This window comes from Turicibacter sp. H121 (genome assembly GCF_001543345.1).
In the GTDB taxonomy this organism is placed as follows: Bacteria; Bacillota_I; Bacilli_A; order MOL361; family Turicibacteraceae; genus Turicibacter; species Turicibacter bilis.
Genome location: NZ_CP013476.1, coordinates 461,372 through 518,681, shown reverse-complemented (window position 1 = coordinate 518,681; position 57,310 = coordinate 461,372). Strand labels below are relative to the sequence as shown.

Sequence of the window (57,310 nt, the reverse complement as noted above, 5' to 3'; positions counted from 1 at the left end):
TACATGGTGATGTGAATGTGGCAAATTTACTAGTCACAGAGAAATCAACTTATTTAATTAATTTTGAGAAAAGTATGTTTTCCATTTCTTCGTTAGACATGTATTATTTTTTAGAAAACTATCATCAAGTTCCAGGACTACATTCGATTATTTTAGATTATGTGAAAAATGAAAAGGCCGCAGCTTTGCGGCACTATTTCTTTTTTCGCTCTCTTTGCATTGATTTAGACGAACTTAATCAAACATTACAAGATCATTCACTTATTAATATTGCGTTATTAAATGAATGTATTGCGCCTCATTTAATGGCGTTGCAGGTTTATAATCAATTTAACAAACCCACCACAACAAACCAAGCAAGCCCCCAAGGATCATCAACATAACAAAATCAAATTGAGAAAATGAGAAAATAATTAGATAGAGTTGATAAAAAAATAATAATGCGATGATTGAACGTAATGATAGTAAATAGGATCTAAATCTGCCTCCTCCTCGCTGATAACGTCCCATATACTCACCCCCTATAATATAGTTTATGCGTGATGAATATGTGGTAACAGTTGGTTGGTGAAAAAGTCAAAATTATTTAGGAGAAACTTAAAATGTGAAGATTTAAGGGAATTCATCTGAATTTCTCTAGTAACTCTTGAATAAATTTATGCATTGTTGTAGAATACTAACATATATATTGTGATAGTTGAAAAACGATGACCAGGAGGAGTAGAAGTTCCCTCACATTTAAGAGAGAAGTTCAGTTGGTGAAAGAACTTTATGTGATAGCTTTGAAGGTAGCCTGTGAGTTGAGTTTCTGAAATAAATAGTAAGAAATTCCGTTAGCTGCGTTAAAGCATGAAGTGGTAAGTCAATAAACTTACAATCAAGGTGGTACCGCGGAATCTTAAGCATTTCGTCCTTATTAGGACGGAATGCTTTTTTAGTTATACTAATCAAGCATAGCTTGAAGTGTAACTATACATCGCAATAGCCGATGTTATCCTTAAATGCTTTTAGTTGTAGACGTCAGCCTTAAGATGTTTTGTCATCGAAGATGCTAGATTGTGATGAAACGATGTATTAAATATGAGATGCTAAAGTTCTTAAAAACAGTCTTGTGTCTTTAACATGGAAGTGAAATCAAATTAGAAACGATGCAAAATTAGAAAGGATTTATCTTAAATAAGATTAGGCAAGAGCGATAAAATCGATGTAGACTAATTCAAAGATTTTATATTTTCATCCCCTACCAATCGAGGAAATGTACGATCTTCGCTACGTACGGTAGGGAACCCATTATCCAGGTGGTCGTTATGAAATCTTACTAGCTTTACTAGCTGAGTTGAATCATGTGCACGGCTCATTTTGAATAAAACAAGCAGAGGCAATCAAGCAGCTGTATATTTGAAGATTTTATATTTTCATACCCTACCAATCGACGAAAGCTACGAACGTTGTTACGTAGCGTAGGGAACCCATACCCTACCAATGGAGGAAATGCACGATCTTCGCTACGTGCGGTAGGGAACCCATTATCCAGGTGGTTATCGTGAAGTCTTACTAATATGACAAGCTTAGTTGGATGATGCTAAAGATTATTCTTGAATGAGAAACAAGCGGAAACAATGAGGCAAATGTATATTAAAGATTTTATCTCTCCATTATCCAGGTGGTCGTCATAAAATCTTGCTAGTTTTACTGATTTAGTCAAATGATAGGAAGTGCTCGTTACAAAAAGAAACAATAAAACAAGTATGATTAATCGTAAGAATGTATATGATCCATACCCTAGTAGTTGAAGATACATTTTCTTCAAAAATGCCAGGGAACCCATCCCCTAGTAGTTGAAGATACATTTTCTTCAAAAATGCTAGGGAACCCATACCCTAGTAGTTGAGGAAATATTTTCTACGAAAATGCTAGGGAACCCATTATCCAGGTGGTTCAATGATGGATTTTTATTAGTTTTACTTGTTTACGTAAAATCTACTAATTGCCTTTTTTAATTAGGATAAAAACTTAATGATAGAAGCAACGGGACTATTTCTTAAAAGTTTTATTGATCCGGACCCTAGTAGTTGAGGAAATATTTTCTTAGAAAATGCCAGGGAACCCATACCCTACCAGTTGAGGAAATGCACGAGCTTTGCCACGTGCGGTAGGGAACCCATACCCTAGTAGTTGAGGATATATTTTCTCAGAAAATGCCAGGGAACCTATACCCTACCAGTTGAGGAAATGCACGAGCTTTGCCACGTGCGGTAGGGAACCCATAAGAGGTAGGAATGAATAAAAGTTGAATGAAGTTACGGATATAAGTAAGAGACACGACTTGATACCGAGAAGATTAGCTATCTGATTAACATTACACTTAAGAGATGTCGATATAAATGGGGTAAACAAAAGTCCCGCTTAAGATTCCATTTAGACTAAGTTAATATTTGTCACGAATGAGACATAAACCAAAGTATTACTTAGAGGTATTTGAGTTTAAATATTTTATATTATGTATTATCCAGGTGGTCTCGCGCAGATATTGTTACATTTGTTTTAACTTGATTTTTCATTTAGATATAGGGATTCAACACATATCATTTAGTCATCCATTTGGTATTTGTCGCAACTTCACCAGGTTGTGTAAAGATTATTCCAACCCGTTTTAGGGATCTAACAAATATCATGACACATCCATTTGATATTTGCCGCAACTTCTTCAAGTTGTGCTAAGATTATTCCAAAAATTTTTTAGTTGAGAACCTATAACTGAGTGAGAAAGCCAATGTAAGGTTAGTGTTTCATGATTCTAGTGTGATGCAAGTCCACACATGATGTAAGATTTTTGAACGCTTTGATTATTGAGTTTTTGGTGCCTATCCTTCATAAAAGTAGTAAGGAATAAGACATCAACGAGTAGAGCTGAAATTAAATAGATGGCATTCATTCCATCTATCACAAAATAAGAAAAGGAGGACACTAAAATGACGAAAAACTTAGCACCTAAGTATAATCATTTAGATGTAGAACAAGGTAAATATGCATTTTGGTATGAGCAAGATTGTTTCAAAGCTCAACCACAATCAAATAAACCGAAGTATACGATCGTTATTCCACCACCAAACGTAACAGGTAAGTTACACTTAGGGCACGCATGGGATACATCATTACAAGATATTATTATTCGTATGAAACGTATGCAAGGATTTGATGCGTTATGGTTACCAGGTATGGACCACGCAGGAATCGCAACTCAAGCAAAAGTTGATGCTCGTTTAAAAGAGCAAGGTGTTTCTCGTTACGATATCGGGCGTGAAGCATTCTTAGAAAAAGCTTGGGAATGGAAAGAAGAATATGCAGGATTCATTCGTCAACAATGGGAAAAGATGGGACTTTCATTAGATTACTCTCGTGAACGTTTCACATTAGATGAAGGATTATCAAAAGCTGTTCGTAAAGTTTTCGTTCAATTATATGAAAAAGGATTAATCTATCGTGGTGAGCGTATTATTAACTGGGATCCAGCTGCACGTACGGCTTTATCAGATATCGAGGTTATCCATAAAGAAATCGAAGGGGCATTCTACCACTTCAAATACATGATTGAAGGAACAAATGAGTTCTTAGAAGTTGCCACAACTCGTCCTGAAACAATGTTCGGAGACGTAGCTGTTGCGGTTCACCCTGAAGATGAGCGTTACCAACACTTATTAGGTAAAAACGTCTTAATCCCAGGAAACAACAAACCAATTCCAGTTATCGCTGATGAGTACGTTGAAATGGACTTTGGAACAGGTGCTGTTAAAATTACACCAGCTCACGATCCAAACGACTTCGAAGTTGGAAACCGTCATGATTTAGCTCGTCCAATCTGTATGAACTTAGATGGAACAATGAATGAATTAGCAGGTAAATACAATGGGATGGATCGTTTCGATGCCCGTCGTCAATTAGTAGCTGACTTAGAGGAAGCGGGATTAGTAGTAAAAATCGAAAAACACGTTCATTCAGTTGGACACTCTGAGCGTACAGATGCAGTCGTTGAACCATACTTATCAACTCAATGGTTCGTTAAAATGGAAGAATTAGCAGCACGTTCAGTTGCTAACCAATCAACAGATAACAAAGTAAACTTTGTACCAGACCGTTTCGAAAATACATTCTTACGTTGGATGGAAAACATTCATGACTGGTGTATTTCACGTCAGTTATGGTGGGGACACCAAATTCCAGCCTGGTATCATAAAGAAACAGGTGAAATGTACGTAGGAGAAGAGGCTCCAGCAGACATTGAAAACTGGAACCAAGATGAAGACGTATTAGATACATGGTTCTCATCTGCATTATGGCCATTCACAACATTAGGTTGGCCAGATGTTGAATGTGAAGACTTCAAAGTTTACTTCCCAACGGATACATTAGTTACTGGATATGACATCATCTTCTTCTGGGTATCTCGTATGATCTTCCAAAGTTTGGAGTTCACAGATGAGCGTCCATTCAAAAATGTTTTAATCCATGGATTAGTTCGTGATGCTGAAGGACGTAAAATGAGTAAATCATTAGGTAACGGGGTTGATCCAATGGACGTTATTGAGAAATACGGGGCAGATAGCTTACGTTACTTCTTAACAACAAACTCAGCACCAGGTCAAGACTTACGTTATATCGAAGAAAAAGTTGAATCAACATGGAACTTCATCAATAAAATTTGGAATGCTTCTCGTTTCGTTATCATGAACTTAGACGGAATGACTTGTGAAGATGTGAAATTAGAAGAAGCAACATTAAATGTTGCAGATCAATGGATCTTAGGACGTTTAAATGAAACAATCGAAGCGATCAACTACAATGCTGATAAATTCGAATTTGGTGAAGTAGGACGTCATTTATATAACTTTATCTGGGAAGACTTCTGTAACTGGTACATCGAAATGGCGAAGTTACCATTACAAGGTGAAGATGAAGAAGCAAAACGCTCAACTCGTATGGTCTTAACTTACGTCTTAGAATCAATCGTGAAATTATTACACCCATTCATGCCATTCGTAACAGAAGAAATCTATCAAATGATTACTCGTGGAAATACGGCGTGTGCGGTAGCTGCTTGGCCGGTTGTTAAACCAGAGTATAACAATGAAAAAGCAATCAATAACTTCACGTTATTAATGGATATCATCCGCTCAGTACGTAACATCCGTGCAGAAGTTGATGCACCAATGAGCAAACAAATCCGTATCTTCATCAATGCTAAATCAGAAGAGGTATTAGAAAACTTAAGTACAAACCAAGCGTACTTAAAACGTTTCTGTAACCCAAGTGAATTAGTGATTGAAAAAGATTTAACAGTAGAAGAAGAAACAATGACAGCCGTTGTTACAGGTGCAGACATTTTCTTACCAACTGAAGGATTAATCGATGTAAGTGCTGAAATTGAACGTTTAAATAATGAGCTAAAAAAATTAGCAGCAGAAGTTAAACGTGGAGAATCAAAACTTGCAAATGAAAAATTCGTCGCGAAAGCACCTGCTCACTTAGTTGAAGAAGAACGTAACAAATTAGCAGACTACAAAGAAAAGTATGCAACAGTTGAAGCACGTTTAACTCAACTTCAAAAATAATCTGATATGAAAGCTCTCGGTTTATCCGAGAGCTTTTTTGTATGAATCAAGTGGAAAGAACGTTTTACCCTTTTAAAAAGTAAGTTTAGTTGGTAGAATTATGATAGGATTTTAATATTTTAGTTATCAAGTATAACTTTGGAAGAGATTTATAGATTTAGATAAATTGGGAAAACTATTTTATTATTTGAATACATAAGGATGTGTGGGAATGGGCAAAAAAAAGAAACGAAAAAAGTATCGATTAAATGCTAGATTTTATTGTTGGATTTTTGGATTATCGATTGCAATTGCCTTAGTCATAAACGCTAAATCAACACTTAAATTGAATACGATTCCAAATTTTCATGGGTGGCCAGCAGATGAAGTGATGAAATATGATGAATCACATGAGAATATTTCAATTATTTATGAATTAGCTTATTCATATGATGTCTTACAAAACTGTGTCATGGAACAATCTATTAAACCAAGAACAAAAATTGGTGATGATCCACTAATTTTAACACTACAAGTGTCAAAAGGATTTCCGGTAATGGAGGATTTTACTGGAAAGACCTTGATGGAATTAAAAGAATTCGCAGATTTATATGATTTAAAGATTGAATCTCAAGCGGAAGAAGGGATCATTGAGACACAATCCGTTTTAGCGGGTGAGTTGTTAACAAAGGGAATGGCAGTGTCCGTCACCATTAAAACAGAATAATCAAAGCAGGTGAGAACAACATGTTTAGAAGTGGAAAAGAAGTTATCGAATGGGTATCAGAACAATTGCGATTTGGAATTCGTCCAGGACTTGAACGCATGCAGGCAGCGCTTGACCGTCTAGATAACCCACATTTAAAAATACAAACGATTCATATTGCGGGGACAAATGGGAAAGGATCGACGGTCACGTATTTACGTTCTGTGTTACAAGATGCGGGCTATCAGGTAGGGACTTTTACTTCTCCTTATATTGAAACATTTAATGAACGAATCTCATTAAATGGAATACCAATTAGTGATGATGACCTAGCTTGGTGTGCGAATGTCATTAAGCCAGTAGTAGAAGAAATTAATAAAACTAATATTGGACCATTTACAGAGTTTGAAATTATTACATTAATTTCATTTATTTATTTTAAACACCACCAAGTCGATGTCGTGCTCTATGAAGTAGGGCTAGGTGGACGTTTTGATGCAACAAATGTTATTTCACCAATCGTTTGTGGAATTACGAATATTGGTCATGATCATGAAGTGATTTTAGGAGATACATTAATGAAAATTGCTCATGAAAAACTAGGAATTGTGAAGCAAGGGATTCCACTGGTTACTACAGAAGAAAATTTAGAAGTATTAACAGAATTTAAGATAATTGCATCAGAAAAAAAGAGTCAGCTGATCGAAGCACTCGAAGTTTATAAACCAGCGAATATTCATTTAACTCCAGAAGGGGTTAAGTTTGATTGGCCTCAGTTAAAAGATGTGGAGCTAACGATGAAAGGGGCTCATCAAATTAAAAATGCAACACTTGCATACGCCATCTTACAATATTTAAAACAAAAAAGGATTTTCAACATTTCTGATGTAAATATATATAGGGGGATGAAACAAGCGTTTTGGAAAGGAAGATTTGAAGTTATTCATGAACAACCAGCAATTATTTTAGATGGAGCGCACAACTTAGAAGGGATGACACAATTGTGTAAGACACTTAAAAATCTTTACCCAACCAATCGTCGCCTGTTTATGGTAAGTATTTTAAAAGATAAAGATTACACGCAAATGTTTGATGTCTTAGATGAAACAGCTGATCACGTGTACTTCACTACGTTTGATTTTCCACGTGCGCAATCTGCAAAAGAGCAGTATGAGGTGTTTAATCGACCTCATTCATCGTATGAGGAAGACTTCCATGAACTGATTGATTATTTATTAGGTGAACTGGAGGACGAGGATTGTCTGGTGATTACTGGATCACTTTACTTTATCTCAGATGTACGAAAATCATTAATGAAGTGAGATTTAGACAATTTTTTTGAATGACTTTTGATATGATGATACCCAGACAAACGAAGGATTGTAGACGAAGCAATGACTGAAGATGATGGGGTGGGGTCATGATGAAAAAGAAGAAATTTAAGAAGTTTAAATTGAAAATTAATTTTAAAACAATTCAGCCATTAATTTTATTAACTTTAATTTTTACGATGTTAGGATTATCCTTTGGAAAATTATTAGATAACTTTTTAGTGCCGACACAAGGACCTACAGCAACAGTAGGGGGACCAAATGATCAACCTCAAGAGCTAGAAAAGTCCAAAGATGTAGAAGCTGAAGAGGGGCAATCTGATGCATCTGAAAGCACGACGGCTGAAAACGAAATCTATGTAATGCAACTTGGGGTTTATGAAACATACGATAATGTTTTAAGTTTAGCGGGAGAGTTAAAGCAATTGGGTTATAATTATGGAATTTTAAAAGTTGATGGAAAGTACTCCGTGTTTTCTCATGTTTCGGGTACTAAAGAAAGTTTGGCTCCAGTTCAAGAAGCGCTGAAAGAGAAGCAAATTGATTGCTTTATCAAAGCGGTGGAAGTTTCAACAGATGATTTAAAGTGGAATTACTTTTTACAAGCTGTGAAACAGAAACCATTTGAGATGACTGGAGATTTTATTCAAACATTCACGGATGATGAAATGCATATATGGGGATATTATGTCACACTTTCAACAGCCTCTTTTGATGCGCTCTCAACGGAGCGTCAGAAAATGTTGCTTGAAATTTATCAATGGTTAAATGGATAAGAATAGGATGTGATGGACACTTCATGGAATCTTTTATGATTCGTGATTTACCTTTTGAAGAACGACCACGAGAGCGGCTATTATCAGAAGGTGCGACTTTTTTATCGAATGCAGAATTATTAGCGATTTTACTGCGGACAGGGAGTAGAGGTCAATCAGCACTTGGACTAGCACAGATGATTTTACAACAAACACAAGGTTTAAAATTACTGAATGAAATTACGGTCGAAGAATTAATGAGTATCCATGGAATCGGTGAAAGCAAGGCAATTCAGATTTTAGCGAGTATTGAACTGGGCAAACGAATTGCAAAAGCGAAGCATGTGAAACTAGATTCTATTTTATCACCTAGTGATTGTGTCTCCTTTTTATCGGCAGAGATGAAGCATTTAACGCAAGAGCATTTTGTGGTATTATTCTTAGATACGAAAAATTATATTATTGGGAAAAAGACGATTTTTATCGGTTCACTTAATAAAGCGATCGTTCATCCGCGAGAAGTTTTTAAAGAAGCGATTAAACGATCATCGGCATCGGTGATTTGTGCGCATAATCATCCCAGTGGGGATCCAACTCCTTCCCAGCAAGATATTCAATTGACACATCGATTGTATGAAGCTGGGGAGTTAATCGGGATTAAACTACTTGATCACTTGATTATAGGTGATGAGCAGTTTACAAGTTTAAAAGAAAAAGGGTATCTATAATGTCTTTACATGTAATAGACAAACATAATAAAAAGCTCTCTTAATTGAGAGCTTTTTATGTTCGCCCGGAATGGATATTTTTTTGTTTCGCATCTTCTTTCATTTCCCATTCGATGACGATAGTCATTACAACACGAAGTAAAAAGATAGATCCTAAAATAAGCAGCTCGCTTAAACTTTGAATAAGAACAGTTTTTAAAATTTCAGCAGCTAACTTAAATTCCAGTCCGGTCGCCATTGAATTAGCAAATTGATGTTTGACTGGATAGTGATCTTTAAAGATTAAAGTCTTCATATAATGATAGAAGGCGCGAAATGCACCAAGTGTAATAATAAAAATACCCATAGTTTCTAGAATTCCAATAATTATCGGGAGAATCTCATCAACAAAGTTTTTAAGCATAAACATAAAAAAAGTTCCTTTCAAAAATGATAAGATAGTGATAGTTTATCCGCAAAAAACATGACTTATGCCAAACTTGATTAAGCTCAATTCAAGAAAACTCGAAAAAGATGAGATAAAATCAAAAAAAGTAGTTATTTTAGAATCGCTTACTAGCATATGATTAAAGAAAAGGGAGTAATAGGCAGTCGTCGAAGGGGGATGAAATCAATGTGTGGATTTATGGTTTATACGGCAAATGATATAAAGGTAGAGGATTTTGAAGAAAGCTTTATTCGTATTTCATATCGGGGACCAGGTTTTTGTGTTATTGAAAATCGTGAAAGAGGACTTTGGGGCTTTCATCGATTATCAATCATGGGCTTAACAGAGTCTGGAAATCAACCGTTTGAACTTCATGGAAATTTAGTCGTTTGTAATGGAGAACTGTACGGGTTTAAAGAATGGAGGGAACAACTAAAACATAAATATACGTTTTACTCAGATAGTGATTGCGAAATTATTTTACCGCTTTATGAAACGTATGGATTAGACTTTTTTAAACAATTAGACGCAGAATTTGCACTTGTGATTTATGATGCAAAAAAAGATGATTTTATTGCTGGACGAGATCCGATTGGCATTCGACCACTCTTTTATGGCTACTCTAAGAATAGTCATAAAATCATGTTTGCTTCTGAAGCGAAGGCATTAGTCAAGTTATGTGATGAAGTTTATCCATTTCCACCGGGATATTACTATGCGGATGGTGCGTTTACATGCTATTATGATGCGGCACAGTCATCAGGGTTTTATAATGGAAGTATCGAAGAGATTACGAAAGAGATTAATACCCGCTTAATTGAAGGTGTTCGTAAGCGATTGGATGCGGATGTTCCTGTTGGATTCTTGTTAAGTGGAGGACTTGATTCCAGTTTAGTTTGTAGTATTGCTGCCAAGTTGTTGAACCGACCGATTAAAACTTTTGCCATTGGTATGGAGACAGACGCAATTGATTTAAAATATGCAAAAGAAGTGGCCGACTACATTGGTTCTGATCATACAGAAGTCATTATTAATAAAGATGATGTGATTAATTGTTTAGAAGAAGTAATTTATATTTTAGAAACTTACGATATCACAACGATTCGTGCTTCAATAGGAATGTATTTATTATGTAAGGCAATTCGAGAACAAACCGATGTTAAAGTGTTATTAACGGGTGAAATCAGTGATGAATTGTTTGGCTATAAATATACAGACTATGCACCAAGCGCAGCAGCTTTCCAAGAGGAATCTCAAAAACGAATTCGCGAGCTTTATATGTATGACGTTTTACGAGCTGATCGTTGCATTTCAGCTAATTCCATTGAAGCACGCGTGCCATTTGGTGATCTAGCCTTCGTTGATTACGTCATGGGCGTGAATCCACAACTCAAATTAAACCAGTATAATAAAGGAAAATATTTGTTACGCAAGGCTTTTGTTGGTGACTATTTACCCCAAAGTATTTTAATGAGAGAAAAGGCTGCTTTTTCAGATGCAGTAGGACATTCCTTAGTCGATATTTTAAAAGATTATGCCGAATCTCAATATACAGATGAGGTGTTTGAGAAAAAAGTGAAAAAGTATGAAGGTGATTGTGTTCCATTTACGAAAGAATCTTTACTTTATCGCGAGATTTTTGATCGGCACTTTAATGGACATGCGAAATGGATTAAAGATTATTGGATGCCGAATAAAGCGTGGGAAGGGTGTAATGTCTTAGATCCGAGTGCCCGAGTCTTAGCTAATTATGGTGATAGTGGAAAATAAGAGATTTAAAGGAGTTTAAGGAATGAAACATTTAGGAACATGCCGGCTTGATACATCGCGACTTTATTTAAGAAGATTTAAAGTCAGCGATGCAACAATGGTTTTTGAAAATTGGAGTAGTGATGATGAAGTGACTCAGTTTGTTGCATGGCCGACTCATGAAGATTTAGAAACAACCGAGCGAATTTTAGTGAATTGGGAAGCGGCTTATCAACTGTTAAATACGTATCAGTGGGCGATTGTCGATCGTCAAAGTGATGAAGTGATTGGCTCGATTTCTTTGTTTCAATTTCATCGTCGAGGGCGACGTCATTACTGTGAACTTGGGTATTGTCTTGCAAAACGGTATTGGAATCAAGGCTTGACGACTGAAGCAGCTAAAACCGTTCTTCAGTTTGCTTTTGAACAAATTGGAGTTGACGGTGTGATTGCTAAACATGATGTTCGAAACGTTGCCTCTGGCAGAGTGATGCAAAAACTAGGAATGACTCATGATAAATTAGTCAGACGAGCGGTATTAAATGGACGTCGCGAATGGGTGGACTGTGACACGTATGTCATCCTTAAAGAAAACTTCGATTTAGATGGATAGAAGATGGAAAGTTCCTGCCACATACAGCGGGAATTTTTTAATGATGTAAAGTCAAATCTCATGGAAAAAGTGTGAAAACTTTCTGAGTTAGTGTTTATGTGACTAAATAGACTTGTTTCATACATATCAATTATATATAATAAGCAATATAAAAAAGATTATTGTAAAGACGTAGGATGTGTTCGAATGAAGGGTGTTAACCATTTAAAAGTGTTTGGGATTATCGTATTAATTTTTATGACGTTAATTACAGTCGGTTATACAATGCATCAAGAGACGAAAAATTCAGTTCCTGAACGTCTCATTAAGGATGGAATGACCGTCGTTCAAACGGGCTATACAGGAATTGTTGAAGGATTTAAACGATTCGTAACGAATATCAATGATTTATTCCATACTTATGAAGAAAATAAATTATTAAAGCAACAAATGTACAATTATGAGGCCTTAGAAGTTTATACGCATCAATTAGAAGAACAGCTGGCTTCACTAGAAGAATTGCAAAGTACAGGAATTTCTTTAACGAGTTATGAAACGATTAATGCCACAACAGTCATGCGTAACGTTGATCAATGGCATGATTTTATCTTCATTAATAAAGGAAGTAAACAAGGAATTAAAGAGAACATGGCTGTTTTATCGAAAGAGGGTTTCTTAATTGGAAAAGTCATTTCAACCAATGATTTATCAGCTAAAGTGAAATTGATTAAAAATCAAGATTTTGGAAGTAAAGTTTCAGCGATTATTGATGGAAAAGAAGGTTCTATTGGAACGGTTGAAGGTTATGACTATACAACTGATGAATTAGTGATGACACAAGTTTCAAAAGAGGTGGCTGTAGAAGAAGGGGATGCTGTGATTACCAGTGGATTAGGTGGTGTTTATCCGCGTTCATTATTAATTGGATATGTCCATCGCATTGAAGTAAGCAAAGATGGATTAACACAAACACTTTATCTAAAAGGTGAGAAAAACTATGATAATATGGACTACGTCATCGTGGTTGCACGCGAGGCGGTGACATCAAACAATGAGTAGATTAATTATTACTTTTGTAACTTGTTTTGTCCTAGATAATCTATTAGTCATTTTCTTACCGATTCAACCGATAGTTGGTCATTATATGATTATTCCAAATGTTTTTTTAATTTGCTTAGCCTTATTTACTTTTTATGATAAAGGGATTCGCCCCATTATTTTTGCCTGCATTTTTGGCTTACTCTATGATATTTGTTATACTGATTTAATTGGACTATATACGTGCCTGTTTCCGATTATTACATTCATTTTATTACGATTTATCTCGCAAACGATGCCAGTTAATTTATTATCTATGATGGCATTAGTTATGGGAGTCGTTATTTTTGAGGAATGGTTTGTTTACTTTATCGTGAATACGATGAAAACAACGAATATGTCATTCATGATATTTATTAAATTTATTTTAATTCCAACTGCGATTTTTAATACTTTAATCACGATCCCGCTATATCCTATTTTAAAGTCACAGTTTAGAAAATATCAGCGACAGTTTTTAAACGAGTTTTAATCAAAAAAGACACCGAACGGTGTCTTTTTTGATTAGCTTTTAGTCAGAAGATAAGAGAGAATCGCTTTAAAAATAAGTAGAGCAATTGGAATAGCTGTTCTAATCTAACTCTAAACTTCATATGATGCATTGAACAAGTTAGCACAAATGAAAGAATAGTTAGGAGGAATTTTCGTGGCCAATTATAAAAGAAATCGTCCACCTTATCGCTCTGCCTATAGGGGTTATCAAGCTAACCATTCATCATCTTACTATAAACGAAAACAGGAAGATGAGAGTATCGTGTTTATCCGACGGTTTATGTTTCAATCTATGATTTGTTTATGTTTATTGATGAGCGTGTTAGTCATTCAAAAACTTCCAAATGTCCTTCTTTATGAGAGTGTTAAGAGTGTAATGATGGGAAGTTTTCCGTTTGCTAAGTATGAACAAATGTATCAAGACTTTCTTTCTAATATGTTACCATTTGAGTATAGATTACCTAAAGCCACTGACTCCACATCACCTGTCAATGGGATGCAAGGAACGACTGTTGATGAATCGGGGAATCCGATTGAAATTGAAGGAAACAGTACGAATTCAATTTTTGACGTTTCACAAGCTATTAATAATACTTATAACAATATGGTGCTAAAAGATTATGAAAATGGAGTTATTATTGAAATTAAACAGGATGAAGAAATTCGTAGCTTTGTTCCAGGCATCGTGTTAAATGTAGGATTGGATGATAAAATTAGTAATTTTATGAATATTCAGTTACAAAATGAATGGATACTAACAGTAGGGTTCTTAGAGAATCGTAAAGTTAGTCAGTATCAGCATATTAAAATCGGAGACGTCTTAGGTGTGGGTTCTGTCATTGATGTACCAGGAACAGATTTTGGAGAGGATGCTTTTTATTACTTATCGTTAAAAGATCAAGATGGTCAATATCAAGATATCGCGGCTTACTTAGAATCACTGATGCAATAATTAGGAGGTTTAATCATGCGTAAAAATCGATTAAAATTTGATCCCTCTTTTTATGCAATGACCCTCCTAGCTATTATGCTCGGCTATTTAAATGAATATGTTATCTTTGCTCTAACGATCATTGTTCATGAATGTGGTCATCTTACGATGGCCTTTTTTCATAAATGGGAACTCGAAGAACTTAAATTCTTCGCCTTCGGTGGGATTATGCAGTTTAAAGGAGAGTTGAATAAATCAAATATTGAAGATTTCATTGTTAGTAGTGGTGGTATTCTATTTAACTTCATCACGTTAATTATTTTGATTTTAATGCGAGAGAAGATGAGCTCTTTTGTGAATACGATGTTATATGATTACACCATATGGGCTCAACTATTTGTTATCATGTTTAATCTTATTCCGTTGCCACCACTTGATGGTAGTCGGTTAATTAATGCTATTTTATGTTGTTTTTTTCCATACAAAACTGTTTTACGAATTATTAGAAGGTTAAACATGGGATTAATGGCTCTTTTTATAGGTATAACAATTTTATACGATATTCGACAATTGTTTATCATTGTGAGTTTTTTAACATATTCGACATTAAAGTATAATAAGTACATGTATTTTCTTTTTCAACGCTTTCTTTTACAAAAGAAAATGTATATAAACGTTGATTTACCAAGAAAAATCGTGAAAATTAGAAATGATTCTTTAGAAGATAATATCTATCGAGGCTATTTAAATTTATTTGAAGTCAAAAATCGACTTCACGATGAGATAAAATGGTTGAAGTTAAAATATGAAGAAAATCCATCTCTAATTGTTGACGCTCAAATTAAATCTAACTAAAATGATAAGTGAAAAACGAATGAAACTTAAGTTGGAGGCGGAGTTGAAGGTGGCACAAATGACAGATGATTTTTCCGTATTAGTAGTAGATGATAATGAAATTAACTTAATGTTAATGGAAGATATATTAGATGTAATGGACATTAAAAAAGTTAAAACGATTGATAGTGGGATACAAGCTGTTCAAGAAATTGAAGCAAACCCAAACTATGATGTCGTAGTTATGGATATTTGTATGCCGACAATGGATGGTTATGAAGCATCAAAGAAGTTACGACATATAGGATATAAAGGTCGAATTGTTGCCTTAACAGCTAATCTATTATCCAAAGAAGATCCAAAGTTTCAAGAAGCCATGATGGATGATATCTTATTAAAGCCAATTGATTTAAATATGATTAAAAAAGTCTTATGCTATACATAAAAGTATAAGACTTTTTGTTTAAATAAAAATGAAATAATCTATAATAGAGTATCAAGCTTTTAAAATCGTTAATTATTTAGGTATCAAAAATAATCGAAAAAGGTAGACATAACCATAGATAAATGATTGACGAATGATATTAGCTTTGATATAATGAATCATGTTGTTAGCACCTTAGGGTACTACAACCGCGCGGATAAGGTCAAAATATGTCTTTGGCATATACCTTTAATGGCGAGTCTTAGTTAAATTTTAAGGAGGTGCAGGTAATGTACGCTATTATCAAAACTGGTGGTAAACAATTAAAAGTTGAAGTAGGTCAAGCTATCTACGTTGAAAAATTAAATGTTGCTGAAGGTGAAGTTGTTACTTTCGACGAAGTATTATTCGTTGGTGGAGAAAACGCTAAAGTTGGTGCTCCATTAGTAGAAGGTGCAACTGTAACTGCTAAGGTTGAAAAACACGGTAAAGGTGAAAAAATCATCGTGTTCAAATACAAACCTAAAAAAGGTTACAAAAAGAAACAAGGTCACCGTCAACCATACACTAAAGTGGTTATCGAAGCTATCAATGCTTAATTATTAGACGATGATTACAGCCAATTTTAACTATCAAAATAATAAAGTTGAGTCATTTGAAATCAGCGGCCATGCCTTTGCAGGTGAACCGGGTGAAGATTTAGTCTGCGCTGCGGTGAGTGCTGTGACATTTGGCTTAACCAATTCCATTATCAACTTAGACGAATCAGAACTTAGCATAAAAATGGAAGATGGTTATTTATTAGTTGAAAATCTTCCATCAAGTGATGCGTGTCAAACGCTCATCTATGGAATGATTACTTCTTTACAAACAATTGAAGAAGATCAATTTAAATACTTAACAGTTATAGAAAACAAGTAGGAGGTGGCCCCATGTTAAAGTTAAATTTACAATTTTTCGCATCTAAAAAAGGTGTTGGTTCTACAAAGAACGGTCGTGACTCTGAGTCTAAACGTTTAGGAGCTAAATTAGCTGATGGACAATACGCTTCTGCAGGATCAATTATCTACCGTCAACGCGGAACTAAAATTTATCCAGGAACAAACGTAGGTATGGGTGTGGATCACACTTTATTCTGTAAAATCGATGGTATCGTTAAATTCGAACGTTTAGGACGTGACAAAAAACAAGTTTCTGTATACCCAGAAGCTAAGTAATCGATTTAATAAATCCCCTAATCATCTGATTAGGGGTTTATTTTTATGTTCATATCTTGTATGAGTTGACAAGTTTATTTTAATAATATAGAAGAATACCAAATTGAAACTAGTGTTAGTTTCATGAGATAGAATTGAGGGATGCACTTGTTTATCGATCAAGTCAAACTTAAAGTGACGGCTGGAAACGGTGGAAACGGTGCCGTAGCTTTCCGTCGTGAAAAATATATTGCTAACGGTGGTCCTGCTGGTGGTGACGGTGGAAACGGTGGTAGCGTCGTTTTCGTTGCTGATGAAGGATTATCAACATTATTAGATTTACGTTATAACCGTGTATTACAAGCTAAAAACGGTGAAAATGGAATGGCGAAAAGCTGCCATGGTAAAAACTCAGATGATTTAGTCGTAAAAGTTCCAGTGGGAACGATTGTTTACGATAACAGCACAAACTTGATTATTGCCGATTTAACTGAAAATGGTCAACGTGCGATTATCGCAAAAGGAGGACGCGGAGGACGCGGAAATATCCACTTCGCAACACCTCGTAATACAGCGCCAGAACTTGCTGAAAATGGTGAGTTAGGTCAAAAACGTGAAGTTCGCGTGGAATTAAAAGTATTAGCTGACGTAGGATTAGTTGGATTCCCAAGTGTCGGGAAATCAACATTAATCTCTGTTGTTTCAGCATGTAAACCAAAAATTGCAGCATACCACTTCACAACATTAGTTCCTAACTTAGGAGTTGTTGGTGTTCCAGATGGTCGTTCATTCGTTATGGCTGATTTACCAGGATTAATCGAAGGAGCTGCAAGTGGCGCAGGACTTGGACATCAATTCTTACGTCATATTGAGCGTACGCGTGTTATCTTACACGTTATTGATATGTCTGGTATGGAAGGACGCGATCCATATGAAGACTATGTAACAATCAATAACGAGTTAGCACAATACCGTTACAAATTATTAGAACGTCCGCAAATTGTTGTTGCTAATAAAATGGATATCGGTGATGCTGAAGAAAACTTAAAAGCATTTAAAGAAAAAGTTGGAGATGATGTAACAATCGTTGAAATTTCAGCGGCAACTCGTCAAGGAATCGACCAATTATTATATAAAACAGCTGATTTATTAGAAAAAACACCTCAATTCCCATTATATGATGAGGATGAAGTGGAACAATCAGTAACGTATAAATTCAAACCTGAAGAAGCGAAATTCCATATCTCTCGTGGAGATGATGGAGTGTATGTTGTTACAGGAACACATGTGGAAAAAATCTTCCATCAAACAGACTTCAGCCGTGAAGCATCAGTTATGCGATTTGCACGTCAATTACGTCAAATCGGTGTTGATCAAGCCTTACGTGACCTTGGAGTGGAAGATGGAGATTTTGTGCGCATCCTTAACTTCGAGTTTGAATTCAAAGACTAAAATAATAGACCACTTTACGTTATGTAAGGTGGTTTTTTTATATCATCTTAACAAGATGAGTGACTTTAAATGGTTAAAAATTAATAAAATACTGTAACAAGTATCTGATGTTTATATCAACTAACTTACCAATTTAAAGCGCAACCCATTGGATTTAAGAAGCTAACATCGTTAAAAGAAAGGCGTAACGATTCATGACGCATATGTTACCAATTGATGGTGATTACTTAGATAAAAACTTAATTCTTATCATTACAATTGAAAAATTAGAGATTAATATTGATATCATGGTGCATCCGATTTACTTTAGACAATCTTTTTCAACACCATCACCGGCGTATATGGGAGGAAACAGAATTGCTTGTGATATGATAAATTCAATAAAGAATCTTCCAACGATTTGATGCTCTATAAATAATGATTGTTGAATTACAAGTGATATAAAAATTAAGGAAGAATAAATGTTAATCAAGCTAACAAAGGGTTATACTGAGCATTGAAATGTCGAGTGAACTTTATCTTCTTTTAAGGGAAAAAGCTCACTTCGCATAAGTTTGTTATATTCGTGAAAATCTCATCATATATTGTAAAGAGATAATGTAGAGAGGAGAATCAGACTTATGAAAATCCACATTGTACAGAGAAACGACACGTTTCAATCGATTGCGGAGAAATACAATGTCAGTGTTCAAGATTTGATTGGGATGAATACTCATATCAATCATTTAACTGGCCTTGTACCTGGATTAAAAGTCAAAGTTCCTTCACCTGCCCGAAAAGAAGAATCAAATGTCGCACAACACATTCAAAAATATTATCCGAATTTAGATACTAGCCCTATTGAACTTAAGACTGTTACAACAGTTGAACCTGAACCGGTTGTGGTGAAGCAAGAAGCACCTATTGTACAGCAAGTGCAACAAGTTGAACAGGTGCAACAAGTGCAGCAAGCTCAACCGGCACCTGTTCAACAGGTCCAACAGGCACAACAAGTGCAACAACCAACACCGACTCAAGTGACAAAGGTGAAAGAAGAAGCGATTCCAGTTCCGCTAAAACCTATCCAGACGGAGGTTCCGATACAACCGAATGATGGCGTAAAAGTTGGAATAGGAGGAGTTGCTGCTAGTGTTGAACAATATAACGTTTCGGTGAATCAAAAAAACTATCAACAATCTAATCAAACAACAGCTCAAACACAAACACAGGGAGTAGCTGCGCAACCTCTTCCTTATCCATTGCCTCTGACACCATCTATGCTTTATTCACCTTATAAACCAAGCTGTTCGTCAGGTCCAATGCCTTATCCGGCACCATATGCGAATCCTTATGCTGTTGGTCCATACGTTAACCCTTATCCAGTTTCTTATGGAACTCCATATGGGGCTGCCCCATATGGGATGAGAAGTCCACAAGATGAGCGTTTCTTTATCGGTGGATTTGGTTATCCATTCTTTGGTGGATGGGGATGGGGAGGCTACTATCCATATTATGGTGGATGGGGATGGGGAGGTTATCCTTCTTACGGTGGATGGTATCGAAACCCTTATCTATAACATCGTATTTCCTAAAAAGAAGATGTCTGACATCTTCTTTTTTTATTGAGACCTTAGATAGAAAAATAATAAGAGGTAAGGAATTTAAAAAGAGTGAATCATATAGTGACTGATATATAAGGTAAGACAATTATGTGTTGATTTCATGATGACATCTATATAAGTTGAGATAATTTTTCTTCACAGGAAATATTTAAGCTCTATCAGTGGCGGATATATTTACTTCGTAAATGGTAGGTGACCCATTCCCTACCAATGGTAGATACATTTACTTCGTAAATGGTAGGTGACCCATTCCCTACCAATGGTAGATACATTTACTTCGTAAATGGTAGGTGACCCCTGGACTATAGGATGTGTTAGTACCCAAAGGGCATAAGAGACGAAACTGATGATAAAAATGTAAAAGGTATTGCTGGTTATATATAGATGTTGCTATCGTGGTTGATGAGAAGTGGTCATTAGAAATGAAAATAAGCTCTTCCTATTATAGAGGAGGTATGACGAGTCATTTCTTCAATCTTATCTCAAAAAATAGATGAAGCTTCACAATTAGTTTTTATTTTGCTACAATCAAAGTATTATAATAAAAAGGAGAATATGATGAAATTGAAATGGAGAAAACTTACATTAGTCTTGTTGCTTATGATGACACTGGTTGGATGTCAATCAAAACCAAAAGAATTAATTGCACCAGAGGTTGAAGTACCTGAAAACTTACCCCTTGTTACGATGGAAATTAAGGATTTCGGAACCATTCAAGCTGAACTATATCCGCATATTGCACCGAATACCGTGAATAACTTTATCTCATTAATTAATCAAGGGTTTTATAATGGACTAACTATTCACCGAATTGAAAAAGGATTTGTTTTACAAGGGGGCGATCCAAATGGAATTGGAACGGGTGGACCAGGTTATGCGATTGCTGGAGAATTCATCAATAATGGATTCCAAAATGATTTAAAACATACGGAAGGTGTGTTATCGATGGCTCGCACCAACCAACCAGATAGTGCAGGAAGTCAATTCTTTATTATGTTAGATGATGCACCTCATTTAGATGGTCATTATGCAGCCTTTGGGCGAGTCACATCTGGAATGGATGTTGCACATGATATTGAAGTAGCGGGAACAAGTAATGGACCAGTTGTGATTGAGTCAATGACAGTTAACACTTATGGAATTGAATATTCTGCACCAGACGTTATTCAATAAAATGGGTCCATTTTGGACTCATTTTTTTATCCAAAGATTGTTTTAAACCTCAAACAATGGTTCATACTAAAAAACGTTAGATTAGAAATCATGAGGTGAATAAACATGAAAAATATAGACATTATTTATTAATTGGGGGAGCTCTTTTAGCATTAACGGCTTGTTCAAATACAAAGTCTTCAACCACGACTCAAACCCCAACTAATAATGGAACAGTTAATGAAACGGGTACTACGCAAGTTAAAGGCGGTGATATGCCAATTGAAGATATCTTAATTCAAGCTCGAAAATCCATTGGAAATGGAATTGTGACAAGTGTTGATTATGAGGTAGGTCACCCAAATTATTATGAAGTTGATATTTATGTTGAAAATCAGAAATATGAACTTCAATTTGATGCGCTAACTGGAGAAATTTTTAAACAAGAACAAACATCAGAAAATCCAACTATTTTAGATGGAGTGAATATTTCGATTGATGAAGCGATCTCAATTGCGGCTGCTCAATCAAATGGTGGGCTTGTTCATTCAATTCATTTACAACCAAAAGAAATTGGTGTTGTTTATGAAGCAACAGCCATTAAAAATAATAAAGAACAAAAAATTGAAATTAGTGCTACTGATGGAAAAGTGATTTCATTTGAAGAAGAAGTGAATGATTAATTTTAAGCAAAAGATGACATTTATCCTCCAATATGAACATATGATGAATTGAATAGGAGAATAGGGAGTAGGGAGATAAATGGATGATGTTAATCGTGCGTATCAAATTCTTGGGGTAACACCCACCATGTCACTAGAAGAAATAGAGGCAGTTTATGATGAACTACTAGAAAAATATGAACATCTTGCAGACGATAATATGTATTATAAAGAAAAGATAGCGGAGTGGACGGATGCTTTTGACTGTATCATTGACCACCGAATCGATATTACAGAACATCCTTCTTATCAAAATCATTCAGATCAAAGATGGTTATCTAGCCTTGTTGTCGTCAAATTAGTTTTTATCGTTATCATTGCCTGTATAGTGATTAAACAAATTGGGTGGTTAGAAATACCTAACCAATCGGTAAGTAATGGCTCAAGTATCTACGAGTTATCGAATAACTTTGAACTTTCTTTGTCTAAATTTAGTGAGTTTACTGATTGGGATTGGGGATATTATGAGGATGGCGACCAATGGACCATTATTTTAGCAATCGAAGTTTCAAAGGCTGATGAAGAGGGAGCGCTCATCAATGCCTATAATTTTCGATTAGAAGAAGACTGCCCTACAACATTAATCACAAAAGATATTTATTCAGATGAAGAGTTAAATCAAGTTCATTATTTAGGAGGCTATAGTGAGCTCGTACCACTTAATCAGAAGTTTGGCGTTGTTTTTAACGTAGCAGCTTTTGAACAAGGTGAAGAACGCATTCTTTACTATTATTATCCCGATGGAAGCAAGCACGAAGTGGGACGTCTAATTTTTGACGTCTTGAATAATAAAGAAGATCAGGGGATTTTTATCTAAATAAAAATAGACAAGTCTAAACTTGTCCATTTTTTTATGTTTTTATATAAGTCCCCATAAGTTTTTCACAACGTAAAAACTAAATCCCTTGCATTAGAGGATTAGGTTTCTTTTGGAAATTGCTAGGTTATCCATTTATTACCAATGGTAGGTGATCCCTGGACTATAGGATGTCTTAGTATTAAAGTTTTTTGATAACTAAGATTGATTTTAGAAAGGTGAAATAAATTTCGGTTTGTATCTAGTTATTTTTGATAAAAAATAATTTCTTTAGAACTTATACAGGATAAAATATCGAATCGAATTATATGAGTACTATTGATTTTGTTCGTTTTCCAATTTTATTTAGGCTTAAGGTTCATAATTATTATTAATCAATACTTGAGCCCCACACAAAATCTTAAAGAGGAATATATCAGGCAATTAATTGATGATGTATCTTATCAACGCGGATATACCCGATTATTTAATAGTTTAGATCATTAATGGTTAATTTCCCTAGTTTGTGCGGTGATACTGTCATTCGTGAGACCTTAGTTTGGATCCCAATTTCCTAATACTTTTTCTTTTTTATAAAATACGGCTTCTTCGGGCGACAATTCTTTAGAGAAATTGACTCGTTGATTAGATTTCGCACCAGGACCAAAATTTTGAAACTCATAAAACTTAATAGAATCATGAGAATCGATTTTTCCCCAGTCATCCCATCCCGCTGCATGGATATGAGGACCTAAATAACAGTTTAAAAATGCCACATGTGCAAATCTCCGCCAAGGTCGCCCTAAAAAGACAGATCCTTTGCGGGCATCGCTGACTAACTCACAGTGATTAAAGACATAACCGTAAGCTTCGTCTTTAGGGGTCGATGCGGCTGTCACATAACTAAGTCCATCTATGGCATTTGAAAAAATTGTACATCTCTCAAAATAGGCCGTTGCTCCACCAAAGATAAAATCAATATCTCCTTGTAAATAACATCGTTCGTAATAATGGCGACCGACTTTTCTTGGAAAATACTCACCAGGTCCAATAAAAGAGCCAGGAATAACTGGAGTAGATGGGAGTGGAGCCGTAAATAAAGTATCTTGATTTCCTAAAAAGCAGCAATCTTTAAAATGAATACAATCCCCATCAACATACAAGGCGATTGCTTGACCTACATCTTTCCCCTTTCCAGACTTGTTTTCAAACGTTAGGTTAGAAAATGTAAGGTGATTCCCATGAATAAACATCGTATAGCTTCTAAATGTTTGTAATAAAGTTCCATCTGCTAATACCTTTTTAGCATAATCATCAAATGTAATCACGGTACTTTCTGCATCTTCACCGATAAAGGTGACATGAGAATGATTCAGATACAGTTTTTCATGATAAACACCTCGTTTAATAAAAATAGTGGTAGGATCTTTTCCTTTTAATGAATCAATGGCGGCTTGAATTGATTGAAAGTCTCCACTACCATCTAACGCTACAATTAGCATTTAGTCATCCCTCTATTCTTTTTTAGTTTATTCGTTTATATTGTAGATATAAGATTAAAAAAGTTATGTCGAAGTATAGTTTATCGTTCAAGAAAAAAATAATAGAAAAACTGGATACTTTTAAATTGCTTTAAATAAACTAGAATAAGAGTGAAAAAAAGGGAGTGATAGGATGGAAATAAAAATTATGAGTCAACAAGAAGCTCAAAATTGGAGCTATGATCAATGGATGGGAGTTGCACTACTTATCTCAATTCTTGGAACTCATTCAAAGATCCCAACTTTTTATAAAAATCCTCGCATTATTGAAAAGATATCCCTAACATTTGATGATATTCAAACCGTTCAAGAGAATCATACTTTACTATCAGAGGAACACTGTTTACAAATTCGTGATTTTGTATTAGAGCATGCGGAAGAAGTAGAGTGTATTGTTATTCATTGCTATACTGGTGTTTCAAGAGCAGCAGCTATTGCCTTCGCGATTTGTCATCTATTAAACTTAGATGATACGTGGATTTGGGTATCGGAGCGTTATTATCCAAATAAATACTGTGTTCATAAATTAAATCGAGTTCTAAATCTAGGGCTGACCGAGCAAGATATTCAATCTCGTTATCAATATAAAGAAAAAAAACATCAGCTAAGCTGATGTTTTTTTCTCTCGACGATATTGTAAGATTAAGATAAGGCAAGCGATTAAAGCCATAACACTCCCAACTAAGAATGGAAGTTTACTACCAAAATCATATAAGAACCCAGCCATTAATGAACCAATGACCATTCCGACTGAACGCGCCGAGTTTTGAATCCCCATAATTTCTCCCGCATTATCTTTCGCATGCTTTGAAATCATACTTTGATAAATTGGCTGAGCAAGCGGCATTACAATAAAGAAAATAACTAAGAAGATTCCCATCACAATTAGATTTGAGCTATACGCCCAAATGAACAAAGATCCTCCGGTAAGGGCAATTACAACGATTAACGTTTTTAGCTCATCGTACTTCGCTGCTAAACGAGGATTAACCAAGAAATTAACTAAAACAGCACAAATTGGAACAATGCTTAAAATTAAACCATTTAATTGTGTTGGTAATTTTAAATCTGATTCAACGAAGTATCCAATAGTTGAATTATAAGACGTTGTTGTAATATTCATGAATGCTACTGTTAAAATAAGAGCACCCAACATAGATTTAAAATCAAGACTCGATTTTTTTAATTTTAAGTGATTTAATGCTAATACTGCTTTTCCTTCTTTTTTCTTTTCTAATGTTTCATTAGTCAAGAAGAACAAAGCAACGGTTATAGCAATACAGGCAGCAAATTGAACGATAAAGCTATATTTATAATTAGTGGCTCCAAGCCAACCTCCGATATTAGAACCAATGGCTGATCCCATCGCTGTCGTTGCAGCTAAGTAGGCTAATGATTTGGCACGATTTTCAGGTGATGACAAATCACTAATACACGCCATCACAACGGCAATATAACTCACACTTAAAACTCCACCTAGTACCCTGAAGGCTGAAATAAGAGCTGCACTTTGACTTAAACCAAAACCAAGTTGAGCTGTTCCGTATCCGAGAACACCAATCATTAAAAATCGTTTACGTCCTTTGTAATCAGATAGACTTCCCCAAATAGGTGAAAAGATATAACTCCCAATTGACATTAATGCAAAAAATAAACCAAACATATATGACGGTAATTCTAATTCATTAATTAAACGAGGTGTCACAGGATGTGCGAAATTGAAAACCGCCATAATTAAAAAGTTAAAAAATAAGAACTTTCTTAAAGACTTTTGTTTCATAAATCCTCCTTATAAAATTGTCACTAGTTATCATTATATAAAATTTAGCAGATAACTACAAACTTTAAAGTTTAAAAAGTCGAATGAAATTCCCTCATTCTTTATCATATCAATCCATCAAATGGCGTATGCTTCTAGTAACAGGCAAATGAACCGGATCAATACACAATCAAACATTTTTGAAAGGGGGAAGTTGCAAATCAAGCGATTTTGCAACGAGACAGATGGGCACAAAAAATAAAAGCTACTATCGCAACTGGTACCAACATTGGAAAGAAGAAGAACAAGAAAAACTAGAACAATCAATGAATGAAGTACGAGCATATCAACACAACATTGAGTCAACACAATATAAAGCAAATCATGATTTGAGTCGGCAATACGGGGGATACACCCAGTCTGTGCATCGAAAATCACAATCACCATACAGTGCCACACGCCGCAAATCGCAAATGGCAGACATCAATCTATCTAATCAAAATCAATTTTCAGATATCTTACGAGGTCTTCTTGTTGGGTTACCGCTCGTCGTTGTTTTACTGACTCTACTTTATGCAGGGGGTGTCATCCCGCAAGAAACTGTCAATCGCTTATTTGGTATGACGACTACAAGTCCAGTCACAGAATACATTGAACAATACGACGAACTTATGGTTTTACATAACAATATCAACAAAAGTTTATCTGAACATATTGGCGCTAACAATATTACACCAACCTATCTTCAAGAATTAAAATCACAGCAACAAAATATCATCAATAAAACACAAGAACTCCTTGCCAATAAAGATGAAAGTTTTAGTGAAATGGGACGCCTATTAAATCTTAAACTTATGAGTTTAGATCAGCTTATCAATCAAGTCACAAGTAGCGAAAGTGTGACAGAAGAAATCACTCAATCATACAATCAATTTGTTAGTGATCAAAATGAAGTTGCAAATCAAATTGTGCTTGCTTTAACAAGTTTATTAGATAACAACAACATTAAGTACACGAAACAAGTTAATGGAAGCATTCAAATTAAATAAAAAATCCATTCAATATTTTATTGAATGGATTTTTTATTGTTTTCACAAAGTTGGGTAAAATATGTTAAAATGGTCATGCTATAACATAGAAACATACGCTTTGGAGGAATATATGAACCGTAGGATTAGTAAAACATTAGGCTTAAGTCAAGAAGCCTACTTATTTGACTCACCACTATACTTAACAAAGTCACTACTCGCTATCGCTACAGGATACATCATCGGAAAACAATTTCCAATTGCTCAGTTAGATATGATTTCAGTTTTACTTGGAGTCATGTACAATTTGGAACCATTAAATAGAACAGGTATCCGTAGTGGGGTCAGTCAACTGATTGCCTCGACGATTGGTGCCGCAGCTACGGGAATCTTAGTGCTAGCATTTGGAGTTAATGTTTTTAGTATTAGTATTGGAATGGTTCTAACACTATACGTCTGCTTAAAAATTAACTGGCGTCTTGTTTCGCCCGTTGCCATCTTTACATCGATTTACATGACTCAATATATACAAGTGAATGAAGCGGGATTACCTAGCATATGGCTAACCTTTCGTTTACGCATCATCGCCCTTGGTTTAGGGGTATTAATTGCGTTATTTTATAACTATATATTTTCAAACCTATACTATCGTAAATTTGCTAAAAAGAGATTGCAATATGCCAATGAACAAGTCCTTAATGGCCTAATATATACAGCGAAAGTATTTCAACGAACATTACCACGTGGAAAAAGAGGCTATATTCAGCTATTCAGTCAACAAATGAATGATTTAGACTTAGTATATTCAAACATTGAGGCCCTTAAAACAGAATTTACTATATTGAAAAAGAAGTCAAACTAAAAGAAGTGAATAAACTACAAGAAATTGCTGAACTTTACCGAGATATTAATCATTTAACGTATGACTTGAACTTTTTATTAGAATCGACACCAGATGTCGTATTAGATAAAGAGTTAGAACTTTCTTTAGAAGAAGTTATTGTCGTATTAGAATCGACAGATTATACGAATTCAATTGTTCCGCCTTTACATGACTTAAAAGTTGAAAAGCACTATCTTGATATAGGAAATCCATTTGCTGAACGTATTCATAAAATCTGTGAAAAAGTAAATCTAGTGGTAGAAAAATTACAACATCTTCAATAAGACATAAAAAGATAATTATTGCCACGTTTGACGATTAGTGATAAACTTAAAAATGGTATTTTAGGCCACCTTAAAAACAGAGTTTTGAGAGCTCTTGAAAATGGATAAAATAAAAGTGTATTGAACATAAATGTCATCTCAGTAACTATTCGTCCATGACGAATGGCTACTTTAAGATAAGGAGAAATAGAAATATGGATTATCAATTAATTGCAACGACCACATTTGGAATCGAAGCTGTTACAGCAAAAGAATTAAGACAACTAGGATATGAAGACTTAAAATTAGAAAATGGTAAAGTTCATTTCGAAGGAGACGAAATGGATATCGCAATTACTAATACATGGTTACGTACTGCTGATCGTGTCTTAATCAAAGTAGCAGAATTTGAAGCAACAACATTCGAAGACTTATTCAATCAAACAGAAGCGATTGATTGGAGTCAATATATCCCGGTGAACGGAAAAATGCACGTTGTTGGGAAATCAATTAAATCAACATTACATAGTGTACCAGATTGTCAGGCTATCGTTAAAAAAGCAGTTGTAAAAAGCATGCAACGTGCTTATAACCAAGATTGGTTCACAGAAGATGGACCAGTTTATAAAATTGAAGTAGCTTTATTAAAAGATGTAGTTACTTTAACAATTGATACAACAGGACCAGGATTACATAAACGTGGATACCGTGAATTTGCTGGTGAAGCACCATTAAAAGAAACATTAGCAGCTTCATTAATTTTATTATCTCGTTGGAAACCAGAACGTTTATTAGTTGATCCATTCTGTGGTTCAGGAACAATCTTAATCGAAGCGGCATTAATCGGAAACAACATTGCACCAGGATTAAAGCGTAACTTCGTTTGTGAAGAGTGGCCTTCAATGGATAAAGAAATCTTTGAACAAGTACGTGACAGTGCACGTAAGGCAATCAAAAACAACTCATTACGCATGTTCGGATACGATATCGATCCTCAAGTTTTACGTACAGCGCGTCAAAATGCTGAAAAGGCAGGAGTAGCAAAATCAATTGAATTCCATCAATTAGATTTCCATAAATTCTCTTCAAACTATAAGTATGCCTACATGATTACAAATCCACCATATGGTGAGCGTATCGGAGAAGAAGATGAAGTCTTCAAATTAAACAAAAAATTAGGAATGATGAAACGTAAATTATCAACATGGGATTTTAATATCTTAACTTCATTCTCTAAATTTGAAAAAGCATTTGGTCGTGAAGCAGATAAAAACCGTAAATTATACAATGGACGTATCTTAACACGCTACTACCAATACTTTGATAATAATTTAAAACAAAAATATGGAGTAGTAATGGCTCAAACAGAGACAACAACAGAAGAATAATTTAAGAAGTGGCCCTTTGACGGTCACTTTTTAAATTTATACTAAAATAAAACTTTAAAAATATGTATATTAAGTTAAAAAAAGGCCATCATATAAGCGATAGTTCCATTACACTTAAAAGCATATCTAACCAAGTGAAGATTTTAAGATATCGATTTTAAATGACGGTAACTAGTTAATATGATTTATATTTTGGAGGTTTTTCAAATATGGCAACAGGAACAGTAAAATGGTTTAATGCTGACAAAGGTTACGGATTCATTACAGTAGATAATGGTGATGAAGTATTTGTACATTTCTCAGAAATTCAAGGAGAAGGATTTAAGACACTAGAAGAAGGACAAAAAGTAGAATTTGAAGTAACACAAGGTAATCGTGGTCCTCAAGCTTCAAATGTTCAAAAATTATAGAATAAAAAGAGTCGACGAACTATCGACTCTTTTTTATTTAAACGTATTACATTGTTATTTAATGAGATAACGTGTTAGAATGAAAAGATAGGAAGGTGAATACAATGAAATCAGTCCATATTAATGATATAAAATCAAATTTAAATTCAATTAACTTAATTGATATTCGAGAAAGTATAGAGTTCTTATCGCTGCCTAAATTAGCACAAGCTACACATATTCCAATGTCTGAATTACTTCAAGCCCCAGAAGATTTTTTAAATAAAGAAACATCGTATTATTTAATCTGTCGATCGGGGGCTCGTACTTTTCGAGTAACAGAGTATCTTGAACATCTAGGTTATGATGTTATTAATGTTGAAGGTGGCATGCTTGAATACTATAGTAAATAAAAAATTCTCTTCTTAAAAGAGAATTTTTTATTTATGGTTATCCTGAGAGTAATAGGCGGTCTAAGTAGGATGTTAACATAATAAAATATATTATGATAATATTTCTAAACTAGGAGAGAGGAGTATTAGAGAGAAAATAGAAAAAAATTTTGAGTTAAAGTGTTTATATAGCCTCATTTAATTTATCGCAGAAGGCTAGTAATGAAAAAAATAAAGGGGGATATCATGATGGAACTAGATATTCTAAGATTCATTCAGAGTTTTCACACACCATTTTTAGATCAATTATTTGAAATGATAACGATACTTGGTGAAAGTTCACTAATTATCTCTATAATTTTAGGAATATATTGGTGTATTGATAAAACAAGTGGAGAGTATGTTGCTTACTCCTTGTTTAGTAGCTTAATGCTGAATAATACAGTCAAAAATATTGTAAAAGCTAAAAGACCAATTGGTGAAGAAGGGATTCGCTCACTTAGAGTTCATACCGCAACAGGATACTCATTTCCAAGTGGTCATTCTCAAGCAGCAGCCTCAACTTACGGAGCACTATATCTTTTATTAAAAAAATATAAGTATTCTATTTTTTTTATCTTAATTATTATATTAGTTGGATTATCTCGACTATATTTAGGAGTACATTATCCAAAAGATGTTGTAGGTGGGATAATTATTGGTAGCTTAATGAGCTATATTACATATAGATTGTTTGTGAAAGTAGAAAATAGAAAATTACTATATTTATTAACGTTATTGGTATTCTTACCTGCTATCTTTAATTCATCTAGTGATTTTGCTAGATCAATAGGAGGATATAGTGGCTTCGTATTGGGGATATGGTTTGAAATGAGGTATGTCAATTTTCAGCTGAGTAGAAGTGTTTTTAGGCGAACCATGTGCTTTATAATAGGAATTAGCTCCCTTCTTAGCATAAAAATGTTATTTAGCTGTTTTATGGTGGAAACTGATTATGCAAAATTTATAAGCAATATGATTATTTCGTTTTATGGTTTTGGTCTGTATCCATATTTGTTTAATAAGGTTAGCCTAAGGAGTAGAATCAATTAATTTTACTCCTATTTATTTTCGAAAAAAGCATTTGACATTATTCGACAAAGATGATAATATAATAAAGCGTTGAACAGCAATAAGAAGAAAAGAAAATAAAGATAAAAAAGTGTTTGACAGAAGTCGACAAAGATGATAAGATAATCAAGTCGCACTAAGGGAACAGGCCCGTTGGTGAAGCGGTTTAACACACATGCCTTTCACGCATGCATACACGGGTTCGAATCCCGTACGGGTCACCATTAAGTGGAGGATTAGCTCAGCTGGGAGAGCATCTGCCTTACAAGCAGAGGGTCGGCGGTTCGAGCCCGTCATCCTCCACCATAAAAATTGGGCTATAGCCAAGCGGTAAGGCAACGGACTTTGACTCCGTCATGCGCTGGTTCGAATCCAGCTAGCCCAGCCAATGATGTCCTGCTAGCTCAGTTGGTAGAGCATCTGACTTTTAATCAGAGGGTCAGAGGTTCGAGTCCTCTGCAGGACACCATTTTTAAGAAATAGGCGCGTGCCTTGAAATGAATGAAATGCCTGGGTGGCGGAACTGGTAGACGCACAGGACTTAAAATCCTGCGGGTGGTGACACCCGTGCCGGTTCGATTCCGGCCCTAGGCACCAACTAAATAGCGCCCATAGCTCAATTGGATAGAGCGTTTGACTACGGATCAAAAGGTTAGGGGTTCGACTCCTCTTGGGCGCGCCATAAAACTCGGGAAGTGGCTCAGCTTGGTAGAGCACCTGGTTTGGGACCAGGGGGTCGCAGGTTCGAATCCTGTCTTCCCGACCATTAAAAACAAATAATAAAAGGCGGAGTAGCTCAACTGGCTAGAGCGTACGGTTCATACCCGTGAGGTTGGGGGTTCGAGTCCCTCCTCCGCTACCAAAGAGAATATGGATAAAATGGAGGAATACCCAAGTCCGGCTGAAGGGATCGGTCTTGAAAACCGACAGGGCGTGAAAGCGTCGCGGGGGTTCGAATCCCTCTTCCTCCGCCATATTAAATTTAAATATAACATCGCGGGGTGGAGCAGTTGGTAGCTCGTCGGGCTCATAACCCGAAGGTCGCAGGTTCAAGTCCTGTCCCCGCAACCAAAAGGTCCAGTGGTGTAGCGGTTAACATGCCTGCCTGTCACGCAGGAGATCGCGGGTTCGATTCCCGTCTGGACCGCCATTTAAAAAAAGGCTTGGTAGCTCAGTCGGTAGAGCAAAGGACTGAAAATCCTTGTGTCGGCGGTTCGATTCCGTCCCAAGCCACCATTCAATAAAGGTCCAGTGGTGTAGCGGTTAACATGCCTGCCTGTCACGCAGGAGATCGCGGGTTCGATTCCCGTCTGGACCGCCATTTTAAAAAGTCCTGCTAGCTCAGTTGGTAGAGCATCTGACTTTTAATCAGAGGGTCAGAGGTTCGAGTCCTCTGCAGGACACCATTTTAAAAAATAGGCGCGTGCCTTGAAATAAATGAAATGCCTGGGTGGCGGAACTGGTAGACGCACAGGACTTAAAATCCTGCGGGTGGTGACACCCGTGCCGGTTCGATTCCGGCCCTAGGCACCAACTAAATAGCGCCCATAGCTCAATTGGATAGAGCGTTTGACTACGGATCAAAAGGTTAGGGGTTCGACTCCTCTTGGGCGCGCCATTAAACATTTAATGGCCCGTTGGTGAAGCGGTTTAACACACATGCCTTTCACGCATGCATACACGGGTTCGAATCCCGTACGGGTCACCATTAAGTGGAGGATTAGCTCAGCTGGGAGAGCATCTGCCTTACAAGCAGAGGGTCGGCGGTTCGAGCCCGTCATCCTCCACCATAATTAAATAAATGCCGGAATAGCTCAATTGGTAGAGCAACTGACTTGTAATCAGTAGGTTGCGGGTTCAAGTCCTGCTTCCGGCACCATTAATTAAATAAGTAGGGGTGTAGTTTAACGGTAGAACAGCGGTCTCCAAAACCGTTAGTGTGGGTTCGATTCCTGCCACCCCTGCCATGGCGATTGTGGCGAAGTGGTTAACGCATCGGATTGTGGCTCCGACATTCGTGGGTTCGATTCCCATCAGTCGCCCCAATATGCGGGTGTAGTTTAATGGTAGAACTTCAGCCTTCCAAGCTGACTGTGAGAGTTCGATTCTCTTCACCCGCTCCAATATGATTATTAACATCCTTCGGGATGTTTTTTTGTTCTGAATATAACGATATGTAAAAAGTCATATACAATAGAAAATTACCCCAATTTTAGAATCTAGTAGCAATGTACTGTTTCAATTTTTTTATAACTAAAGAAAATTGATATGATCACTTTAATACTTTATAGATGAAGAAGGTTACTTTAACTATTTATCTATTAAATTTTTAATTCCTTCTGGTAGAAGTTTAAGAATAGTATTGATTTATTAACTAGTTTTAGAAATGGGGACAGATAGTTATTATGAGATGTTAAATATAAATCAAGTTTACTCAGTATTGTGTTAGCATAATAGAATTTTTTCAAATAAGGGATTATAATTCATGAAATTAGGGTTGTTGACTCCATATCAGATGTGTTCATATAATAGCTTTGAATAATCATGACCCTCAATTTAATAGTGATTAATCCTAATTTCTTTTTTTATTTTAAAATATTGAAATACACCTTTTGATAGTCTGCTTTTTTAGATATGTTACTAGTTGATTAGATAGTAAGGAAGATAGATTGAAAATGAAGATAATGATATTATTATAGATTGTTTATATAAAAAGAATCCTCAGTATAACAGCGTATAATTTCATATAGATCAGGTTTCACTATTTAGTTTGAATTATTTAAGATAATCTTCTTGAAATGAAGATTTATGAGGTTTAGCCCAGCATTATAATAAGATATCATTTATGAAGTTTACTTGATGCTTTTTTTATTTTAACGTATCTAAAAGACGAGGCTTTTTAGAAAATTATTTATTAATCATATTAAATAAATTTCGATTCAAATACATCATTTTGTTGTTTGGATAACGGTAAACATAATACTTTAATTTGGTATAATTATGGTAGTCAGCTCAAATTTAATATACTGTTGGAAAGTAAGGATATTCTTTTACTGATGATAGAACAAATTATTATATAAAAAATAAAAAAAGCCATTGACATAGATAGATGGGCATGATAAACTAATTGAGTGCTGATTTTTAGGATAACAAACCTAAAGATGTCAAAAAAAAATAAAAAAAAGTGTTTGACACAAAATGACAAACGTGGTAAACTAAAGAAGTCGAATTAAGGGAACAGGCCCGTTGGTGAAGCGGTTTAACACACATGCCTTTCACGCATGCATACACGGGTTCGAATCCCGTACGGGTCACCATTAAGTGGAGGATTAGCTCAGCTGGGAGAGCATCTGCCTTACAAGCAGAGGGTCGGCGGTTCGAGCCCGTCATCCTCCACCATAATTAAATAAATGCCGGAATAGCTCAATTGGTAGAGCAACTGACTTGTAATCAGTAGGTTGCGGGTTCAAGTCCTGCTTCCGGCACCAGCTGGTGGGGTAGCGAAGTGGCTAAACGCGGCGGACTGTAAATCCGCTCTCTCCGAGTTCGGCGGTTCGAATCCGTCCCCCACCACCACTTTAATCATGGGCTATAGCCAAGCGGTAAGGCAACGGACTTTGACTCCGTCATGCGCTGGTTCGAATCCAGCTAGCCCAGCCAATGATGTCCTGCTAGCTCAGTTGGTAGAGCATCTGACTTTTAATCAGAGGGTCAGAGGTTCGAGTCCTCTGCAGGACACCATTTTCAAAAAATAGGCGCGTGCCTTGAAATAAACGAAATGCCTGGGTGGCGGAACTGGTAGACGCACAGGACTTAAAATCCTGCGGGTGGTGACACCCGTGCCGGTTCGATTCCGGCCCTAGGCACCAATTAAATAGTCTAGTGATGATGGCAAGGAGGTCACACCTGTTCCCATACCGAACACAGAAGTTAAGCTCCTTAGCGCCGAGGGTAGTACGCAAGTGCGAGAGTAGGACGTCGCTAGGCAAAAATGCCTCAATAGCTCAGTTGGTTAGAGCACTTGACTGTTAATCAAGGGGTCCTAGGTTCGAGTCCTAGTTGGGGCGCCATAAAACTCGGGAAGTGGCTCAGCTTGGTAGAGCACCTGGTTTGGGACCAGGGGGTCGCAGGTTCGAATCCTGTCTTCCCGACCATTAAATAAATACCCATGGGGACTTAGCTCAGCTGGGAGAGCGCCTGCCTTGCACGCAGGAGGTCAGGGGTTCGATCCCCCTAGTCTCCACCAATTAAATATTAGCAAATACAATAAATGGCGGAGTAGCTCAACTGGCTAGAGCGTACGGTTCATACCCGTGAGGTTGGGGGTTCGAGTCCCTCCTCCGCTACCAAAGAGAATATGGATAAAATGGAGGAATACCCAAGTCCGGCTGAAGGGATCGGTCTTGAAAACCGACAGGGCGTGAAAGCGTCGCGGGGGTTCGAATCCCTCTTCCTCCGCCATATTAAATTTAAATATAACATCGCGGGGTGGAGCAGTTGGTAGCTCGTCGGGCTCATAACCCGAAGGTCGCAGGTTCAAGTCCTGTCCCCGCAACCAAAAGGTCCAGTGGTGTAGCGGTTAACATGCCTGCCTGTCACGCAGGAGATCGCGGGTTCGATTCCCGTCTGGACCGCCATTTTAAAAAAGGCTTGGTAGCTCAGTCGGTAGAGCAAAGGACTGAAAATCCTTGTGTCGGCGGTTCGATTCCGTCCCAAGCCACCATTAAGTGGAGGATTAGCTCAGCTGGGAGAGCATCTGCCTTACAAGCAGAGGGTCGGCGGTTCGAGCCCGTCATCCTCCACCATAATTAAATAAATGCCGGAATAGCTCAATTGGTAGAGCAACTGACTTGTAATCAGTAGGTTGCGGGTTCAAGTCCTGCTTCCGGCACCAGCTGGTGGGGTAGCGAAGTGGCTAAACGCGGCGGACTGTAAATCCGCTCTCTCCGAGTTCGGCGGTTCGAATCCGTCCCCCACCACCACTTTAATCATGGGCTATAGCCAAGCGGTAAGGCAACGGACTTTGACTCCGTCATGCGCTGGTTCGAATCCAGCTAGCCCAGCCAATGATGTCCTGCTAGCTCAGTTGGTAGAGCATCTGACTTTTAATCAGAGGGTCAGAGGTTCGAGTCCTCTGCAGGACACCATTTTCAAAAAATAGGCGCGTGCCTTGAAATAAACGAAATGCCTGGGTGGCGGAACTGGTAGACGCACAGGACTTAAAATCCTGCGGGTGGTGACACCCGTGCCGGTTCGATTCCGGCCCTAGGCACCAATTAAATAGTCTAGTGATGATGGCAAGGAGGTCACACCTGTTCCCATACCGAACACAGAAGTTAAGCTCCTTAGCGCCGAGGGTAGTACGCAAGTGCGAGAGTAGGACGTCGCTAGGCAAAAATGCCTCAATAGCTCAGTTGGTTAGAGCACTTGACTGTTAATCAAGGGGTCCTAGGTTCGAGTCCTAGTTGGGGCGCCATTAATTACTTAATGGCCCGTTGGTGAAGCGGTTTAACACACATGCCTTTCACGCATGCATACACGGGTTCGAATCCCGTACGGGTCACCATTAAGTGGAGGATTAGCTCAGCTGGGAGAGCATCTGCCTTACAAGCAGAGGGTCGGCGGTTCGAGCCCGTCATCCTCCACCATATCAAACAAATGCCGGAATAGCTCAATTGGTAGAGCAACTGACTTGTAATCAGTAGGTTGCGGGTTCAAGTCCTGCTTCCGGCACCATTAATTAAATAATTAGGGGTGTAGTTTAACGGTAGAACAGCGGTCTCCAAAACCGTTAGTGTGGGTTCGATTCCTGCCACCCCTGCCATGGCGATTGTGGCGAAGTGGTTAACGCATCGGATTGTGGCTCCGACATTCGTGGGTTCGATTCCCATCAGTCGCCCCAATACGCGGGTGTAGTTTAATGGTAGAACTTCAGCCTTCCAAGCTGACTGTGAGAGTTCGATTCTCTTCACCCGCTCCAATATGATTATTAACATCCTTCGGGGTGTTTTTTTTGCTACATTTCATATGGATAGATTATAAGCTATGATGAAATTTTCTAACCTAAGGAGGTTTATTATGAAAGTCATTATTGTAGGTGGTGTTGCTGCAGGAATGAGTGCAGCAGCTAAATTAAAACGTGCTAATAAAGAAGCACAAATCACAGTATATGAAAAGTCTAGACATGTTTCTTTTGGTGCATGTGGTTTACCGTATTTTGTTGGAAACTTCTTTGAAGATTCACAAAAGATGATTGCTAGAACGGTTGAACAATTTAATGCATCTGGAATTACAGTTAATATTGAACATGAAGTACTTAATGTGGATACCGATAATAAATGTATCACGGTTAAAAATTTATTAACTGGTGAGACATTCACAGATACATATGATAAGTTAATGATTGCTACTGGTGCTAGTGCCATTATTCCTCCAATCAAAAATGTCGATTTAAAACATGTGTATACGTTAAAGAGCATGGAGGATGGAGAAGCTTTAAAACATGCTATGCAAAATGAGGCATTAAAACGTGTAGCAATTGTTGGAGCGGGGTTTATTGGATTAGAAGTAGTCGAAGCTGCTAAACAATACAGAAAAGAGGTTCATGTTTTCCAATTAAATGATCGTGTTTTAGTGGATACATTTGATAAAGAAATTACAGATTTATTAGAAGAAGAGTTACGTGCACATGATGTTCACTTACATTTATCACAAACGGTTACTGAGTTAGTCGGAGATGAGGCAGTCACTCAAATTAAAACAAATGATGAAACATTTGACGTTGATATTGTTGTTTTAACGGCTGGTGTTCGTCCAAATACTAGCTTCTTAAAAGGTACTGGAATTGAGATGTTACGTAATGGTGCTTTAGTCATTGATCATGAAGGTCGTACTTCTATTGAAGATATTTATGCTGCGGGTGATTGTGCAAGTATTAATCATATTTTAAAATCTGAACCTGCATATATTCCTTTAGCCACTGTCGCAAATAAGATGGGACGTATTATTGGTGAAAACTTAGCAGGTGCTCATCATACGTTCAACGGATCTTTAGCTTCAGCTTGTTTAAAAGTTATGAATTTAGAGGCTGGGCGTACAGGATTATCTGAACAAGAAGCGATTAATCTAGGAATTAATTATAAAACTGTATTCATTACAGATATGAATCAAACGTCTTATTATCCAGGGCAATCAAAAATTAATGTTAAATTAATTTATAATGCTGACACAAAAGTTATCTTAGGTGGACAAATTGTTGGGCGTAAAGATGCTGTTCAACGTGTTAACGTTTTAGCTACAGCTATTTTTGCTGGTTTAACCACTGATCAATTAGCGATGTTAGATTTATGCTATGCACCACCATTCGCAAGAACATGGGATGTTTTAAATATTGCAGGTAGCGTGGCAAAATAATTTAAAAGGGGTGATTCGTGAGAACGCCCCTTTTTTGTGTCGTTTTTTAGTCTTTTTAATATAATAGTTAGTAGGAGGAGGGATTATTATGGAAAAGAATAATATTACTCCTATTAGTTGTTATGGTGATTCTTTAGTTTATGAAGAACTTAATAAGGAAGAGTTAAAGGAAGCTGGCGTTGTGATTGATTATGTGGGTGATGAGGTTGTAGATTGTGATATATATAAAGATTATGATAATAAGAAACGTAGATGGTGGTTTAAGTATTTAATGTTTCTTTTTCTAGTTCTTTCTTTTTTAATGATTGTTGTGATAGGAAGTATACGTCTTTCAACGAAGGATCATGATTTTATGGAACAGCTACAAGGGGTATATATGGTAAATGAAGGTTCTAAAAATGGTGTCTAGTCTTTGACTGGTCACCTTTTTTAGATTTTGTCGGAATATGTATGTATATATAGGTGCGGAGATTGTTGCTTTTCGTGATATAATGAAGAAAAGTGTGAGTTAAAGGAGTGAAAATTTTGGACAAGAAGGTAAAGCAGTTATTTGAATATCTATTAGCACTCCGCCATTTAACAAGTCAACCGATTCGTGAGTTGAAGCAGTATGAAAAGTCTTGGATGCTAGATGAGTTGCCACTTGGGGATGGATGTTTTTTAGGAGGAGATGGTGTTGATGCAGACGCTTATCTTGAGGTGCACCAACAAGTCTTTAAAAATGATTATCCAATGTTTGATCATAAATTAGGGAGAATTTTTGAATTATTACAATTTGACTATACTAAGGATGGAAGTGTGATTTGCTCGGGTGTTGAATTAGAAGAAATTATGAATCAAAACTGGGAACAGCTTCAAAAAAAGGTGAGTCATGTTCATCAGGGGAAGATCGAGTTAACCCAATGGGAAAGATTTTTAATCCAACATTCTGAGATGTTTATTGAGGTTAATGAAGCGCTCGACAAAATGAAAGATTTACCCCTTCATATGAAGTATTGTTTAAAGATGTATGAGACGTGGATTGAAGAGTGGAAAGAATGGGCTCTTAATCAAAAGCGTAAACGCCAGATTCAAAAAATGTATGATTACTTTTTCCAACTGAGACAGATGATGAAATCAGAAGAGCAATCTCTTGAAATTATGATGGGAATTGGTGTGTTATCTTATCAATTAAAATATCCGATTCATCACCCGATGCTCGTTATGAAATTGGAGTTAGATTTTGATGCCGAAAGAGGTGTGGCGAAGTTATTGCCGAGCACGAGAGGATATCAATTAGATTTAGAAGTTTTAGCCGGTGTTGAGTTTGCGAATCAGCAGGAAATCATGCAACTGAAGGAAGCTGTGTGTGGATCGATGATCTCTCCGTTTGATATTGAGGAGTCGGAGGCAATTTTACGTCAATTGATTCATTATATGCATCCAAATGGATTGTATTTAGGAAAAGATGAGGTAGAACCTGTTAGTAAGTTTCCAATGGTTAAGCAACAGAGTGTGATTTTCATTCGAAAGCGTTCAGAAGCCTTATTAAAAGAGGATTTACAGTCGACGATTGAGTATCTTGAAGAGGGTGGAAGAATTCCAAAAACGATTCAAGCAATTATTGATGTAGATGGATTGAAGCAATCACAGGATGAATTAAAGGATTGGGCAGGCATTGGAGAACAATTATTATTTCCACTTCCTGCGAATGAAGAGCAAAAGGATATTGCTAGACGTTTAGCAAATAATGTTGCTGTAACAGTACAAGGTCCTCCAGGAACAGGGAAAAGTCATACGATTGTTAATTTGATTGCTCATTTATTAGCGCATGGAAAGCGCGTATTAGTGACAAGTGAGAAAGATAAGGCGTTACGTGTGTTAATTGATAAGTTACCGGAAGAAATTCAATCGCTGTGTGTGTCGTTTTTAGGTGGAGATCGTCAATCACTTGCGCAGATTGAGCAATCAATTCGAATGATTTCTGAAGGATTAGCGACCTATGATACAAAGCTTTTAGATAAAGAGATTCAAGTGTTGAGTCGCCAGTTAGATATGGTACGACGCCAGATGAGTATTACAAAGAATAATATTGTTCGTTTCAAGGAATTAGATTCAAAAGGTCAAGTTTGGAAGGATAAGATTTGTCAACCTTATGAGATGGCACAATTAGTGGCAGAACAGGTGGACCGATTTGGCTGGGTTAAGGATAAAGTCTCAATGGATGCAGTGTCTCCACTAACTGAAGATCAGTTTGTGACGTTGTGGGAGTTAAAAGGGATGCTTCCTGCACAGCATAAAGATTTAGCTCAATTAAAGTTACCAGCGTTAAGTCGTTTAATGAGCGTTGAGGAGTATCGCAAGTTATTAAGTGAAGAGCAGTGTTACTCGACGCGAATTCAAGAGCTTAAGTTGATGCCAAAGCTATACGAGTTTGAAGAGAATCGTACGTTTATTGATGAACTTGGACGTCAACTAGAACCATTATGTCAAAAGCTTGAGAAGCTACAAGATCCACTGGAACAACGGATACTTGAGGAATGCTTGTTAAATGAAGAACGATCATTGATTTGGGAGACTGTCTTTAATCGTCTAAAAGATATCATTATGAAAGTCAATGAAATAGAAGTATTGATTGTTAATGATGTGGTTGAGTGTGATTACTATGATCATCCAAAGTATGAATGTATCATTACTTCTTTGAAAGAACGTCTTCAAGCGGGTAAAGGGATTGGAGGACTTTATTTAACATTTAATTCTGATATTCGTGCCTTTTATGAAAATACGCGTATTAATGGTCAAAAACTTTCAACGTTAGATGATTTAAATCGCATTGAATCCCAAAGACAAAAGCTCGAATTGTTAGCTAAGTTTGCAAAGATTTGGAATAAGAATATGGCACCTAATGGTGGTGAGTTTATTGATGGTAATGAAAGTCAGGTATTGTTTGCTCATAATCAAAAGATGAAGCAATTTAGTATTATTATGGAATGCCTTGAAGAAATTCAGCAATTAAATGACTTTTTATCACCAATTGTTCAAGGGTATAAAAAAATTGGTTATGAAAATTTATCTGATTTAAAGGCGTTATCTTATTCGATTGAATTGACGCAAAATAAAATAAGACAAAAAGGGTGGCAAGAGGTTTATCAAGTTCTTTTAAGTAAATATAAGCCACTACTTATCGGTGAACAACTCCATTCAGTTGGTCAGGAGCTTTATAATGCTTTAGTGAATAAAGATTTAGAGTTATTTGCTGAAATATTAGGAAAAATCCAGTCATTAAATCAGATTAAAGAGCAATATCAAGTCTTTTATGGATTGCTTCATGAACTAAAGGTGGCGATGCCGTTATTTGCGAATGAGTTAGTGAATACAATTGGTATGGTGGAGCCGATGCCTGGAAGTTTGGCTGAGATTTTTGATTATGCGAAGTTAACGACTTTTTTAGATTCACTTGAAGATTGGAAAAATGGTGAGCTTGAATTAAAAATGCAGATGCTTGAAAAAGAAGAAATCTCATTGATTAAGCAATTAATTTTTAAAATGACGTGGAAGAATCAGTTAGATCGTGTGACGCCTGAAGAGGACCGTGCGCTTCAAACATGGATGCAGAAGATGAATCGAATTGGAAAAGGAACGGGACGACAGGCCCAGAAGTTTAGACGTGAGGCTCGTGTTGAGATGGAGAAGTGCCAAAGTGCCATTCCAGTTTGGATTATGCCGGTCAAAGAGGCCATTGAGAATTTTAAGGTGAATCCTGATTTATTTGATGTGGTTATTATTGATGAAAGTAGCCAGTGTAATGTGTTAAGTTTACCGATTTTAATGCGTGGAAAAAAGGTGGTTATTGTTGGAGATGATCAGCAGATTAGTCCAATGATGCCGGGGATTTCTGAGGCGTCAGTTAAAGATTTGATGAGTCGATATTTGTATAATATTGAAAATGGGAATTCATATGATTTCCAAACGTCTCTTTATGATATTGCTTGCCGCGTCTTTTCAAGTAAAGGAAAGCTCATGTTAAAGGAACATTTCCGTTGTGTACCTGAAATTATCGGATTCTCAAATGAGTTAGCTTATCATAATGAGATGATTCCGCTTAAATTACCCGTTTTATCTGAACAGTTTAATCCTGCTGTGATGGCAATTTATGTTGAAGATGGTGCTAGGGATGAGAAGAAGACGAATTTAAATGAGGCGAAGCGAATTGTTTCTGATATTAAAGCTTGTATTGAAAATCCGATATATGATGGAAAAAGCATGGGTGTGATTTCTTTACTTGGTGCTGAGCAAGCGAAGTTAATTCAGAAACTCTTATTAGATGCGATTGGCGAGAAGGTCATGGTTGAGCGTCAGATTATTTGTGGTGATGCTTATTCGTTCCAAGGAGATGAGCGTGATGTGATGTTCTTATCTTTAGTTATCGCACCTAATATGCGTTACAATGCATTGAATAAGAAGATGTACACACAACGTTTTAATGTTGCTGCTAGTCGCGCGAAGTGTCAGATGCGTCTATATCATTCGGTTACTATTAGCCAGTTATCAGCGGAAGATTTACGTTATGAATTATTAGCTTATTGTCAAAATCCAAAACCGATGTATGAGTTAGTAAGTCATGAGTGTGAAACGTTGCTAGAACGTGATGTGATGAAAGCTATTGAAGCTCGTGGTTATGTTGTGAAGTCCAAGGTGTCCATTGGAAAGTATCAAATGGATTTAGTGGTTGAAGGAGAGCGTCAACGTTTAGCAATTGAGTGTGACGGCGATACGTTCTATGGGGTTGAAAAGATTGAACAAGATCTTGAGCGTCAAGGCGTGCTTGAACGTGCTGGATGGTATTTTATTCATATTCGTGGAAGTATCTTTTATCGAAATCAAGAACTTGCACTTCAACCTGTTTTTGAAAAACTTAAAGAGCTTGGAATTGAAGGTAAAAAAAATCTATCGTAAGATAGATTTTTTTTGTATAAAGCGATGATTTTTGCTCATAGTATAAAAAGAGAAAAATTTCGGCAAAAAGTTTGAATAATGCGTTGACATAATTCGACAGGCGTGATATTATATATGTGTACAAAGCGGAACGAAATAAAAGGCCCGTTGGTGAAGCGGTTTAACACACATGCCTTTCACGCATGCATACACGGGTTCGAATCCCGTACGGGTCACCATTAAAAGAAAAGCAAAAATGAGCGTTTATAACACGCTGAAAGTGAAAAGAACAATGAAATAACTGAAGGTTATGAATTGTTATTGAACTTTACAAGTGTTATGCGAGTATTGCTAGACAATACAATATTAGCCGGAATAGCTCAATTGGTAGAGCAACTGACTTGTAATCAGTAGGTTGCGGGTTCAAGTCCTGTTTCCGGCACCATAAAATATGGAGGATTAGCTCAGCTGGGAGAGCATCTGCCTTACAAGCAGAGGGTCGGCGGTTCGAGCCCGTCATCCTCCACCATAACAAGAAAAGCATAAGCGAGCGTTTATAACACGCTGAAAGTGAAAAGAATGATAAAATAACTAAAAGTTATGAATCATTATTGAACTTTACAAGTGTTATGCGAGTGTTGCTAGACAATAAGAAAAAATGGGCTATAGCCAAGCGGTAAGGCAACGGACTTTGACTCCGTCATGCGCTGGTTCGAATCCAGCTAGCCCAGCCAATTAAATTGTGTCCTGCTAGCTCAGTTGGTAGAGCATCTGACTTTTAATCAGAGGGTCAGAGGTTCGAGTCCTCTGCAGGACACCATTTTTTTTATTTTATACTTGTTTTTTAGTGAAAAGATGATATAATAAAAAAGTAATCAAATTGCGGGTGTGGCGGAATTGGCAGACGCGCTAGATTTAGGCTCTAGTACCTTTGGTGTGCAGGTTCAACTCCTGTCACCCGCACCATTTAATATCATGAAGGACATCCTCACTGGGATGTCTTTTTTGTTGTTTTTTAATTAGATATAGTTGCCTAAAAGAACGTTTTTATATTAGTATCCATTTTTTTTATGCGTAATTTTTCATTTACTTTAATATAATAGAATATAAAATCATAAAGAAAGTTGTGAAAGAATGGATAGGCGCTTAGAAGAGAAGAGAGAACGAATAGCTTTGAAAATTTCTTTAGGAGCAGGGGTTTTATTTGTACTAGCGGAGCTTCTGATGGCTATTCTGTCAAAGTCGCAAGCTGTTTTAATGGATTCGATTTATGATGCGTCAGAGTTGATAATGCTTTTATTTTCATTAAAGCTTGTTCCACTGCTTTATAAGCCAGTCAGTGAAAAACAACCTTATGGTTATTCGCAAGTTGAATCGTTGTTTATTGCGATTAAAGGGTTTGTATTAGCTTCTGTGACAGTGGCACTTGTCGTAAACAATGTACAGTTGATGTTTCATGGGGGACGTGATATTCAGTTTAAGCAAATTGCTTATTTTGAGTTGTTTGCAACAGGTTTGAGTGTGATTGTAATCTTAATATTGAGGCGCTTAAATCGAGATTCAAATTCCCCTATTTTGAAAACAGAAATGATGGAGTGGTCCATTGATGCGATTGCAAGTTTTGGGATGTCAGTTGCTTTTTTGGTTCCTACATTTGTTAGTCATCCTTGGTTCGATGCTTTGTTGCCTTATTTAGATCAAATCATTGCGATTTTTTTGTCGTGTTTTATTTTACCGTTACCAATTCGTGCCGTTTTAACAGCGATGAGAGATATTTTTTTAATGGCTCCTGAAGAGGAAACAATGGTATTAATTAAAGACAAATGTGAACCCATTCTGAAGTCGTATCATTTGCATGAAACAACGTATGATGTAGTGCGCACAGGCAGAAAGATTTGGATTTCTATTTATGTACTTCCTAATGATGATTATGTATCGGTTAGGTTGTATTCTAAAGTTCAGGATTTATTAGAAGAGGCATTAAAAAATGATTTTTCTGATTTTTATATCGAATTATTACCTGATATTTTATAAGGGACTAGTTGCTAGTCTCTTTTATATATATTTAACAATCACTTACTATGCCTGTGGTTTAGGAAGCTGTTAGTATGCTATTAAAAATAAAAATCCTTCTAAGATGACAAGATAAGGCCGGTTTTTCGCCTATCCAGTTTAATAAAGGATATAAATAGTTTGGCACATACGATATGAAATGATTAATTATTATACTGTATCTATGCTCATATATTAGTTAGTAGGATGTGTTAAGGGGGGATAGGGATGAAAAGGAAAATTCGAGTACTATCGATTGATGGAGGTGGAATACGCGGAATTATTCCAGCTAAAATCATGATAAAGATAGAAGAGTTATTGCAAGAGTATAGTCAAAATCCCAATACAAGAATTAGTGATTATTTTGATTTGATTGCTGGAACGAGTACAGGAAGTATCTTAGCAGGCTTGTATCTTTGTCCAGATGGTTTTGGGAGTACTCATTCAAAATATAGTGCTAAAGAGGTATTAGATTTATACTTAGCTCATGGAGGTGAAATGTTTGAACGCTCATGGAAAACGCAACTGATAGATTATTTTGGATTAACGAGTCCTTTATATAAGGCTGAAAAGCTTGAAAAGATGTTAGCTGATTATTTTGGTGACTTACGGTTAGAAGATTTGGTGAAACCCTGTTTGTTTCCAGCGTATGATGTGGAACATGGGGAAGCCATTTTTTTTAATCAGATGAATGCTTATCGAGAGGTTGATAAAAATTTTTTAGTTCGAGAGGTGATTCGGGCTTCAACAGCAGCTCCTACCTATTTTCCGGTTGCTAAGTTAAATAATCAGTCTAAAGAAGAGTCATACTCCTTAATTGATGGAGGAATGTTTGCGAATAATCCTGCGTTATGCGCTTATGTTGAAGCTTGTAAGTTTCCTTTTCAACCGTCGCCAGATGATATTATGATTTTGTCATTAGGGACAGGTTCTAAAGGTAAAACGTATCCGTATGAATCATCTAAAAGATGGGGAAAAGTGAGATGGGTGGTCCCTGTCATTGATATTTATGGTTCAGCAGGTTCTCAAACCGTTGATCATCAATTAAAAGTCCTGTATCGGTGTCAGCATATTCGGGATCAATATTTTAGAATTGAACCAGATTTAAGTCAATTTGATGTCAGTCCTCTTATGGATAATGTCAGTACAAAAAATATAAAAGCATTGGAAGCAGTTGGTGAAAAAATGGTAGAAGAACATTGGGATAAAATAAAAGCTTTTACTCGTAAATTGTATATTAGTCAAATTGGATGTCAGCCAGATGAGTTTTATCGCATGAAATAATCGGATATTTTTTTGAGAAAGATAGTGTTTGGAGGATGAGTCATTCTATCGGATTTATAAAGAGGGTTAATTGATACAGCAGTAAATGATCTAGTTAAGATTTATTTGAATGAGCATCAATTAGCTAAGATTTCAATCAATATTTTTAATAATTTTATTGAGTGAGGTTGTTAAAACTGAAAACTTTCTTTTTGTGTTTTTAGGATTGGCAGAGTGGAATGTTTAACTATATGAAATGAAGGTATTAAGGGAGGAATGTATGGATTTCTTCGTGTTTTATTATGAGATTTAGAGGTTGATGAAGATGGGGATTTTAGTAACATTAAAAATACCTCATCAGAAAGTTTTGTTAGAAGTTAGAACAATTAAAGTTTGTTGTTACTGTTCACGAATAACAGAAAAAGAGAAAGCCAAAACTTTCTCTTTTTTTATGTTATTCATCTTCAAATAAAATCATTTGACGTATTTTTTTAGTAAAGGAGGAGAATAATACAGATGAATTTTGAAAAAATAGATATAGATTAGTAAATTTTAAAAGTTGAACTAATTGATGATTATTCATGTCTATTGACCTCCTCATATGAATTGAATTACTGTCTTCATAATTATTATGAACGGAAAATGTCAAAGTATATTGAAAGATTAATGTTAGATATATGAAATAATGCATAAAAAAACTGTTTCATCATGAAACAGTTTTTAGAATTGCTTAGCTAAATAAGGCTTGGATTCCAGTTAAGAATACGATAGCAATAGCGACAGGTGCAACAAATTTTGTCACTGTGATGTAAGCCATTGTATTTTTAATTGATTTTGATCCTTGTTGTAATTCATCTTTAATGTCAGATTTTTTCATGATAAATCCTAAGAAAATCATGATTAATAATCCACCAATTGGAAGTAATACGTTAGCTGATAATAAATCCATCCAATCAAATAATGTATGCCTATTGAAGACTAAAGCTGAATCCGATGTTTGTGATAAAGCACAGAATGTTGAGATTACAATAACTGCTAATGTTGTTAATCCCATTGCTTTACGACGGTTAACTTTTAATTCTTCCGTAACATAAGCGATGATAACTTCGAAGATTGAGACAACTGAAGTTAAAGCTGCAATAAATAATAATAAGAAGAATAACGCACCGAAGATAACTCCACCAGGCATTTGTAAGAAGACATTTGGTAAAGTAATGAAGACTAAACCAGGTCCGGCTGTTGGATCAATACCAAATGCGAATACAGCTGGGAAGATGGCTAGTCCAGCAAGTAAAGCAATCATTGTATCTGCTGCTGCAATTGAGAAAGTTACGGATGTTAAGTTTTCTTTTTTACTAATGTAAGAACCGTATGTTAACATCGTCCCCATTCCAACACTTAGTGAGAAGAATGAGTGTCCTAAAGCATCTAAAATAGCCTTTATTGATAATTCACTAAAATCTGGTTTTAATAAGAACTGAATTCCTTCACCTGCTCCCGGTAATGTGATAGCACGAATAACTAATAAAACGATAATTCCAACAAGTCCAGGCATTAATATTTTAGTGTATTTCTCAATTCCATCTTTGATTCCACCAAATAAAATAGCAAGTGATAAGATAATGAAAATCACTGTATAAATGATTGGTGTTGAACTTGATGAGAAGTTATTAAAAGTGTCAGTAATTTGTGCTGCTGACATTCCAGCAAATGAATTAGTAATGGTTAAAATGAAATAATGGATGGTATATCCTGCAATGACTGTATAGAAACCTAAAATCATGAAGGCACTAATAATTCCCATCCATCCAATTGCTGACCATTTCGTGTTGGGTGCAATCTTTTTAAATGAACGAACCGCATTGGCCTGACCGCGGCGTCCAATAATGAACTCGGCCAATAAAACTGGAATCCCTACTGCTAAAATTGAAATTAAATAAACTAAAATAAAGGCTGATCCACCGTTTTCTCCTACGATGTACGGGAACTTCCAAATGTTTCCTAGACCAACTGCTGAACCTGCAGCAGCTGCGATTAGTCCAAAACGTGAACTAAATCCGTCACGTTTCGCAGTTGTTGCTTGTTGACTCATATTCAATTCCTCCTACTGTTCTACCAAGCATTTAACTTTTTTGTTAAATGTTTCTACCTATACTTCTTTTATAACTTTCTAAACCTACCTACCTACAAAACGTTCAAATAAGGTCTAACTTATAAAAGTGACTTTATTTTAACATGCAATTTTTGATTTGAAAAGTAAAATGATTATAGAAATAAAAAAAGTCAAATTTTAAGTAAAAAAATCGTTTTGTATCAATTTTATCTTCATGAAAGGAGAATATTTTGTATCAATAAAGGGGAAAATACATGAGGTAAACTATATAGTTGCCACAAATGGAGGTTGTATTATGTCAATCAAATGCGGTGCACATAATTGTGTACATAATGATAATAATGGAAATTGCTATGCTGGAGTTGTCAATGTTCGAGGAACACATGCATTAACAACAGATGAAACATTATGTAAAAGCTTTGCTGATCAAGATTTAAAAGCAGACGCCGAATTTGCGACAGAATTTAATGCTGCACCTAAGAAAGCAGGTGTTAATAATATTAAATGTAGTGCCTGTCATTGTAAACATAATGATCATCAAAAATGTTATGCTGAAGACGTTCAAATTAATCATGTGACAGCTAGCTGCGAAACATTTGAACAACATTAAAAAGAGGGCTTCTATAGAGAAGCCTTTTTTCTTTAAGGGAAGTTCTAAATGATAGAGGAATCTTCATATACTGTCATACATATGTTAGGGGAGCGAATTAGATGGAGATGTTGAAGATTGGAGTAGATTTACGTGCTGTATTTCAGATGAATGAAGTGTGTGAGGGAACTTATGTAAAGGGAGTTTTATTTTCTTTTTTACAACAATTAATGAAATTCAATCATCAAATTATTGAAATCTTCATTTTTTCAGCCGATAATCCATCTATTTCCCCAATGGTTTTTGAAAGCTTATCTGTTCACCAATTAAATATTGATAAAGTTATTTTTACAGGAGGGGAGTCATTAATTTCTTATTTACAAGCATTAGAAGTGGAAGTGTATTTCTCTGCTGATGAGTTCATGGTTGCAAAAGCGCAAGCAGTGGGAATTTTAGCAGGTGTAATCTCGAATAAAATTCCGATTTCAACCTTAAGTATTGCCTTTGATCATCGTTTGTTTTTAGATCAGGTCACTTATAGTGGTCTTGGCAAGTGGATTCCACTATTAGGTTATATTCAACAACAAGATAAACAATCTTTATCGATTGAACTGATGACGACTCGTTCATATAGTGTCGATCGTTGGATAAAGGAGTTGTTTAAAGACGCTCAATGTAAGATTAATGCAGTTTGTTTTATTGCCTCCGGAAAGGGCGCTGATTTAATGGAGTTATATAACGTTCATATTTATTTTGAAGGAGAGCAGCGGGAACCACTATCACCTCTCCCAAACTCTGAATGTATTTTAAATATTGATTTTTGAAGCAAGTATGCTTTAGAAGGTGGCATATCATTTTTGGAACAGACGATTAGAAAGCATAGATGAGGCGGGACATTATCATGAGTCACTTGATGAACATTATTTAATATTGATGGCGTTATCAAGTAACTTAATTTATGAATTTATATGGGAGCTTTTAGAGATAGTTTTTTTAGTATTTAAGGTTAATTTTTGGTTGCTTTGTCTATTTAATACGATTAACGTTCATTGTTGATTAATTTCAAAGAAAGGTGTTTAACATTAATTATATTGTTTTAGAAGGGGATTTTAGAGTAAACAACAGCTTTTTTATATTAGACATCAGTTGACTTATATTGATAAAATGGGAAAAAATATATATAATGAGTGTATAAAGTTATCCACATATAATGTTAAATATGAGTGTAAGAGGTGAGTAAAGGTGGCATATGATTTAAGCGATAAGTTAGTGGTGGCAATTTCAAGTCGTGCTTTATTTGATCTTGAACATGAAAATCAAATTTTTGAGAACAATGGAATTGAAGCATATACACATTATCAAATTGAGCATGAGAATACTGTCTTACCAAAGGGGACAGCTTTTCCGTTAATTGAAGCTTTACTAAGCTTAAATGAGAAGTTTGAAGAGCCAATTGTTGAGGTGATTATTTTATCAAGTAATAGTCCAGAGACAGGATTGCGTGTTTTTAATAGTATCTCAGAATATGGATTAGATATTGTCCGAGCAGCCTTTACGGGTGGGGAGGCTAAACACCCTTATTTAGAGGCATTTAATATTGATCTATTTCTATCTCGTAATGAAAAAGAAGTTCAAGATGCGATTGATCAAGGGGTTGCAGCTGCTCTAGTTTATGATGCACCTCGTGATTATCATCCAAACCAAAAAGAAATCCGTATTGCTTTTGATGCAGATGCGGTTGTGTTCTCTGATGAATCTGAATTAATTTATAAACAAGAAGGATTAGAAGCTTTCTATGAAAACGAAAATGCAAATGCTGAAAATGCAATGAATGAAGGTCCATTTGCGAAATTATTGAAGACACTTTCTAAAATTAAAGAAAAAGATGATTCACTACTAAAAATTGCGATTGTGACGGCGAGAAATTCACCGGCTCATAAACGTGTTATTTTAACGTTACGCAAATGGGGATGTAAAATAGATGAGATGTTCTTCTTAGGGGGCGTTGCCAAGGATAAAGTTTTAAAAGCCTTTAATGCACATATTTTCTTTGATGACCAAGATTATCATGTAGGTCCTGCTTCACAATTGATTCCCTCAGGCCGCGTTCCTTATAAATCAGATTCCAAATTACATCAATTTCAACAACATCAAGTTGAGCAACAACCGGAGTATCATGAAAATCACGAACATTATGAACATCATGGCGAACAATCCTAGTAGTAATTTCATCAAGAAGGAAGTGAATTAAAATGGAGAAAGTTTGTCAAAGTTGTGGTTTACCATTAAATGAACGTATTTTAGGGAACGAAAATAATGGAACCTTCTCTCAAGAATATTGTTATTTATGTTATCGTAATGGGAAATTTATTCTTCCCAATTTAACAATTGATGAAATGAAACAACAAATTTCAAAAATAGTGAATCAATCGCCAGGGAATAAATTTCAAAAGTGGTTAACAAAACAGGTACTTTGTTTACAATTAAAAACATTAAAACGTTGGAAATAGTTAAAAGGTTAAAATCTATTCTGGATTTTAACCTTTTTTGAATAAAAAAAAGTGAACTGTCAACTTATTTTTCGTGTTAATTTTATATTTTTTCAGGACACAACTCTTTAAAAATGGAAAAAATTAGTTTATAATGTTTTGTAATTAGTACTAATCAATAGGAGTTTTTATCTTAATTCAAGGAAGAGTAAGTCGTTGGGTTATCAGATTAGATTTATGTGAGTGAATCAAGAAGTCAACTAAGAATGGAGAGTGAATGGAGAAGGGGAGTGAGGCTATGAAAAAAGTTTGTCAGAAATGTTTACATGAGTTAGAGGTCAAGACGACATCAATACAGTCTGGATTTGGAAACTTAAAGTTACATATTGAGGGAATTACTGTTTATGTTTGTCCTTGCTGTGGTGATACAACGCTGGAGTCGACTGATGTACTCGTTCTTCAAAAGCTAAGTGAAACGCTTAGTGAATCTGGAGCGAACAAACGGACACAATCATTAGTGACAAAAGAAGACGAGCGTGAGATTTTAACGCTTTCGGAAGTGGCTTCGTTATTAAGAGTTAGTCATCAAACCATTTATAATATGATTAAAGATGGCCGTTTAAAAGGCCATAAAGTCGGCCGTGAATGGCGATTTATCAAAAAAGATATTGATGCCTATATTTTATCAGAACAAAAGCAATCATTTGATGATTTATTAAAGGTATAATTGAGGAAATCAGAGGAATAAAAGTGACAGATGTGAAAACGTCTGTCATTTTTGTTTAATTGTGGTTTGATATAGGATATAATGGATGTTAAGTTGATGAGGAAAGGGGTTTATTATGAAGAAAATACAATTAGGAAAAAGTGATTTAATGGTCTCACAAATTGCTTTAGGATGTATGGGATTAGGTGGAGAATGGAATGCTAAGATACCGCTAACAAAATCAGATGAAGTGGCAGCTATAAAAGCAGTTGAGGCGGCATTAGAACAAGGGATTAATTTCTTTGATCATGCTGATATTTATAAGGGTGGAAAAGCCGAAACAGTATTTTCTTCGATTTGGGATGCCAAATTAGTAGACCGTGAATCAATTTTTATCCAATCTAAATGTGGGATTCGTTTAATGAATGATTTATATGAAGGATCGGCTCCGCATTATGACTTTAGTTATGAACATATTATGCATTCAGTTGATGGTATCTTAAGTCGTTTAAAGGTTGATTATTTAGATAGTTTATTATTACATCGACCAGATACCTTAATGGAGCCTGAGGAGGTAGCTAAAGCCTTCTCTAAACTTAAAGAAAGTGGGAAGGTTCGTTATTTTGGAGTTAGTAACCATAATGGGGCACAAATTGACTTCTTACAGTCTTATTTAGATGAACCATTAGTTGCCAACCAGATGGAACTGTCGTTATTACAATCTAATCTAATTGATGAAGGATTGAATGTCAATTCACTAGTGAATCCGTTAGATTATCGAAGTCAAGGAACACTGGAATATTGTCGTCATCATCAAATCACGTTGCAAGCCTGGTCACCGCTAGCAGGGGGTTCTTTAACACAAGAGGAAGTGTCATCAGAACATGAAGAGATGATTAAACTCATTCAGTTGTATGCTAATGAATATGGAGTGAGTCGTGAAGCGATTATGGTCGCTTGGCTATTGCGTCATCCTGCACAAATTCAGCCGATTGTTGGAACGAAGACGCCTGCTCGCTTACAGGCGATTTGTGAAGCGATGAAGGTGACATTAACACGAGAACAGTGGTATCGATTATATAACAGTGGTTTAGGAAGAAAATTATTATAAGGTAGCAAGAGCGAATCGCTCTTGCTTTTTTTATTAGGGGAGAGGGGTATAACTTTATGTATTTGAGTTCATTTTAATAGTAGAAAAGTCAAAAGGGATGAAGATAGATGAAACAGAAAAAAATTAGATTATTGTTATTACTTGTAGCCATCGTAGGGCTCTGTGGTTGTCAGATGGAGGTACCAGATGGAAAAGTGGACCGACATTACATTCGTGTTGGAGAAATTGAGTTTATTGATGCATCTGTTGAACAAGAAGAAGGTAGTGATTTAGCTATCTATCAAACAAGAATAAAAAATAATTCTAAGCATACGATTAAAGGATTAACGATTGAGGTAGAGTTAGAAAATGGTCGGCATACGACCATTGTGACGCAAGATACATTACAACCAAATGATATAAGTGGGTGGATTCGTTGTGTTGGACCAAGTAGTTTACAGATAGATGATCTTAAAATGACGCGCTTTACGATTAAAATGGTTGATGATGATTACCAAGAGACCGTTGTGACCTACGATGTTGGACGGGATTTTTATACTTACAATCAATTAACTAAACAAGAAATGATTGATCCATTAGTTAAAGTAGAAGAGATTGAGTTTGTGGAGGCTACGTTACTGAAAAAAGAGGATGACGAGGTCGTGTTACAGACGTATTTAAGAAATAATTCAGATTATAATCTCCAAAGTGTGATGTATACATTTGAAGATGAAGACGGAGAAACTTATACATTATATAGTCCATTAGAAATTGAAAGTCAGCATCAAAGTTCACTTTTAACAACATCTAGTTTACCAAGTACTAATTGGGATGATTATCAATTTAAGAGTGTAAACTATACCTACCTGAATCAGGAGACCCTTGTTTATATGATGTATGATGTCCGTTTAAAGCAATATTTTATCAAATAAAAAAACACTGAATGTTTTCAGTGTTTTTTTATACTGCTTTATTCAAGGAAGAATCTATTGTGATGCGAAGACACCAACGTCTTTTATCACATAATTAGAAGATATGAAAGTGTACCATTTTTATTATGGCTTATTTTATTAATAAGAATACGAGATTTTAAAAATTTCTTTTCTTTTATTTTTCATAGTTGTTAGTTTTTAATGGTTTCGCTATAATAGGATAGCAACTAACAGAGTGAAGTGGAATAATATTGAAAGGCATGCATAAAACGTAGGGAGAGGTAAAATCATGAGTCAAAATTGGGATTTAATTGCGTATCCTTTTTTAAACGAAAAAGGTCGTTTAGTGGACCATGAAGTATTAACGGATACATTATCATCAACACTTGGGATGATTTGTTCTTTATCCACCCCACTTAAGGAAGAGACATGGTGGTTAATGGAGATGGTCTTACATTTAAATGGATCGATTCGAGGTCGCTTAGCCGTCAGTGAGGAGGACCTGAACAAAGGGTTAGACATGCTTCATACGTTAAAGGAAAAAAATAAGGAACGTCTGAATCGTTTTGTTTATCCGACAGGGCATGAAGTTTCTTCTTGGTATCATATTGCAAGATGTCAAGCGAAGCAAGTTGTTCGTAATTTATATTTATTAGAGCAAGACGGGCTAGATGTTCCGCAGTTGGTCATTGATTTTGCTAATTTGATTGCTAATTTATTATTTGCTTTCTCTGTTGAAGTGAATGCTGTATTTGAAGTTGATGAAGTTGAGTTTATCTCAAAATCGTATTAAGGAGGAGTTTTCATGAAATTGAATGTGAAAAAGGCATTAATCGCATTGGTAGCGATTGTAGCCGTTGTCGTGATTGGATTTACTATTTCACCGATGAACAAACAAGAGGGAGATAAATCCATTACGATTACGATCTTAAATGATGAGACCAAAGAAACGTTATTAGAGAATAAAGTATTAAAAACAGATGCTGATTCTTTAGGTGACGTTTTAGTACAGTATAAAGACGAGTTACAGCTAGAAGCAGAAGAGTCTGAGTATGGGCTGTATATTACTGGATTTTTAGGATTAAGTGCAAAGGAAAATGGAGCAACAGGCCCTTGGTGGATGTATAGTTATGAATCACCTTCTCAAGGATTAGAGATGCCAATTGGACAAGCACCAGGTGTTGATAGCTTAATGATTCACGATGGAGATATGGTAACATTCAGTTATACAAGTAACATGGGTTGGTAAGAATGAGTGTGAAAGAAATGACAAGAGTGTCGCTATTGGCGACACTCTTATTTATCATTTATAGCTGTGGTTCAATGGTCATGTATGTCGAACTCTTTAATTTCACTGTGCTATTGTATAGTGTGACGCTTCCGAAGAAACATGCTTTTTTGACTGTATTATTATTTTGTTTATTACTATTGATGGTTTATGGGATTCAACTATGGACACTTATGTACTTACTTGTCTTTCCTAGTTATACATTGCTTTATCACGTGTTTGGGAAACGATTTAAATCTGAATACTCTTTAGCAGTTTTAGGGTTTATTTTAGCCTTTTTATGTGGAACATTAATTGATTTACCTTTTATGATGCTGAGTGGAATGACATGGAAAGCACTTTGGATTCGTTTGTTACTTGGTTTTCAAGTGTCACTTGGAAATGGATTAAGCACATTTTTAGCGACGTTATTTTTATATCCACCACTTTCAAAAGTGATTAAAAAGATGAGTTGAAAATTAAAAGGTCTGATGCTAATTAGTGGCTCAGACCTTTATTTATTAAGTTTAAAATGCTGAATAATTGAAGTGAGAAGTCGTTTAATCAAAATTGTTCCGATAATGATGAGTGCCCACTTAATCATGACTTGGGTGGAGAGATGGTTTTGCGTGAGGTAGAGATGAATTTCATTGATGATTGGTAAGCAGGCGATAGTGATGAGTAGAATACCTACGAGTTGGTTGATGCTTGTTTTGATTAAATTGAGTTGTTTGGCTGAGATACCGATTTTATATAATAATGGATCAGTATAGAGTGATACCATTTGGCCACCGTCAAAGAATGGGATGGGGAGAAGGTTAAAGAGAAAGAGTAATAGATTCATAAAAATGAAGATGAAGAGAATAAATTTTATGGTTGTAAATTGGTTGGCGATGAGCTCTAGCGAATCGGTCATACCTACTTGTGGAGTTACCATATCGTTAAAGGAAAATAGGGTGAAAAGGGTTTGAATAAAGTTGAAAATCATTTCATTAAAGGCCATAAAACCATTTAAAAGCGAGGTTTCAAAATAGAAAGTTGTGGCCAAAATAGCAGCAAGATAGTTGAAGGTGACACCTGATCCTAAAATGATAAATTGCTTATATCGAGAGAGCTTTAATTCTTGACTTTGTGGATAGATGGTGACCCCACCCC

At 35.9% G+C, this 57,310-nt stretch carries 50 protein-coding genes, 56 tRNA genes, 2 rRNA genes and 2 other annotated features (2 of these 110 cut by a window edge); of the genes, 103 read left to right on the top strand and 5 right to left on the bottom strand.

Annotated features, from left to right (window positions below; translation table 11 throughout):
- From AT726_RS02600 to radC, 6 genes are all read left to right on the top strand, one after another.
- Positions 1–383: the end of a phosphotransferase gene (locus AT726_RS02600; RefSeq protein ID WP_055243295.1), read on the top strand. Its footprint begins 601 nt before the window's first position; only the last 383 of its 984 coding nucleotides appear in the window; its start codon lies beyond the left edge, outside the window; the stop codon is at positions 381–383.
- Positions 384–698: 315 nt separating this feature from the next.
- Positions 699–918, top strand: a binding site (T-box leader).
- A 2,054-nt stretch (positions 919–2,972) separates the two neighbouring features.
- Positions 2,973–5,609, top strand: coding sequence for a valine--tRNA ligase (locus AT726_RS02595; protein ID WP_068758942.1), 2,637 nt, complete (start codon positions 2,973–2,975; stop codon positions 5,607–5,609).
- Positions 5,610–5,820: 211 nt separating this feature from the next.
- Entirely contained in the window at positions 5,821–6,315 is a 495-nt protein-coding gene (locus tag AT726_RS02590; RefSeq protein ID WP_055243293.1) for a PASTA domain-containing protein, read from the top strand.
- A 20-nt stretch (positions 6,316–6,335) separates the two neighbouring features.
- Entirely contained in the window at positions 6,336–7,616 is a 1,281-nt protein-coding gene (locus AT726_RS02585) for a bifunctional folylpolyglutamate synthase/dihydrofolate synthase (protein ID WP_068758941.1), read from the top strand.
- 101 nt (positions 7,617–7,717) lie between these two features.
- Positions 7,718–8,401: an SPOR domain-containing protein gene (locus AT726_RS02580; protein ID WP_237257908.1), complete on the top strand. Its 684-nt coding sequence runs from the start codon at positions 7,718–7,720 to the stop codon at positions 8,399–8,401.
- Entirely contained in the window at positions 8,386–9,108 is a 723-nt protein-coding gene (gene radC, locus AT726_RS02575; protein WP_269465080.1) for a RadC family protein, read from the top strand. Before AT726_RS02580 ends, radC begins: the two co-directional genes overlap by 16 nt.
- Before the next feature lie 55 nt (positions 9,109–9,163).
- Here radC and AT726_RS02570 read toward each other — a convergent pair whose 3' ends face one another.
- Positions 9,164–9,454: a DUF1622 domain-containing protein gene (locus AT726_RS02570; RefSeq protein WP_237252673.1), complete on the bottom strand. Its 291-nt coding sequence runs from the start codon at positions 9,452–9,454 to the stop codon at positions 9,164–9,166.
- Positions 9,455–9,721: 267 nt separating this feature from the next.
- Here AT726_RS02570 and asnB point away from each other — a divergent pair, with 267 nt between their 5' ends.
- From asnB to AT726_RS02490, 16 genes are all read left to right on the top strand, one after another.
- On the top strand, positions 9,722–11,305 hold the full coding sequence (gene asnB / locus AT726_RS02565) for an asparagine synthase B (RefSeq protein ID WP_068758940.1): 1,584 nt from the start codon (positions 9,722–9,724) through the stop codon (positions 11,303–11,305).
- Between the two features lie 22 nt (positions 11,306–11,327).
- Positions 11,328–11,897: a GNAT family N-acetyltransferase gene (locus AT726_RS02560; protein ID WP_055243290.1), complete on the top strand. Its 570-nt coding sequence runs from the start codon at positions 11,328–11,330 to the stop codon at positions 11,895–11,897.
- A 186-nt stretch (positions 11,898–12,083) separates the two neighbouring features.
- Positions 12,084–12,935 carry a rod shape-determining protein MreC gene (gene mreC / locus AT726_RS02555; RefSeq protein ID WP_055305595.1) on the top strand — a complete coding sequence of 284 codons (852 nt, stop codon included), beginning with the start codon at positions 12,084–12,086 and terminating at the stop codon, positions 12,933–12,935.
- Positions 12,928–13,446, top strand: coding sequence for a rod shape-determining protein MreD (mreD, locus tag AT726_RS02550; protein ID WP_055243288.1), 519 nt, complete (start codon positions 12,928–12,930; stop codon positions 13,444–13,446). The genes mreC and mreD overlap by 8 nt, the downstream gene beginning before the upstream one ends.
- Positions 13,447–13,620: 174 nt before the next feature.
- Positions 13,621–14,418 (top strand): peptidoglycan DD-metalloendopeptidase family protein, encoded by a 798-nt coding sequence (locus AT726_RS02545; RefSeq protein WP_055243287.1) that lies wholly within the window; start codon positions 13,621–13,623, stop codon positions 14,416–14,418.
- A 15-nt stretch (positions 14,419–14,433) separates the two neighbouring features.
- Positions 14,434–15,252, top strand: a complete 819-nt coding sequence (locus AT726_RS02540) for a site-2 protease family protein (protein ID WP_055276418.1) — start codon at positions 14,434–14,436, stop codon at positions 15,250–15,252.
- Positions 15,253–15,271: 19 nt separating this feature from the next.
- Positions 15,272–15,676 (top strand): response regulator, encoded by a 405-nt coding sequence (locus AT726_RS02535; RefSeq protein ID WP_237297172.1) that lies wholly within the window; start codon positions 15,272–15,274, stop codon positions 15,674–15,676.
- Positions 15,677–15,852: 176 nt separating this feature from the next.
- Positions 15,853–15,928: a sequence feature (ribosomal protein L21 leader region), on the top strand.
- A 17-nt stretch (positions 15,929–15,945) separates the two neighbouring features.
- On the top strand, positions 15,946–16,254 hold the full coding sequence (gene rplU, locus AT726_RS02530) for a 50S ribosomal protein L21 (protein ID WP_055243284.1): 309 nt from the start codon (positions 15,946–15,948) through the stop codon (positions 16,252–16,254).
- A 10-nt stretch (positions 16,255–16,264) separates the two neighbouring features.
- Positions 16,265–16,576 carry a ribosomal-processing cysteine protease Prp gene (locus AT726_RS02525; RefSeq protein ID WP_055243283.1) on the top strand — a complete coding sequence of 104 codons (312 nt, stop codon included), beginning with the start codon at positions 16,265–16,267 and terminating at the stop codon, positions 16,574–16,576.
- Between the two features lie 11 nt (positions 16,577–16,587).
- Positions 16,588–16,872 carry a 50S ribosomal protein L27 gene (gene rpmA / locus AT726_RS02520; protein ID WP_055243282.1) on the top strand — a complete coding sequence of 95 codons (285 nt, stop codon included), beginning with the start codon at positions 16,588–16,590 and terminating at the stop codon, positions 16,870–16,872.
- Between the two features lie 147 nt (positions 16,873–17,019).
- Positions 17,020–18,303: a GTPase ObgE gene (gene obgE, locus AT726_RS02515; RefSeq protein ID WP_068758939.1), complete on the top strand. Its 1,284-nt coding sequence runs from the start codon at positions 17,020–17,022 to the stop codon at positions 18,301–18,303.
- Positions 18,304–18,497: 194 nt separating this feature from the next.
- Positions 18,498–18,707 carry a hypothetical protein gene (locus AT726_RS02510; protein ID WP_055243280.1) on the top strand — a complete coding sequence of 70 codons (210 nt, stop codon included), beginning with the start codon at positions 18,498–18,500 and terminating at the stop codon, positions 18,705–18,707.
- Between the two features lie 216 nt (positions 18,708–18,923).
- Entirely contained in the window at positions 18,924–19,859 is a 936-nt protein-coding gene (locus tag AT726_RS02505) for a LysM peptidoglycan-binding domain-containing protein (protein ID WP_055276416.1), read from the top strand.
- A gap of 732 nt (positions 19,860–20,591) precedes the next feature.
- Complete coding sequence (locus tag AT726_RS02500) at positions 20,592–21,077, top strand: peptidylprolyl isomerase (protein ID WP_343288202.1); 486 nt, start codon at positions 20,592–20,594, stop codon at positions 21,075–21,077.
- A 95-nt stretch (positions 21,078–21,172) separates the two neighbouring features.
- Positions 21,173–21,739, top strand: a complete 567-nt coding sequence (locus AT726_RS02495) for a PepSY domain-containing protein (RefSeq protein WP_068758938.1) — start codon at positions 21,173–21,175, stop codon at positions 21,737–21,739.
- 79 nt (positions 21,740–21,818) lie between these two features.
- Positions 21,819–22,595 (top strand): hypothetical protein, encoded by a 777-nt coding sequence (locus AT726_RS02490; RefSeq protein WP_068758937.1) that lies wholly within the window; start codon positions 21,819–21,821, stop codon positions 22,593–22,595.
- A gap of 533 nt (positions 22,596–23,128) precedes the next feature.
- Here the strand turns inward: AT726_RS02490 and AT726_RS02485 are convergent.
- Entirely contained in the window at positions 23,129–24,076 is a 948-nt protein-coding gene (locus AT726_RS02485; RefSeq protein WP_055242535.1) for a pectinesterase family protein, read from the bottom strand.
- A 172-nt stretch (positions 24,077–24,248) separates the two neighbouring features.
- Here AT726_RS02485 and AT726_RS02480 point away from each other — a divergent pair, with 172 nt between their 5' ends.
- The gene (locus AT726_RS02480) at positions 24,249–24,728 is read left to right on the top strand and encodes a hypothetical protein (protein ID WP_055242534.1); all 480 of its coding nucleotides are present in this window, start codon (positions 24,249–24,251) and stop codon (positions 24,726–24,728) included.
- On the opposite strand, the gene AT726_RS02475 is transcribed toward AT726_RS02480, so the two are convergent.
- The gene (locus AT726_RS02475; RefSeq protein WP_068758936.1) at positions 24,720–25,895 is read right to left on the bottom strand and encodes an MFS transporter; all 1,176 of its coding nucleotides are present in this window, start codon (positions 25,893–25,895) and stop codon (positions 24,720–24,722) included. The two genes, AT726_RS02480 and AT726_RS02475, sit on opposite strands and share 9 nt — an antisense overlap.
- Before the next feature lie 224 nt (positions 25,896–26,119).
- Between AT726_RS02475 and AT726_RS02470 the strand changes: the two genes are divergently transcribed.
- From AT726_RS02470 to AT726_RS02125, 70 genes are all read left to right on the top strand, one after another.
- Complete coding sequence (locus AT726_RS02470; RefSeq protein ID WP_055242532.1) at positions 26,120–26,923, top strand: hypothetical protein; 804 nt, start codon at positions 26,120–26,122, stop codon at positions 26,921–26,923.
- 112 nt (positions 26,924–27,035) lie between these two features.
- Entirely contained in the window at positions 27,036–27,764 is a 729-nt protein-coding gene (locus AT726_RS02465) for an aromatic acid exporter family protein (RefSeq protein WP_068758935.1), read from the top strand.
- Positions 27,765–27,769: 5 nt separating this feature from the next.
- Positions 27,770–28,069, top strand: a complete 300-nt coding sequence (locus AT726_RS02460; RefSeq protein ID WP_068758934.1) for a hypothetical protein — start codon at positions 27,770–27,772, stop codon at positions 28,067–28,069.
- Between the two features lie 194 nt (positions 28,070–28,263).
- Positions 28,264–29,436: a THUMP domain-containing class I SAM-dependent RNA methyltransferase gene (locus AT726_RS02455; RefSeq protein ID WP_068758933.1), complete on the top strand. Its 1,173-nt coding sequence runs from the start codon at positions 28,264–28,266 to the stop codon at positions 29,434–29,436.
- A 209-nt stretch (positions 29,437–29,645) separates the two neighbouring features.
- A complete protein-coding gene (locus tag AT726_RS02450) occupies positions 29,646–29,846 on the top strand; it encodes a cold-shock protein (protein WP_055242528.1) in 201 nt (66 codons plus the stop codon).
- Between the two features lie 104 nt (positions 29,847–29,950).
- Positions 29,951–30,238 carry a rhodanese-like domain-containing protein gene (locus AT726_RS02445; protein WP_055276408.1) on the top strand — a complete coding sequence of 96 codons (288 nt, stop codon included), beginning with the start codon at positions 29,951–29,953 and terminating at the stop codon, positions 30,236–30,238.
- Between the two features lie 228 nt (positions 30,239–30,466).
- A complete protein-coding gene (locus AT726_RS02440) occupies positions 30,467–31,309 on the top strand; it encodes a phosphatase PAP2 family protein (protein WP_237252671.1) in 843 nt (280 codons plus the stop codon).
- A gap of 165 nt (positions 31,310–31,474) precedes the next feature.
- Positions 31,475–31,551: transfer RNA gene (locus AT726_RS02435), tRNA-Glu, on the top strand.
- Positions 31,552–31,557: 6 nt separating this feature from the next.
- Positions 31,558–31,633 (top strand) — tRNA-Val (locus AT726_RS02430).
- Between the two features lie 7 nt (positions 31,634–31,640).
- Positions 31,641–31,715 (top strand) — tRNA-Gln (locus tag AT726_RS02425).
- Between the two features lie 5 nt (positions 31,716–31,720).
- Positions 31,721–31,796 (top strand) — tRNA-Lys (locus AT726_RS02420).
- A gap of 39 nt (positions 31,797–31,835) precedes the next feature.
- A tRNA-Leu gene (locus tag AT726_RS02415) sits at positions 31,836–31,924 on the top strand.
- Between the two features lie 8 nt (positions 31,925–31,932).
- A tRNA-Arg gene (locus AT726_RS02410) sits at positions 31,933–32,009 on the top strand.
- A gap of 7 nt (positions 32,010–32,016) precedes the next feature.
- Positions 32,017–32,093 (top strand) — tRNA-Pro (locus tag AT726_RS02405).
- A 19-nt stretch (positions 32,094–32,112) separates the two neighbouring features.
- Positions 32,113–32,189 (top strand) — tRNA-Met (locus AT726_RS02400).
- 19 nt (positions 32,190–32,208) lie between these two features.
- Positions 32,209–32,301: transfer RNA gene (locus AT726_RS02395), tRNA-Ser, on the top strand.
- 21 nt (positions 32,302–32,322) lie between these two features.
- Positions 32,323–32,398, top strand: a tRNA-Met gene (locus tag AT726_RS02390).
- A 3-nt stretch (positions 32,399–32,401) separates the two neighbouring features.
- Positions 32,402–32,477 (top strand) — tRNA-Asp (locus tag AT726_RS02385).
- A gap of 10 nt (positions 32,478–32,487) precedes the next feature.
- Positions 32,488–32,563 (top strand) — tRNA-Phe (locus AT726_RS02380).
- 9 nt (positions 32,564–32,572) lie between these two features.
- Positions 32,573–32,648 (top strand) — tRNA-Asp (locus AT726_RS02375).
- Positions 32,649–32,657: 9 nt separating this feature from the next.
- Positions 32,658–32,733: transfer RNA gene (locus AT726_RS02370), tRNA-Lys, on the top strand.
- 38 nt (positions 32,734–32,771) lie between these two features.
- Positions 32,772–32,860: transfer RNA gene (locus AT726_RS02365), tRNA-Leu, on the top strand.
- An 8-nt stretch (positions 32,861–32,868) separates the two neighbouring features.
- Positions 32,869–32,945, top strand: a tRNA-Arg gene (locus AT726_RS02360).
- Between the two features lie 13 nt (positions 32,946–32,958).
- A tRNA-Glu gene (locus tag AT726_RS02355) sits at positions 32,959–33,035 on the top strand.
- A 6-nt stretch (positions 33,036–33,041) separates the two neighbouring features.
- A tRNA-Val gene (locus AT726_RS02350) sits at positions 33,042–33,117 on the top strand.
- Between the two features lie 13 nt (positions 33,118–33,130).
- Positions 33,131–33,206, top strand: a tRNA-Thr gene (locus AT726_RS02345).
- A gap of 14 nt (positions 33,207–33,220) precedes the next feature.
- Positions 33,221–33,294 (top strand) — tRNA-Trp (locus AT726_RS02340).
- A 2-nt stretch (positions 33,295–33,296) separates the two neighbouring features.
- Positions 33,297–33,372, top strand: a tRNA-His gene (locus AT726_RS02335).
- A gap of 4 nt (positions 33,373–33,376) precedes the next feature.
- Positions 33,377–33,450, top strand: a tRNA-Gly gene (locus AT726_RS02330).
- 1,117 nt (positions 33,451–34,567) lie between these two features.
- Positions 34,568–34,644, top strand: a tRNA-Glu gene (locus AT726_RS02325).
- Between the two features lie 6 nt (positions 34,645–34,650).
- Positions 34,651–34,726: transfer RNA gene (locus AT726_RS02320), tRNA-Val, on the top strand.
- A gap of 13 nt (positions 34,727–34,739) precedes the next feature.
- Positions 34,740–34,815: transfer RNA gene (locus AT726_RS02315), tRNA-Thr, on the top strand.
- A 3-nt stretch (positions 34,816–34,818) separates the two neighbouring features.
- Positions 34,819–34,903 (top strand) — tRNA-Tyr (locus AT726_RS02310).
- A 9-nt stretch (positions 34,904–34,912) separates the two neighbouring features.
- Positions 34,913–34,987 (top strand) — tRNA-Gln (locus tag AT726_RS02305).
- 5 nt (positions 34,988–34,992) lie between these two features.
- A tRNA-Lys gene (locus AT726_RS02300) sits at positions 34,993–35,068 on the top strand.
- 39 nt (positions 35,069–35,107) lie between these two features.
- Positions 35,108–35,196, top strand: a tRNA-Leu gene (locus tag AT726_RS02295).
- Positions 35,197–35,205: 9 nt separating this feature from the next.
- Positions 35,206–35,314, top strand: a 5S ribosomal RNA gene (gene rrf / locus AT726_RS02290).
- A 6-nt stretch (positions 35,315–35,320) separates the two neighbouring features.
- A tRNA-Asn gene (locus AT726_RS02285) sits at positions 35,321–35,397 on the top strand.
- Between the two features lie 7 nt (positions 35,398–35,404).
- A tRNA-Pro gene (locus tag AT726_RS02280) sits at positions 35,405–35,481 on the top strand.
- 16 nt (positions 35,482–35,497) lie between these two features.
- Positions 35,498–35,573: transfer RNA gene (locus tag AT726_RS02275), tRNA-Ala, on the top strand.
- A 26-nt stretch (positions 35,574–35,599) separates the two neighbouring features.
- Positions 35,600–35,676, top strand: a tRNA-Met gene (locus AT726_RS02270).
- Between the two features lie 19 nt (positions 35,677–35,695).
- Positions 35,696–35,788 (top strand) — tRNA-Ser (locus tag AT726_RS02265).
- Between the two features lie 21 nt (positions 35,789–35,809).
- Positions 35,810–35,885, top strand: a tRNA-Met gene (locus AT726_RS02260).
- Positions 35,886–35,888: 3 nt separating this feature from the next.
- Positions 35,889–35,964 (top strand) — tRNA-Asp (locus AT726_RS02255).
- 10 nt (positions 35,965–35,974) lie between these two features.
- Positions 35,975–36,050: transfer RNA gene (locus tag AT726_RS02250), tRNA-Phe, on the top strand.
- 6 nt (positions 36,051–36,056) lie between these two features.
- Positions 36,057–36,132: transfer RNA gene (locus AT726_RS02245), tRNA-Val, on the top strand.
- Between the two features lie 13 nt (positions 36,133–36,145).
- Positions 36,146–36,221: transfer RNA gene (locus tag AT726_RS02240), tRNA-Thr, on the top strand.
- Positions 36,222–36,224: 3 nt separating this feature from the next.
- Positions 36,225–36,309 (top strand) — tRNA-Tyr (locus AT726_RS02235).
- A gap of 9 nt (positions 36,310–36,318) precedes the next feature.
- Positions 36,319–36,393, top strand: a tRNA-Gln gene (locus AT726_RS02230).
- Between the two features lie 5 nt (positions 36,394–36,398).
- A tRNA-Lys gene (locus AT726_RS02225) sits at positions 36,399–36,474 on the top strand.
- 39 nt (positions 36,475–36,513) lie between these two features.
- Positions 36,514–36,602 (top strand) — tRNA-Leu (locus AT726_RS02220).
- Positions 36,603–36,611: 9 nt separating this feature from the next.
- Positions 36,612–36,720, top strand: a 5S ribosomal RNA gene (rrf, locus tag AT726_RS02215).
- Positions 36,721–36,726: 6 nt separating this feature from the next.
- Positions 36,727–36,803, top strand: a tRNA-Asn gene (locus tag AT726_RS02210).
- Between the two features lie 13 nt (positions 36,804–36,816).
- Positions 36,817–36,893 (top strand) — tRNA-Glu (locus AT726_RS02205).
- 6 nt (positions 36,894–36,899) lie between these two features.
- A tRNA-Val gene (locus AT726_RS02200) sits at positions 36,900–36,975 on the top strand.
- A gap of 12 nt (positions 36,976–36,987) precedes the next feature.
- Positions 36,988–37,063 (top strand) — tRNA-Thr (locus AT726_RS02195).
- Positions 37,064–37,077: 14 nt separating this feature from the next.
- Positions 37,078–37,151: transfer RNA gene (locus tag AT726_RS02190), tRNA-Trp, on the top strand.
- Between the two features lie 2 nt (positions 37,152–37,153).
- A tRNA-His gene (locus AT726_RS02185) sits at positions 37,154–37,229 on the top strand.
- A 4-nt stretch (positions 37,230–37,233) separates the two neighbouring features.
- A tRNA-Gly gene (locus tag AT726_RS02180) sits at positions 37,234–37,307 on the top strand.
- Positions 37,308–37,405: 98 nt separating this feature from the next.
- Complete coding sequence (locus tag AT726_RS02175) at positions 37,406–38,740, top strand: CoA-disulfide reductase (RefSeq protein ID WP_068758932.1); 1,335 nt, start codon at positions 37,406–37,408, stop codon at positions 38,738–38,740.
- Between the two features lie 88 nt (positions 38,741–38,828).
- Complete coding sequence (locus tag AT726_RS02170) at positions 38,829–39,149, top strand: hypothetical protein (RefSeq protein ID WP_068758931.1); 321 nt, start codon at positions 38,829–38,831, stop codon at positions 39,147–39,149.
- A 116-nt stretch (positions 39,150–39,265) separates the two neighbouring features.
- Positions 39,266–43,675, top strand: a complete 4,410-nt coding sequence (locus AT726_RS02165) for an AAA domain-containing protein (RefSeq protein ID WP_068758930.1) — start codon at positions 39,266–39,268, stop codon at positions 43,673–43,675.
- A gap of 141 nt (positions 43,676–43,816) precedes the next feature.
- Positions 43,817–43,893 (top strand) — tRNA-Glu (locus AT726_RS02160).
- 130 nt (positions 43,894–44,023) lie between these two features.
- Positions 44,024–44,099, top strand: a tRNA-Thr gene (locus AT726_RS02155).
- Positions 44,100–44,107: 8 nt separating this feature from the next.
- Positions 44,108–44,183, top strand: a tRNA-Val gene (locus tag AT726_RS02150).
- Positions 44,184–44,313: 130 nt separating this feature from the next.
- Positions 44,314–44,388 (top strand) — tRNA-Gln (locus AT726_RS02145).
- A 10-nt stretch (positions 44,389–44,398) separates the two neighbouring features.
- A tRNA-Lys gene (locus tag AT726_RS02140) sits at positions 44,399–44,474 on the top strand.
- A gap of 62 nt (positions 44,475–44,536) precedes the next feature.
- A tRNA-Leu gene (locus AT726_RS02135) sits at positions 44,537–44,620 on the top strand.
- 168 nt (positions 44,621–44,788) lie between these two features.
- Complete coding sequence (locus tag AT726_RS02130) at positions 44,789–45,688, top strand: cation diffusion facilitator family transporter (protein ID WP_068758929.1); 900 nt, start codon at positions 44,789–44,791, stop codon at positions 45,686–45,688.
- 246 nt (positions 45,689–45,934) lie between these two features.
- Positions 45,935–46,990, top strand: a complete 1,056-nt coding sequence (locus AT726_RS02125) for a patatin-like phospholipase family protein (protein WP_055305860.1) — start codon at positions 45,935–45,937, stop codon at positions 46,988–46,990.
- A 709-nt stretch (positions 46,991–47,699) separates the two neighbouring features.
- Here AT726_RS02125 and AT726_RS02120 read toward each other — a convergent pair.
- On the bottom strand, positions 47,700–49,061 hold the full coding sequence (locus AT726_RS02120; protein WP_068758928.1) for a sodium-dependent transporter: 1,362 nt from the start codon (positions 49,059–49,061) through the stop codon (positions 47,700–47,702).
- Between the two features lie 316 nt (positions 49,062–49,377).
- On the opposite strand from AT726_RS02120, the gene AT726_RS02115 reads away from it, so the two are divergent.
- The 10 genes from AT726_RS02115 to AT726_RS02070 all read left to right on the top strand — a co-directional run bounded on the left by AT726_RS02115 (position 49,378) and on the right by AT726_RS02070 (position 56,631).
- Positions 49,378–49,692 carry a DUF1540 domain-containing protein gene (locus AT726_RS02115; protein WP_055245049.1) on the top strand — a complete coding sequence of 105 codons (315 nt, stop codon included), beginning with the start codon at positions 49,378–49,380 and terminating at the stop codon, positions 49,690–49,692.
- Positions 49,693–49,793: 101 nt separating this feature from the next.
- Positions 49,794–50,495, top strand: coding sequence for a 5'-nucleotidase (locus tag AT726_RS02110; protein ID WP_068758927.1), 702 nt, complete (start codon positions 49,794–49,796; stop codon positions 50,493–50,495).
- A gap of 418 nt (positions 50,496–50,913) precedes the next feature.
- Positions 50,914–51,891 (top strand): 5'-nucleotidase, encoded by a 978-nt coding sequence (locus AT726_RS02105; RefSeq protein ID WP_068758926.1) that lies wholly within the window; start codon positions 50,914–50,916, stop codon positions 51,889–51,891.
- A 32-nt stretch (positions 51,892–51,923) separates the two neighbouring features.
- Complete coding sequence (locus AT726_RS02100; RefSeq protein WP_068758925.1) at positions 51,924–52,181, top strand: zinc ribbon domain-containing protein; 258 nt, start codon at positions 51,924–51,926, stop codon at positions 52,179–52,181.
- 277 nt (positions 52,182–52,458) lie between these two features.
- Complete coding sequence (locus tag AT726_RS02095) at positions 52,459–52,887, top strand: helix-turn-helix domain-containing protein (RefSeq protein ID WP_068759752.1); 429 nt, start codon at positions 52,459–52,461, stop codon at positions 52,885–52,887.
- A gap of 115 nt (positions 52,888–53,002) precedes the next feature.
- Positions 53,003–53,977, top strand: coding sequence for an aldo/keto reductase (locus AT726_RS02090; RefSeq protein WP_068758924.1), 975 nt, complete (start codon positions 53,003–53,005; stop codon positions 53,975–53,977).
- A 107-nt stretch (positions 53,978–54,084) separates the two neighbouring features.
- A complete protein-coding gene (locus AT726_RS02085) occupies positions 54,085–54,888 on the top strand; it encodes a hypothetical protein (RefSeq protein WP_068758923.1) in 804 nt (267 codons plus the stop codon).
- 289 nt (positions 54,889–55,177) lie between these two features.
- Positions 55,178–55,681, top strand: a complete 504-nt coding sequence (locus AT726_RS02080; protein WP_068758922.1) for an ATP:cob(I)alamin adenosyltransferase — start codon at positions 55,178–55,180, stop codon at positions 55,679–55,681.
- A 12-nt stretch (positions 55,682–55,693) separates the two neighbouring features.
- On the top strand, positions 55,694–56,137 hold the full coding sequence (locus tag AT726_RS02075) for a DUF4430 domain-containing protein (RefSeq protein WP_055245177.1): 444 nt from the start codon (positions 55,694–55,696) through the stop codon (positions 56,135–56,137).
- A 2-nt stretch (positions 56,138–56,139) separates the two neighbouring features.
- A complete protein-coding gene (locus AT726_RS02070; protein WP_055245175.1) occupies positions 56,140–56,631 on the top strand; it encodes a hypothetical protein in 492 nt (163 codons plus the stop codon).
- 38 nt (positions 56,632–56,669) lie between these two features.
- On the opposite strand, the gene AT726_RS02065 is transcribed toward AT726_RS02070, so the two are convergent.
- Positions 56,670–57,310, bottom strand: partial view of a site-2 protease family protein gene (locus tag AT726_RS02065; RefSeq protein WP_055245173.1) — the 3' portion only. The gene runs 178 nt beyond the window's last position; only the last 641 of its 819 coding nucleotides appear in the window; the start codon falls outside the window, past its right edge; it ends in the stop codon at positions 56,670–56,672.

Excerpts from the sequence above, each read along its gene's own strand:
- AT726_RS02110 (WP_068758927.1), top strand. The coding sequence starts at position 49,794 with ATGGAGATGTTGAAGATTGGAGTAGATTTACGTGCTGTATTTCAGATG.
- AT726_RS02095 (WP_068759752.1), top strand. The coding sequence starts at position 52,459 with ATGAAAAAAGTTTGTCAGAAATGTTTACATGAGTTAGAGGTCAAGACG.
- mreC (WP_055305595.1), top strand. The coding sequence starts at position 12,084 with ATGAAGGGTGTTAACCATTTAAAAGTGTTTGGGATTATCGTATTAATT.
- AT726_RS02470 (WP_055242532.1), top strand. The coding sequence starts at position 26,120 with ATGGGCACAAAAAATAAAAGCTACTATCGCAACTGGTACCAACATTGG.
- AT726_RS02445 (WP_055276408.1), top strand. The coding sequence starts at position 29,951 with ATGAAATCAGTCCATATTAATGATATAAAATCAAATTTAAATTCAATT.
- asnB (WP_068758940.1), top strand. The coding sequence starts at position 9,722 with ATGTGTGGATTTATGGTTTATACGGCAAATGATATAAAGGTAGAGGAT.
- AT726_RS02535 (WP_237297172.1), top strand. The coding sequence starts at position 15,272 with ATGAAACTTAAGTTGGAGGCGGAGTTGAAGGTGGCACAAATGACAGAT.
- AT726_RS02440 (WP_237252671.1), top strand. The coding sequence starts at position 30,467 with ATGGAACTAGATATTCTAAGATTCATTCAGAGTTTTCACACACCATTT.
- rplU (WP_055243284.1), top strand. The coding sequence starts at position 15,946 with ATGTACGCTATTATCAAAACTGGTGGTAAACAATTAAAAGTTGAAGTA.
- AT726_RS02475 (WP_068758936.1), bottom strand. The coding sequence starts at position 25,895 with ATGAAACAAAAGTCTTTAAGAAAGTTCTTATTTTTTAACTTTTTAATT.
- AT726_RS02505 (WP_055276416.1), top strand. The coding sequence starts at position 18,924 with ATGAAAATCCACATTGTACAGAGAAACGACACGTTTCAATCGATTGCG.
- radC (WP_269465080.1), top strand. The coding sequence starts at position 8,386 with ATGGTTAAATGGATAAGAATAGGATGTGATGGACACTTCATGGAATCT.
- AT726_RS02130 (WP_068758929.1), top strand. The coding sequence starts at position 44,789 with ATGGATAGGCGCTTAGAAGAGAAGAGAGAACGAATAGCTTTGAAAATT.
- AT726_RS02450 (WP_055242528.1), top strand. The coding sequence starts at position 29,646 with ATGGCAACAGGAACAGTAAAATGGTTTAATGCTGACAAAGGTTACGGA.
- AT726_RS02070 (WP_055245175.1), top strand. The coding sequence starts at position 56,140 with ATGAGTGTGAAAGAAATGACAAGAGTGTCGCTATTGGCGACACTCTTA.
- AT726_RS02120 (WP_068758928.1), bottom strand. The coding sequence starts at position 49,061 with ATGAGTCAACAAGCAACAACTGCGAAACGTGACGGATTTAGTTCACGT.
- AT726_RS02115 (WP_055245049.1), top strand. The coding sequence starts at position 49,378 with ATGTCAATCAAATGCGGTGCACATAATTGTGTACATAATGATAATAAT.
- AT726_RS02510 (WP_055243280.1), top strand. The coding sequence starts at position 18,498 with ATGACGCATATGTTACCAATTGATGGTGATTACTTAGATAAAAACTTA.
- AT726_RS02080 (WP_068758922.1), top strand. The coding sequence starts at position 55,178 with ATGAGTCAAAATTGGGATTTAATTGCGTATCCTTTTTTAAACGAAAAA.
- AT726_RS02085 (WP_068758923.1), top strand. The coding sequence starts at position 54,085 with ATGAAACAGAAAAAAATTAGATTATTGTTATTACTTGTAGCCATCGTA.
- AT726_RS02590 (WP_055243293.1), top strand. The coding sequence starts at position 5,821 with ATGGGCAAAAAAAAGAAACGAAAAAAGTATCGATTAAATGCTAGATTT.
- AT726_RS02455 (WP_068758933.1), top strand. The coding sequence starts at position 28,264 with ATGGATTATCAATTAATTGCAACGACCACATTTGGAATCGAAGCTGTT.
- AT726_RS02580 (WP_237257908.1), top strand. The coding sequence starts at position 7,718 with ATGAAAAAGAAGAAATTTAAGAAGTTTAAATTGAAAATTAATTTTAAA.
- AT726_RS02485 (WP_055242535.1), bottom strand. The coding sequence starts at position 24,076 with ATGCTAATTGTAGCGTTAGATGGTAGTGGAGACTTTCAATCAATTCAA.
- AT726_RS02585 (WP_068758941.1), top strand. The coding sequence starts at position 6,336 with ATGTTTAGAAGTGGAAAAGAAGTTATCGAATGGGTATCAGAACAATTG.
- AT726_RS02170 (WP_068758931.1), top strand. The coding sequence starts at position 38,829 with ATGGAAAAGAATAATATTACTCCTATTAGTTGTTATGGTGATTCTTTA.
- AT726_RS02500 (WP_343288202.1), top strand. The coding sequence starts at position 20,592 with ATGGAAATTAAGGATTTCGGAACCATTCAAGCTGAACTATATCCGCAT.
- AT726_RS02525 (WP_055243283.1), top strand. The coding sequence starts at position 16,265 with ATGATTACAGCCAATTTTAACTATCAAAATAATAAAGTTGAGTCATTT.
- AT726_RS02595 (WP_068758942.1), top strand. The coding sequence starts at position 2,973 with ATGACGAAAAACTTAGCACCTAAGTATAATCATTTAGATGTAGAACAA.
- AT726_RS02175 (WP_068758932.1), top strand. The coding sequence starts at position 37,406 with ATGAAAGTCATTATTGTAGGTGGTGTTGCTGCAGGAATGAGTGCAGCA.
- AT726_RS02480 (WP_055242534.1), top strand. The coding sequence starts at position 24,249 with ATGGAAATAAAAATTATGAGTCAACAAGAAGCTCAAAATTGGAGCTAT.
- AT726_RS02540 (WP_055276418.1), top strand. The coding sequence starts at position 14,434 with ATGCGTAAAAATCGATTAAAATTTGATCCCTCTTTTTATGCAATGACC.
- AT726_RS02560 (WP_055243290.1), top strand. The coding sequence starts at position 11,328 with ATGAAACATTTAGGAACATGCCGGCTTGATACATCGCGACTTTATTTA.
- AT726_RS02100 (WP_068758925.1), top strand. The coding sequence starts at position 51,924 with ATGGAGAAAGTTTGTCAAAGTTGTGGTTTACCATTAAATGAACGTATT.
- AT726_RS02090 (WP_068758924.1), top strand. The coding sequence starts at position 53,003 with ATGAAGAAAATACAATTAGGAAAAAGTGATTTAATGGTCTCACAAATT.
- AT726_RS02075 (WP_055245177.1), top strand. The coding sequence starts at position 55,694 with ATGAAATTGAATGTGAAAAAGGCATTAATCGCATTGGTAGCGATTGTA.
- AT726_RS02490 (WP_068758937.1), top strand. The coding sequence starts at position 21,819 with ATGGATGATGTTAATCGTGCGTATCAAATTCTTGGGGTAACACCCACC.
- AT726_RS02570 (WP_237252673.1), bottom strand. The coding sequence starts at position 9,454 with ATGGGTATTTTTATTATTACACTTGGTGCATTTCGCGCCTTCTATCAT.
- rpmA (WP_055243282.1), top strand. The coding sequence starts at position 16,588 with ATGTTAAAGTTAAATTTACAATTTTTCGCATCTAAAAAAGGTGTTGGT.
- AT726_RS02125 (WP_055305860.1), top strand. The coding sequence starts at position 45,935 with ATGAAAAGGAAAATTCGAGTACTATCGATTGATGGAGGTGGAATACGC.
- mreD (WP_055243288.1), top strand. The coding sequence starts at position 12,928 with ATGAGTAGATTAATTATTACTTTTGTAACTTGTTTTGTCCTAGATAAT.
- AT726_RS02465 (WP_068758935.1), top strand. The coding sequence starts at position 27,036 with ATGAACCGTAGGATTAGTAAAACATTAGGCTTAAGTCAAGAAGCCTAC.